The sequence below is a fragment of the Streptomyces sp. NBC_01454 genome (assembly GCF_036227565.1).
Taxonomy (GTDB): Bacteria; Actinomycetota; Actinomycetes; order Streptomycetales; family Streptomycetaceae; genus Streptomyces.
The window spans coordinates 6,166,997-6,224,667 of sequence record NZ_CP109460.1 but is presented as its reverse complement, the minus strand read 5'-3'; the positions used below and the strand labels follow the sequence as shown (position 1 = coordinate 6,224,667).

Below are 57,671 nucleotides of genomic sequence, written 5' to 3'. Positions count from 1 at the left end.
AGGGCCTGCTTGAAGGCGGCACCCAGCGCGAGGGCGGTGTCCTCGATGGTGTGGTGGGTGTCGATGTGCAGATCGCCGTCGGTCTTGACCTTCAGGTCGAACAGACCGTGCCGGCCGAGCTGGTCGAGCATGTGGTCGTAGAAGCCGACCCCGGTCGACACCTCCACGTCGCCCCGGCCGTCGAGATCGATCTCGACGAGCACGGACGTTTCCTTCGTGGTGCGCTCCACGCGCCCTACGCGGGTCATCGCTTGCTCTCCTTCAGTACTGCACGAACCGCGTCGAGGAACGCGTCGTTCTCGGCCGGGGTGCCCGCGGTGACCCGCAGCCAGCCCGGTACGCCGTTGTCACGGACCAGCACGCCGTGGTCGAGGATCGCCTGCCAGGTGGCGTGGGCGTCGTCGAAGAGACCGAACTGCACGAAGTTGGCGTCGGAGTCGACGACCTGGCAGCCGGCCGCCCGCAGCTCGGTGACCAGGCGGTCGCGCTCGGCCTTGAGCTGCTCGACGTACTTCAGCAGGGTGTCGGTGTGCTCCAGCGCCGCGAGCGCGGTGGCCTGGGTGACGGACGAGAGGTGGTACGGGAGCCGGACCAGCTGGACGGCGTCGACCACGGCGGGGTCGGCGGCCAGATAACCCAGCCGCAGTCCGGCGGCGCCGAAGGCCTTGGACATGGTCCGCGAGACCACCAGATTGGGCCGGCCCTCGATCAGCGGCAGCAGCGAGGGGCGGTGGCTGAACTCGCCGTAGGCCTCGTCGACCACCACCAGGGCCCCGGCGCCGTCGGCCCGCGCCGCCTGCGCGGCGTCGTAGAGCGCGAGCACCGTGTCGGCCTCGACGGCGGTGCCGGTGGGGTTGTTCGGCGAGCAGATGAAGACCACGTCGGGCCGCTGCGCGGCGATGGCCGCCCGTGCCGCCTCGAGGTCGATGGTGAAGTCGTCGTGGCGCGGGCCGGAGATCCAGGCGGTGCCCGTGCCGCGGGAGATCAGCCCGTGCATGGAGTACGACGGCTCGAAGCCGAGGGCCGTGCGGCCGGGACCGCCGAAGGTCTGCAGCAGCTGCTGGATGACCTCGTTGGAGCCGTTGGCGGCCCAGACCTGGTCCATGGTGACCGCGTGGCCGGCGGTGCGGGTGAGGTAGCGGGCCAGCTCGGTGCGCAGCTCGATCGCGTCCCGGTCGGGGTAGCGGTTGAGCTGCCGGGCGGCCTCGGTCACCCGCTCGGCGATCCGCCGGACCAGCGGTTCGGGCAGCGGGTAGGGGTTCTCGTTGGTGTTCAGCCGCACCGGGACGTCCAGCTGCGGCGCGCCGTAGGGGGACTTGCCGCGCAGCTCGTCCCGGATGGGGAGTTCGTCCATCCGGGACACGGCGGGGTGACGGGTCACGTGCGTGCTCACTTGCTCTGCGGGACCTTCCATTCGAACCTGGCCTTCAGCGCGGCGCCATGCGCCGGGAGGTCCTCGGCCTCGGCGAGGGTCACCACGTGGTGGGCGACCTCGGCCAGCGCGTCGCGGGAGTAGTCCACGACATGGATGCCGCGCAGGAAGGACTGCACGGACAGACCGGAGGAGTGGCAGGCGCAGCCGCCGGTGGGCAGGACGTGGTTGGACCCGGCGCAGTAGTCGCCGAGCGAGACCGGGGCCCAGGGGCCGACGAAGACCGCGCCGGCGTTGCGGACCCGGGCGGCGACGGCGGAGGCGTCAGCGGTCTGGATCTCCAGGTGCTCGGCGCCGTAGGCGTCCACGACCGTGAGGCCCTCGTCGATGCCGTCGACCAGGACGGTCGCGGACTGCCGGCCGCCCAGCGCCTCGGTGATCCGCTCGATGTGCTTGGTGGCGCCGACCTGTCGCTTGAGGGCCGCGTCGACGGCGTCGGCGAGCTCGGTGGAGTCGGTGACCAGCACGGCCGCGGCCAGGGTGTCGTGCTCGGCCTGGCTGATCAGGTCGGCGGCGACGTGCTCGGGGTCGGCGGTCGAGTCCGCGAGGACCGCGATCTCGGTGGGGCCGGCCTCGGCGTCGATGCCGACGCGGCCCTTGAGCAGGCGCTTGGCGGAGGCGACGTAGATGTTGCCGGGGCCCGTGACGAGGTTGACCGGCCGGCACTCCTCGGTGCCGTAGGCGAACATCGCGATGGCCTGGGCGCCGCCGGCCGCATAGACCTCGTCGACGCCGAGCAGGGCGCAGGCGGCGAGGATGGTCGGGTGCGGCAGGCCGCCGAACTCCTTCTGCGGCGGGGAGGTGACGGCGATGCCGGTGACGCCGGCCTCCTGGGCCGGGACGACGTTCATGACGACGGACGACGGGTAGACCGCGAGGCCGCCGGGGACGTAGAGGCCCACCCGCTCGACGGGCACCCAGCGTTCGGTGACCGTGCCGCCGGGGACGACCTTGGTGGTGACGTCGGTGCGGCGCTGTGCGCGGTGGACGATCCGGGCGCGCCGGATGGACTCCTCCAGCGCGGCCCGCACGGCCGGGTCCAGCCCGTCGAGGGCCTCGCGCAGGGCCTCGGCGGGCACCCGTACGCGCGTGATCTCGACGCCGTCGAACCGCCGCGCACAGTCGATCAGCGCCGCGGTGCCGCGATGGCGTACGTCCTCGCAGAGGGGCCGCACCTTCTCCAGGGCGGCTTCCACGTCGAACTCGGCACGGGGCAGCAGATCGCGCAGGGCGCCGCCCTCGGGGAGGGCGTCACCGCGCAGGTCGATTCGGGAGATCACCCTCCCAGTGTCTCAGACCCGCTCCCGGGGCCGACCGGCCGTATCACTCAGTGATACACAGCGGCGCGCGCCGCGGACGCACCGTGACGCGGCCGTTCGAAGTTGACCGGAGTTGGCCCTGACCACGCGTGTTCAAGCAGACACGGGGCGGGCAAGGGCCAGCTGACGGCGTACGGGGACGCCTGTGGGACGCCATACGACCGGTGCACGAAGTGCGTCCGAACAGGTTGCGACACACCACGGGACCGAAAGGGGGATCCACAGTGACCGAGCCCGGGGACGGCGACGCGCCCGCCGACCTGCAACTGACATCCGCGGAATGGAGCATGTGGCAGGCCTTCCGCAACGGCAGCACCTGCGATCTGCACATCGGCGACCCGGCCCGCGACGACCCGCACGGACAGCATCTGTGGGGCCCCGAGCGCCGGGTGCGCGCCCGGGTCGTGGCGCTGCTGCTGCTCGACGGCCCGCTCCCGCAACCGGGACGGGTGGCCGCACTGCAGCTCACCGGCGCGTACATCACGGACACGCTCGACGTTGCGGGCGGCACGATCAAGCCATTCGTGGAGCTGCGGGACTGCCGCTTCGAGGCCGAGGTGGTGCTGCCGGAGAGCCACTTCACCACGCTGCGGATGGTGAACTGCGCGATACCCCGGCTGGAGGCGGCCCGGCTGCACACCGAGGGCGATCTCCATCTGCCGCGCTGCGTGGTGCACTCCGGCATCCGGCTCACGGACGCGCAGATCGGCACGGACCTGATGCTCAATCAGACCATCGTGCACAAGGACCGCCAGGGCCGCTCGGTCATGGCGGACGGGCTGACCGTCGCACAGGACCTGCAGGCCGAGATGATGGAGTCCTACGGCGAGCTGTCGCTGCGCGGCGCCACCATCGGCGTCTCGCTGAGCCTGCGCGGCAGCCGGCTGTGCAACCCGTTCGGCCGCCGGGCGCTGAACGCCCCGCAGCTGACCGTCGAGCGCACCCTCTATCTGACCGCGGCGGGCCTGGCGAACTCCCCGTTCTCCAGCGGCGCCACTCCCCCGTACGGCATCGGCCAGACCCCCTCGCGCGGCACCCGCGTGCAGCGCTTCGAGTGCGAGGGCGGGATGCGGCTGGACGACGGGCGCTTCGGCGACGCGGTCGACTTCGAGAACGCCCGGTTCGTCATGGAGGCCGACCAGGAGCTGTCCCTGCGCCGGATCCAGACGCCCGAGCTGCGGTTCCTCGGTGAGCGCCCGCAGCGCGGCCGGGTGATCCTCTCCGGCGCCCGGGTGGTCAATCTCATCGACAAATCGGCGAGCTGGCCGGGGCTGGGCGGGCTGTGGATGGCCGGCTTCGCCTACGAGACGCTGATCCCGCGCGGCCACTTCCCGCTGGCGCTGCGGCTGCAGTGGGTGGCCGCGGCGACCCCGGAGTACGCGCCCGAGCCGTACGAGATGCTGGCCGCCTCACTGCGCAGCACCGGTGAGGACGCCGACGCCCGGGAGGTGCTGCTGGCCAAGCAGCGCCGCCGCCGCGAGACGCTGCCGCTGGCGGCGAAGGCCTGGGGGTTCCTGCAGGACTGGACGGTGGCCTACGGCTACCGGCCGGGACGGGCCGCGGTGTGGATGGCCGTGCTGTGGGCGATCGGCACCCTCTACTTCTCGACGTCCCCGCCGCCGCCCCTCAAGGCGGGCGAGGCACCGCCCTGGAACCCCTACCTCTACTCCCTCGACCTGCTGCTCCCGGTGATCGACCTCAATCAGGGGGCCGCCTGGAAGCCGGACGGCGGGGCGCAGTGGGTGGCCGCGGTGCTGATCCTGGCGGGCTGGGTGCTGGCCACAACGGTCGCGGCGGGCGCCTCACGGCTGCTGCGGCGGCAATAGCGGGGGTACGGGTGGTGGCCCTGACCGCTACAGGCTCTAGGCTTACGGGCTGTGACCTCCGTGCGCCTCCCCCTCTTCCCGCTGAACTCGGTGCTGTTCCCGGGACTCGTGCTCCCGCTGAACGTCTTCGAGGCGCGCTACCGGGCGATGATGCGCGATCTGAGCGCGATGCCCGAGGACGACCGCCGGTTCGCGGTGATCACGATCCGGGACGGCCGGGAGGTCGCCCCCACCGCGCAGGGCATGCCGGACGCCACCCTGCCGGCCGCGGACGGACCCGCGGCGGGCTTCGGTGACGACCCGATGCAGGCGTTCCACACCGTGGGCTGTGTCGCGGACGCGGCCACCATCCGGGAGAAGTCGTCCGCCGACGACACCGCCTACGAGGTGCTCGCCACGGGCACCACCCGCTTCCGGCTGCTGTCGGTGGACGCCTCGGGGCCGTATCTGACCGCCGAGCTGGAGGAGCTGGCGGACGACGAGGGGGAGAGCGCGGGCGCGCTGGCCTCCGGCGTCGTCCGGGCCTTTCGCACCTACCAGAAGCGGCTGGCCTGGGCGAACGAGCGGACCCTGTCGAGCGGGCAGGACCTGCCGGCCGATCCGTCCGTGCTGTCGTACCTGGTGGCCGCGGCGGCCGTACTGGACGTCCCCGCCAAGCAGCAGCTGCTGGAGGCGCCCGACGCGGCGGCCCGGCTGACGCAGGAGCTGACGCTGCTGCGCCAGGAATCGGCGCTGCTCGGTAAGCTCCCGTCGCTGCCGGCCGTGGATCTGACCAGGCAGCCGACCCACCCCAACTGACGTTCCGCGGCCCGGTGCCCGCGCGGGTCTCCGGGCCCGGGCGAGTGAGGCGTATGCGCGGTGCCGAAGAAGACGAAGCAGAAGAAGGACGGACAGTCCGGGGGCGGTACGCCCGCGACGGTGGCGCTCACCGCGTCCGGCGTCCCCTTCACGGTGCATGCCTACGCGCACGACCCGGCCGCCGCCTCGTACGGCGAGGAGGCCGCCGAGGCCCTCGGGGTCGCGCCCGAGCAGGTCTTCAAGACGCTGCTCGCGGAGGTCGACGGCGCGCTGACGGTCGCCGTGGTGCCGGTGTCGGGATCGCTGGATCTCAAAGCACTGGCGGCCGCGGTGGGCGGCAAGCGGGCCGCGATGGCCGATCCGGCGGCGGCCGAGCGCACCACGGGGTACGTCCTGGGCGGGATCTCCCCGCTGGGTCAGCGCAAGCGGCTGCCCACGGTCGTGGACGCCTCCGCCCAGGGCCGGCCGACGGTGTGTGTCTCGGCGGGACGGCGCGGCCTGGAGGTCGAGCTGGCGCCGGAGGACCTGGTGGCGCTCACGGGCGCGCGGGTCGCGCCGATCGCGCGGGCCTAGGGGGCCTACGGGGCCTGGGGGGGGCCGGCCGTGGTGACGGCCGGCCCGGCGGTGCGGCCGGGGCCGGCCGCCCTCAGGGGGCGGCGGGCGGTTCCGGCGCGGGCGGCTCTTCCCGGTGGTCGTGGTGGCCGCTCCAGTCCGGCTCGGGCTCCGGGTCCCGCGGGCCGAACAGTCCGGTCAGCGCCAGCTGGGTGAGCATCGAGGCGATCGGCCAGGCCAGCAGCGCGCCCTTGGCCTGCAGCCGCAGCGGCCCGGAGAAGGTCACCCCGGGGCCGACCTGCTTGGCGTGCGCGGCCACGTCCGGGGTGGGGCCCAGCCACATCCCCGTCACCCAGCCCAGCACCGCACCCAGCAGCCCGCCCACGACCAGCGCCACGACCAGCGGGATCCCGCCGCGCCGGCGCACCAGGAAGACCACGGCGGCGCTGAGCACGCCGAAGCCGAGGGACAGCAGGACGAAGGTGCCGTCCGCGCCGATCGCCTCCTCGCCCTCGGTGTTCTTGAGGTAGACGTTGCGGGTGTCCGCGATCAGCGGGATGTGCGGGGCGAGCCAGTTCCACAGCAGCCCGAGCAGCACCCCGCTCACCGCGACCAGGAGCGCGATCAGCGCGCCCTCGCGCAGCTCACGCGCCAGCTCGGGGCCGCCGAGGCCGCTGTGGTCATGCGGCTCGGCGGTGGACCCGTGGCCTTCGGCGGGCGCGGCCCGGGGATGCTGCGGCTCGTCGGGCGGTTGGTTGTCGCGGGGCGTCAGCGGTGCGGTCACCCCGTCATCGTGCCAGGTGGGGCCCGTGGGACCGGCGGCAGGACGCCCGTTCGAGGGGCCGGAGGCGGTCATCGGGTGGCCGCCCGCCGGTAGGCCCAGGTGGCGACGGCCAGCGAGAGCACCCCGACGGCCGCGCAGACGCCCAGGTCGGCGCCGACCACGAACCAGTCGGGATGCGGGTCGAAGCTGCGGGACAGCGCCTCCACCCCGTAGGTCGACGGCAGCAGATCGCGGGCCCAGCCGATCACCTCGGGCATCCGCGCGGCCGGCAGCACCCCCAGCAGCAGCGCCGCCGACATCCCCAACTGACCGCAGAGCGTGGCGAGTTCGGGGCGCGGGGCGAGCAGGCCGAGGGCCGCGCCGAGGCCGGCCAGGGCCGCCCCGGCGAGCGGGATCACCGCCGCCAGCACCCACAGATGGGCCATCGGCAGCTGGAAGAGCACACAGCCGGTGACCGCGGTGACGACCGTCCCCGGCACGGTGAAGGAGGCGTAGGCGCCGGCGGCACCGAGCACCACGGCGGCCGGCGGCACCGGGAGCGTCGCATAGTGGTCGAGCCCGCCGCCGGCCCGCAGCTGGCCGAAGTACTGGGCGAGGAGGTTGAGCGCGACGAAGGCGACGACCAGCACGCTGGACCCGGCCACCACCGAGCGCGCCGGGTCACCGCTGTCGACCACGCCGCGCAGCAGGATCATGATCCCGACGGACTGGAAGGTGGCGACGAACAGCAGCGGGATCCGTGCCACCCGGGCCCGGGAGAGCTGGGCGCGGTAGACGGCGCCGAGCGCGGGCCCGAAGCGGGTGCGGGGCGCCAGCGGGGCGGCACCGTCCCCGGTCCACACCCCGGCGCCGGCAGCCACACCGGCCACCGCCTGCGCGGGAACCACACTCACACCGTCACCGAGCCTTTCGTTCCGTCTGTTCTGTCCGCGCGCCGCCTGTCCCGTCCGCGCGCCGTCCGCAGTCATCGGTACGTGCGCCGCGCCCCGCGCCGTTCATGCCTTGACCAGACCCTCCCCGCGGCCGCCGAGGGCCAGGTACACATCCTCCAGGCTCGGCGTGGCGAGGGTGAAGTCGTCGAGGGCGGCGAAGGCGGGCCCCGAGGTGACGGCGGCGACGGCGGCGCGGGCCCGGTCGGCGGGCAGCCGCAGGGTCCAGCGGCGGCCGGAGGCGTGCGCGGCGGCGGCGAGGGCGGCGACCTCGGGCACGTCCAGCGGCGGCCCCTCGCGCCACACCAGCTCCAGCCGGACCTCCTCGCTCACCATCTCCCTCAGCCCCCCGGGCGTGTCGCAGGCGATCACCCGGCCCCGGTCGATCACCGCGACCCGGTCGAGGACGCTCTCGGCCTCCAGGACGTTATGGGTCACCAGCACCACCGTGACCCCGCGCTCGGCCCGCCTCCGGTCGACCGCGGCCCACACGGCACGCCGGGCGACCGGGTCCATCCCGGTGGTCGGCTCGTCCAGCACCAGCAGCGGCCGCTCGCCGATCAGCGCGGTGGCGAAGCAGGCCAGCCGCCGCTGCCCGCCGGACAGCTGCTTGAGGGCCCGCCCCGCGAGGTCCACGAGGCCCAGCTCGGCGATCACCGCGTCCCGCTCGGCGCGCGCCTCGCGGGCACCGAGACCGCGCAGCCGGCCGGTGGTCTCCACCGCCAGCGCGACCGTCATCTCGTCCAGCGCCGTGGACTCCTGACCCAGGTAGCCCAGCAGCCGGGCGGCCCGGTCCGGGTGGCGCACCAGGTCGTGGCCCAGGACGGCGATGCCGCCGGAGTCCGGGCTCAGCAGGCCGGTCAGCTGGCGTACCAGGGTGGACTTGCCGGCGCCGTTGGGGCCGAGCAGCCCGAAGATCTCGCCGCGGCGCACCTCGAGGGTGATGCCGTCGTTGGCGCGTACGGCGGGCGCCTGTGGCCCCCCGCGGCGTCCGCGCGTCGCGGGATACGTCTTGACCAGGTCCCGCACGGCGCACACCGGCACTCCGCGCTCCACCTGTTTTGCGCCCGTCCTCACGAGCTATGAGGGTACGCGTCCCCCGAGCGTCCCCGGCCCGCGGGGCACCGGCGGCGAGCCGGGCCGGGGCGTCAGTCGGCGGCCGGGGCGTGCCCGGCGGCCGTGCGCAGATCGACCTCACGCCAGAATCCGGCCCGGATGGCATAGCGGTCGTGCTCGTCGATCTGGTCGTCCTTGTGCGCGAGCAGCCCGAAACGGGCGGCGTAGCGCAGCAGTTCGCCGTCGATGCGGTGCGGGATGCGCGGGTACTCCGTCGACAGCTGGGCCAGATGTGCGGTGTCGGAGAGCCGGTCGGTCCAGCGGCGGGCGAAGACCTGGCCCACCTCGAAGGGATCGCCGCTGACGGCGGTGATGTCCTCCTCGCGGTCGGCCCAGCGCTGCTCGGCGCTGGTCAGCTGGGCGAGGGTGGGCAGGCCCGCGGTCGCCTCCGGTTCGCCGACCGGGCCGCCGCGCTCGACCCAGCCCTTGTCGGACGACCAGCGCAGGGTGGCGCCGGCCGCGGCACCGGGCGGGGCGGCGCCCGGGCCGGCGGGACCCTGGCCCGCGGCGTGCGCCCGGCCGAGCCCGGCCAGGTCCTTGGGGGTGGGCACGACCTTGGAACCGGCGCCGGGCTCGCCGCCGGCGGCCGCGGCCCGCTCGCTGCCGGCCGGCGGGCGGACGATCCCGTTGGCGCCGTTGTGCTCATGGGTGTGCTCGGCGGCTTCCGCGCCCGCCGCGGCGGCCGCCGCGGCCGCGGACTCGGGCAGCGGGGCGGAGAGGATCGCGGCGATCTCCGGGCGCGGCACGGGCGGCGGGGCGCAGGGGCCGCCGAGTTCCTTGGCGCGCACCGCGCGGGTGATCCAGGTGCGGTCCAGCACCCGCCGCTCATCGGCCTCGGCGACCAGGTCCTCGGACTGGTTGTAGTCGCCGTCCGCGGCCTGGACGGCCCACAGATGGACGGCGACGCCGTGCTCCTTCGCCGACATCAGCCCGGGCAGCAGATCGCCGTCGCCGGTGACCAGCACGATGTCGGAGCAGGCGCGGTTACGGGCGAGTTCGGTCAGCTCGGCGTGCATGGCGGCGTCCACGCCCTTCTGCGCCCAGCGGCCGTCACTGCGGGTCAGGGCGCCCAGCCGGACGGTGACCCGGGGCATCACCCGCAGTCGGCGGTGCTCGGGCTGCGGGACGCGGTCGGGGGCGCCGTCGAACCAGTAGATCCGCAGCAGCGGGCGTTCGGTGTCCGCCTCGGCGCGCTGGCGCAGGCCCTGGATGAGCGCAGCGTGGTCAACGGTGATCCGGGACCGGGCGGGCTCTCCGGCGAGCAGACTCGCGGCGGCACCGAGCAAATACCCGGCGTCCACCAGGACGACGCAGCGATCCACGTTCCACCCTCTTCCTGAGGTGCTGAAAGTCCGGTCGCCCCCCGGCTCGGCCCATGGCACGAGTTTTCTTCGGCTTTCCTTCGAGTCTGCCCGACCGTACGGGCGTTATCAGCCCGAACTCGATCATCGGCGTGGCGGATTCGGCGGGGATCTCGAGTACAGCGTGTGATCGGCCGTTTTACGCACGGTAATTGCCCGAAATGCAGGCGTCTGTCCGGCGTGTAAGTCTGGTTCCGGCCCAGATCCCGGATTCCCCCCCAGGAGGCAAGATCATGGCCAAGGACAAGAAGCAGGACCGCAGCCGGCAGCAGAAGACCGCATCCTCGGCCGAGCGCGGCCAGCAGGAAGCCCAGCGCTCGAGCCTGGAGGCACAGTCCCAGGCACGCTCCCAGGCCCAGGGCAGCCCGGCAGATGTTGCGCGTAAGCACCAGCGGCGCTTCGGTCACAACTGACATCCACCGCACGGGAGTTGAGGGGCGCGCCCGCAACGGGCGCGCCCCTCGGGCAGTAGGTCGCCGCCCGGCGGCGGTCAGCCCGCCAGGCAGGACGGGCCGAGCAGCACCTTCAGATCGCCGAACAGCGAGGGGTCGGGCGTGACACGGTGCCGGTCCAGCCGGAGCAGCGTCGTCTTGCGCGCCCCCAGCAGCTTGATCCGCACCTCGGTGGAGCCGCGGTGGCTGCTGAGCACCTCGCCGAGCTTCTCGACCATCGGCGGGGTGACCTTGACCGTCGGAATGGTGATCGTCACGGGGGCGTTGGTGCCGGCCTCGGAGAGGTCGGGGACCATCATCTCCATGGCGACCAGCCGCGGGATGTCCTCCCGCTTGTCGAGCCGGCCCTTGACGAAGACCACGGTGTCCTCGACGAGTTGGGTCGACACCAGCTGGTAGGTGGCCGGGAAGAACATGCAGTCGATGGAGCCGGCCAGATCCTCGACGGTGGCGATCGCCCAGGCGTTGCCCTGCTTGGTCATCTTGCGCTGCAGGCCGGAGATGATGCCGCCGATGGTGACGATCGAGCCGTCGGAGTAGTCGCCGCCGGTCAGCTGGGAGATGGCGGCGTCCGCCTTGTCGGACAGTACGTGTTCCAGGCCGAAGAGCGGGTGGTCGGAGACGTAGAGACCGAGCATCTCGCGTTCCTGGGCGAGGAGGTAGGTCTTCTCCCATTCGACGTCCGAGAACTCGATGTCCAGGCCGAAGCCGGGGCCCTCCTCGGCGCTGTCGTCGCCCATGCCGCCGAAGAGGTCGAACTGCCCCTCGGCTTCCTTGCGCTTGACCTGGACGACGTTGTCGATCATCGGCTCGTAGTGCGCCGTCAGACCCTTGCGGGTGTGCCCCATCTCGTCGAAGGCGCCGGCCTTGATCAGGGACTCGGTGGTGCGCTTGTTGCAGACGACCGCGTCGACCTTGTCGAGGTAGTCGGGGAAGGAGGAGTACTTCCCCTTGGCCTTGCGGCAGCGAATGATCGAGTCGACGACGTTCTGGCCGACGTTGCGGACCGCGGTGAGGCCGAAGAGGATCACGTCGTCACCCTGGGCGGCGAAGTTCGCCTCCGACTCGTTGACGTTCGGCGGCAGCACCTTGATGCCCATCCGCCGGCACTCGTTGAGGTAGACCGCCGACTTGTCCTTGTCGTCGCGCACGGAGGTCAGCAGCGCGGACATGTACTCGGCCGGGTAGTTGGCCTTGAGATAGGCGGTCCAGTAGGTGACCAGGCCGTACGCGGAGGAGTGCGCCTTGTTGAAGGCGTAGCCGGCGAACGGGACCAGGACGTCCCACAGTGCCTGGATGGCCTGGTCGGAGAAGCCCTTCTTCTTCGCGCCCTCCTGGAAGAGCACGAAGTTCTTCGCCAGTTCCTCGGGCTTCTTCTTGCCCATGACGCGGCGGAGGATGTCGGCCTCGCCGAGGGAGTACCCGGCGATGATCTGGGCGGCCTTCTGCACCTGCTCCTGATAGACGATCAGGCCGTGGGTGAGGCCGAGGACCTCCTTGAGCGGCTCCTCCAGCTCCGGGTGGATCGGGGTGATCTCCTGGAGGCCGTTCTTGCGCAGCGCGTAGTTGGTGTGCGAGTCCATGCCCATCGGGCCGGGGCGGTACAGCGCCGAGACGGCGGAAATGTCCTCGAAGTTGTCGGGCTTCATCAGCCGCAGCAGCGAGCGCATCGGGCCGCCGTCGAACTGGAAGACGCCGAGGGTGTCACCGCGGCAGAGCATCTCGTAGGTCTTGGGGTCGTCCAGCGGGACCGAGAGCATCTCCAGGTCGACGCCCTTGTTCTTCTTCACCATCTTGACGGCGTCGTCCATGATGGTGAGGTTGCGCAGGCCCAGGAAGTCCATCTTCAGCAGGCCGAGCGACTCGCACTGCGGGTAGTCCCACTGCGTGATGGTGACGTTGTCGGTGTGCCGCACCCAGACCGGTGCGTGGTCGACGATGGGCTCGCTGGACATGATCACGCCGGCCGCGTGCACACCCATCTGACGGACCAGGCCCTCGACGCCCTTGGCGGTGTCGATGACCTTCTTGACGTCCGGTTCGCTCTCGTACATCCCCCGGATCTCGCCCGCCTCGCTGTAGCGCGGGTGCTTGGGGTCGGTGATGCCGCTGAGGTCGATGCCCTTGCCGAGGACGTCGGCGGGCATGGCCTTGGTGAGGCGGTCGCCCATCGCGTAGGGGTAGCCCAGGACGCGCGCGGAGTCCTTGATGGCGTTCTTGGCCTTGATCTTGCCGTAGGTGCCGATCATGGCCACCTTGTCGGCGCCGTACTTCTCCGTGACGTACCGGATGACTTCGACGCGCCTGCGCTCGTCGAAGTCGATGTCGACATCGGGCATGGAGACGCGCTCGGGGTTGAGGAACCGCTCGAAGATCAGTCCGTGCGTGATCGGGTCGAGGTCGGTGATGCCCATCGCGTACGCCACGATCGAGCCGGCCGCGGAGCCACGGCCGGGGCCCACCGCGATGCCGTTGTTCTTGGCCCACATGATGAAGTCGGCAACGACGAGGAAGTAGCCCGGGAACCCCATCTGGATAATGATGTCCATCTCGTACTCGGCCTGCTTCTGCCGGTCCTCGGGGACCCCGCCCGGGTAGCGGCGCTGCATGCCGGCCCGGACCTCCTCCTGGAACCAGGTGACCTCGGTGAAGCCCTCCGGGATGTCGAACTTCGGCATCAGGTCACGCTTTTCGAACATCCCGGCGGGGTCGATCTGGTCGGCGACCAGGCGGGTGTTGGCGCAGCCCTCCTGCCAGGCGTCCGAGGAGTCGATGGCGTACATCTCCTCCGTGGACTTGAGGTAGTAGCCGGTGCCGTCGAAGCGGAAGCGGTCCGGGTCGGAGAGGTTCTTGCCGGTCTGGATGCACAGCAGCGCGTCGTGCGCGGCGGACTCGTGCGCATAGGTGTAGTGCGAGTCGTTGGTGACCAGCGGCGGGATGCCGAGCTCCTTGCCGATCTTCAGCAGGTCGTCGCGGACCCGGCGCTCGATCTCGATGCCGTGGTCCATCAGCTCCAGGAAATACCGGTCCTTGCCGAAGATGTCCTGATACTCGCCCGCGGCCTTGCGCGCCTCGTCGTACTGGCCCAGGCGCAGCCGGGTCTGCAGCTCACCGGAGGGGCAGCCGGTCGAGGCGATCAGGCCCTCGGACCACTGGGAGATGGTCTCCTTGTCCATCCGCGGCCACTTCGTCAGCCAGCCCTCGGCATAGGCGTCCGAGGAGAGCCGGAACAGATTGTGCAGACCGGTCTTGTTCGCCGCCCAGATGGTCTTGTGGGTGTAACCACCGGAGCCGGAGACGTCATCGCGCTTCTGGTGCGGCTGGCCCCACTGGATCTTGCGCTTGTTGCGCCGCGACTCGGGGGCGACATACGCCTCGATGCCGATGATCGGCGTCACGCCGGCCTTCTGCGCGGAGTGGAAGAAGTCGTAGGCGCCGTGCAGATTGCCGTGGTCGGACATCGCGATGTGCGTCATGCCCATCTCGTTGGCCGCCTTGAACATGTCCGACAGCCGCGCCGCTCCGTCCAGCAGGGAGTACTGGGTATGGACGTGCAGATGGGTGAACGGGGCCTTGGACGCGGCAGCCACAGCGGGGGACCTCCACAGAGCGGTCGGCGGGGCGCTCCCGGTGCGAGCCGGGGGCCGGGTGGACGGTGTCGAAGTCTACGACTCCTGACTGACAACCGGCGGGCACGCGCGAGTAGCCTCACCCGTTGTCAGTGACAGACCGCGACCCGATCCGTCACGGCGCTCCGAACCATTTTCCGCACCTCAGGAGGCACTCAGCGATGCCGTCCCAGCACGCCCCGGCGCAGGAAGCCGAGCAGCGCGGCGAGGAGATCCTCGCCGTTTTCGACACCGCCTTCGGGGAGCTGCTCGCCGCGGACCCCGCGGCCTTCCGCGTGAAATTCCGGAAGATGGCCGCCTCCGCTTTCGCCTTCTACCGGGGGACGGCGTGTCTGTTCTACCGGGACCTGGAGGCCGGGGCCGCGGAGGGCGACGGCAAGGACAGCGGCCCGTATCTGGACGAGCGGACCGGCCGGGTGTGGATCCACGGTGATCTGCACGCCGAGAACTTCGGCACCTACATGGACTCCACCGGCCGCCTGATCTTCAACGTCAACGACTTCGACGAGGCGTACGTCGGCCCGTTCACCTGGGACCTCAAGCGGTTCGCCGCCTCGGTCGCGCTGATCGGCTACGCCAAGGCGCTCAGCGACAAGCAGATCACCGACCTGGTGCGCACCTACGCCGCGGCCTACCGGGAGCGCATCCACGCGCTGGCCTCCGGGGGGCCGAGCGCCGACCGGGAGGAGCTGCCGCCGTTCACGCTGGACACCGCCGAGGGCCCGCTGCTGGACGCGCTGCGCGACGCCCGCTCGCTGACCCGCTTCGCACTGCTGGACTCGATGACGGAGATCCGCGACTTCGAGCGCCGCTTCGCGCCGGGCAGCGGCAGCGTCGAGCTGGACGCGGCCACCCGCTACAAGGTGCTCGCCGCCTTCGACGGCTATCTGGAGACACTGCCCGAGTCGAGCCTGGACCGCCCGGACTCCTACCGCGTCAAGGACGTGGTGGGCCGGCGCGGCATCGGCATCGGCTCGGCCGGTCTGCCGTCGTACAACATCCTTCTGGAGGGCAACAGCGACGCCCTGGAGAACGATGTCGTGATCTACATGAAGCAGGCGCAGACCCCGGCGGTCTCCCGGCACGTCACCGACCCCGCGATCCGCGGCTACTTCCAGCACGAGGGCCACCGCACGGTGATCTCGCAGCGCGCCCTGCAGGACCACGCCGACCCTTGGCTGGGCTGGACCGAGCTGGACGGCGCCGGCCAGCTGGTCGCCGAGATCTCGCCGTACGCGGTCGACCTGGACTGGTCGGACATCGACGACCCGGAGGAGATCGCGGCGGTGGTGGCCGACCTGGGGCGGGCCACCGCGACCATGCACGGCGCCGCGGACGACGAGAGCGGCCACTCGCTGGTGCCGTTCTCGACGGAGCGGGCGATCGACGCGGCCATCGCGGCCGATGTGGAGGGCTTCGCGGCGCTGCTGGTGGACTTCGCGCACTCCTACGGCGCCCGCGCCCGCGCCGACCACCAGATCTTCGTGGACCTCTTCCGCAACGGCCGGATCCCCGGCCTCTAGCCTCGCGGGGCAGGCCCGGGGAGCGGCGCGGCAGGGGCCGCGGGCCGGGGCCGGCAGGTGCCGTACGCACTCCGTTTCCGGGTGCGTACGGCTCCGGGCCCCCTTAGCCGCCGCTTATCCCGCCCCATGGCACACTCGGCTGCAATGGACACCTCGGCGGCACCTCTGCGGGCACTGCGCGCGGCGCTCTTCACGGCGCTGTGCGTGACGCTGTCCGCGGCGTCCCATGTGCTGCTGTCCCGTATGCCGCTGCCGCCGGCCACCGTCGGCGCGCTCTGTGCCGCCGTGTTCGTGATCGCCTACGCGCTGGCCGGCCCGGAGCGCGGCTACTGGCGGATCGCGGCCCTGCTGGTCCCCCTGGAGCTCGCCGCCGACCTGGTCTTCAGCCTCGGTCAGCACGCCTGTTACGGGGAGGCCGGCGGCCCGGTCAGCGGCCCGCTGCGCTCGCTGGGCGTGGATCCGCTGTGCGGCGGCAGCCCGGTCGGCACCCCGCTGGCGGCGCCGCCCGGGGAGAGCCCCTCGCCCTTGGCGACCTGGGGCGTCCTGCTCGCGGCGCATCTGCTCATCGGACTGCTGGCGGCGGGCTGGCTGCGCCGCGGCGAGGCCGCGCTGCACCAGCTGCTGGGCGCGGTGGCCGGCTTCGCCTTCCGCCCGCTGCTGATCGCCGTCGCGGTCATCGGCGCCACCGCCGCTCCGCGCCGCCCGGCGCCCGCCCCGGTCCCGGCCGGACGCCCGGCCCGCGCCGCCCCCCTGCTCGTGCACTGTGTGGTGCGCCGTGGGCCGCCCTGCGCGCTCGCTGCGTGAGCCCCGCGCCCGCGCAGCCGGCGTCCCCGTGATCCACGGGTACGCCGCCGACCGCACGCACACCCCGTCCCACGGATTCCCACGGAGCAGGAACAGTCATGAGCAACCGCAACAACCAGGCCAACAAGCAGGCGGCGCGCGAGCGGCTGCGCGCCGAGCGTGAGCGGCAGGCGAAGAAGGACAAGGTCCGCCGGCAGCTGATCGTCGGCGGCGCGATCGTCGGCGTCCTCGCGATAGCCGGCGGCATCGGCGTGGCCTTCGCCAGCATGGGCGGTGACTCCGGCAGCGCCGCGAGCGGCGACGAGTGGGGGAAGGCGCAGCAGGCCAAGCTGGTCAAGCCGGCCAACACCTCCGGCGCCAACGGCACCACCGTCGTCATCGGCAAGAAGGACGCCAAGAACACCCTGAACCTCTTCGAGGACCCGCGCTGCCCCGGCTGCGCCAACTTCGAGCAGAATGCCGGGGAAACCGTCGAAAAGGACATCAAGGACGGCAAGTACAAGGCGTCCTACCACCTGGGCACGTTCCTCGACGCCAACCTCAAGGGCACCGGCTCCAAGAACGCGCTGAGCGCGCTGGGCGCGGCCCTCGACGTCAGCCCGGACGCCTTCTTGAAGTACAAGTTCGCGCTGTACTCGAAGGAGTACCACCCCGACGAGACCGGTCCGGACAAGTTCGCCGACGACAGCTACCTGCTCAAGGTCGCCGACACCATTCCGGCGCTCAAGGGCAATGCCGCCTTCCGCAAGAACGTCACGTCCGGCACGTACAACCGCTGGGCGCTGGAGATGTCCAACGCCTTCAACTCGTTCAAGGACGTCACCAGCACCCCGACCATCAAGCTCAACGACACGGTGCTGGGCACGGACAGCCCGCAGGGCAAGGTGGCCCCGTCCAGCGCCGCCGCCTTCACCTCCATGGTGAACAAGGCCCTCAAGCACTGACGCGTCCGGCGGCCCGCTCCCGGACCGGGCCGCCCCACGCCCCCGGCCGGCGTGCCCCGCGCACGCCGGCCGATGCCAAATCTTGACCCGGTCCTTGGCCGTGCACATGGCAGACTCCCGCCATGCAGGCGACGGGAGTGCGCCCCGGGCCCCGGCCGGCGGCCGTGCCGGGGAATCAGCTCAGGGCGGTGCGGGCGGCGTTGTTCACGGCGCTGTGCGTGACCCTGTCCGCGGCTTCCCATGTGCTGCTCTCCCGCGCCCCGTTACCGCCCGTGCCGGTCCTCGCCGTCGCCGCCGCCGTGTTCGTCGCGGCCTATCTGTCGGCCGGCCGCGAGCGCGGCTACGGCGCCCTCGCCGCGCTGCTGGTGCCGCTGGAACTGGCCGCCGACACCGTCTTCACCGCCGGGCAGCACACATGTTACGGCCGGGCCGGCGGCCCGGTCGCCGGCCCGCTGCACTCGGTGGGCGTCGATCTGCTGTGCCGGGGCGGCGAATGGGGCACCCCGCTGGTGCGGGCCGCCGCCCCTGGGCACGCGGCACTGCCGGCGGCCGCCCCCTGGCTGCTGCTCGCCGTCCATGTCACGGCCGGCCTGCTCGCCGCCGCCTGGCTGCACCGCGGCGATGCCGCCCTGGACGCCCTGCTGCGCGCCGCCGCCGCGGGCGCCGTCCGCCCGCTGCTGACCGCGGCCGCGGTGGTCACCGCGGCCTTCGCCCCGCCCCGGCGGCGGATCCGCCCGCCGCATCCGCTGCCGCCGGCCCGCCCGCTCCCCCTCCTCCTGCACTGCGTACGGCGCCGCGGCCCGCCCTCCCCGGCCACCGCCTGACGAGACCGTACGAGCCTGCACACCCTTGAGGGGACCCCCCATGAGCAACCGCAACAGCCAGGCCGGCAAGGCCGCGGCCCGTGACCGCATCCGGGCCGAGCGCGAGCGCCAGAAGAAGAAGGAACGGCTGCGCCGTCAACTCACCGCGGCGGCCGTGGTGGTCGGCGTGCTGGCGGTGGCCGGCGGCATCGGCTATGCCGTGCTGAAGGCCAACGAGCCGACGGGCTGGGAGGCCGCCAAGGAGGCCAAGCTCGTCACGCCCGCCCACACCCAGGGCAAGAACGGCACCGAGATCCTGATAGGCGACAAGAAGGCCCGGCAGACCCTGGAGGTCTTCGAGGACGTCCGCTGCCCGGCGTGCGCGGCCTTCGAGCAGAGCAGCGGCAAGGCCCTGCTCAAGGACATCGAGGACGGCCGCTTCCGGGCCCGCTTCACGATGTACACCTTCATCGACGACGCCCAGGGCAGCGGCCAGGGCTCGAAGAACGCCCTGAGCGCGCTCGGCGCGGCGCTGAACGTCAGCCCGGAGGCCTTCTTGAAGTACAAGTCGGCGCTGTACTCCGTCAAATACCACCCCGACGAGCGCGAGGACCTCTACGCCAAGGACTCCGAGCTGCTCAAGGTCGCCTCCGACGTCCCCGAGCTGCGGCACAACAAGGCGTTCGAGACGGCGGTCACCAAGGGCACCTACGACCGCTGGGCGATGGAGATGGGCGCGCTGTTCGGCCGCAAGGGCGTCAAGGGCACCCCGACCTTCCTGCACGGCGACAAGAAGCTGGTGATGGATCAGATCCCCCAGCGCCAGATGACGCAGGCGCAGTACAACCAGCTCGCCCAGGCCAACTTCAACAAGATGATCGACCGCGAGTTCGGCCCGGCGAAGGGCTCCGCGGGCGGCGGTGCGGGCAAGGGCGACAGCACGGGAGGAGGCGGAGCGAAGGGGATCCGCGAGGGCGAAAAGGACCCCACGGGCGGCCGCTGAGTGCCTTTCGGACAACGGGCGGGCGAATTCCCGGGAATCCCGGGAATCGCCCTCCCGGCGGGTCTTACCGGCCAGTAAGGTGAGCGCCCGTGACTGATCACGACCAGATCTCGCGCCGCACAGCCGTTACGGCCGTAGCCGCCACCGCCGCCCTTCTGCCGTTCGCCGGCGCCGCCGCGGCCCACGCCCAAGAGGCCCCGGACCAGGGCCGGTTCTTCCAGCACGGCGTCGCCTCGGGGGACCCGCTGCCCGACGGCATCCTGCTGTGGACCCGCCTGACGCCGACCGCGGCGGCCACCCCGGGCTCCGGCCGGGGGCCGGCCACCGAGGTGAGCTGGGAGGTGGCGAGCGACAAGGACTTCGCGTCCGTCGTCGCACGGGGGAACCTCACCACCTCGGCCGCCGCCGACCACACCGTCAAGGCAGACGTCCGCGGCCTGCGCCCGACCACCCACTACTACTACCGCTTCACCGCCGGCGGGCAGCACTCCCCCGTCGGCCGCACCCGCACCGCCCCCGCCGAGGGCACCTCGGCGGGCAACGTCCGCTTCGGCGTGGTCTCCTGCGCCAACTGGGAGTCCGGCTACTTCTCCCCCTACCGTCATCTGGCCGCCCGCAGCGACCTGGACGCGGTGCTGCACCTCGGCGACTACCTCTACGAGTACAAGTCCGGTGAGTACCCGGAGTTCAAGTACGTCGTCCGCCCGCACTCCCCCGCCCACGAACTGCTCACCCTCGCCGACTACCGCATCCGGCACGGCGTCCACAAGACCGACCCGGACGCGCTGGCCCTGCACGCCACGCACCCGGTCATCGCCATCTGGGACGACCACGAGTTCGCCGACAACGCCTGGAAGGGCGGCGCGGTCAACCACACCCCGGGCACCGAGGGCGACTGGTCCACGCGGATGGCCGCGGCGAAGCAGGCGTACTTCGAGTGGATGCCGGTGCGCCCCTCGATCGCCGGCACCACCTACCGCAGGCTGCGCTTCGGCACCCTGGCCGATCTGCATCTGCTGGATCTGCGCTCGTTCCGCGACCAGCAGGCCAAACCGGGCAGCGGCGCGGTCGACGACCCCAGCCGGACGATCACCGGGCGGGCCCAACTGGACTGGCTCAAGCAGGGGCTGGCGCGCTCGGACACCGCCTGGCGGCTGGTCGGCACCTCGGTGATGATCTCGCAGGTCGCGTTCGGGGCGATACCCGCGAAGCTGCTCGGCCCGCTCGCCGAGATCCTCGGGATGCCCAAGGAGGGCCTGGCGATCAACACCGACCAGTGGGACGGCTACACCGACGACCGGCACGAGCTGCTCAGCCACCTCAGCGACCGCGGGATCGACAACACCGTGTTCCTGACCGGCGACATCCACATGGCCTGGGCCAACGACGTCCCGCTCCAGGCGGCGACCTACCCCGCGACCGCGCCGGTGGCCACGGAGTTCGTGGTCACCTCGGTCACCTCCGACAACGTGGACGACTTCCTGCACGTCGCGCCGCACACGCTCTCGCTGGCCGGCGTCGCGGCCATCCGGGCGGCCAACCGCCATGTGAAGTGGCTGGACATGGACTCGCACGGCTACGGGGTCCTGGACGTCACCGCCGAGCGGACGCAGATGGACTACTTCGGGATCTCCGACAAGACGGACCCGGAGGCCACCAGCACCCTGCTGCGCTCGTACCGCACCCGGTCCGGCACCCAGCGGATGGAGCGGGCGGACCAGCCGGTGGGTTGAGCGGCACCCCCACCGGCCCACCGGCCCCCCGCCCACCGGCCCCGCCGCCCGGCTCACAGCCCGGCGAGGAAGCCCTCCGCCACCTTCCACATGCGCTCCGCCGCCTCCGCGTCGTGGTCGGGCAGGCCGGGGTCGGTGAAGAGATGGCCGGCGCCGGCGTAGCGGTAGACCTCTACGTCCGCGCCGGCCCGGCGCATCTGGAGGTACCAGGCGTTCAGCCAGTCGTGCGGCTCGTACGGGTCGGGGTCGGCGACGTGCAGCTGCACCGGCAGATCGTCGGCGACGGTGTCCTCGGCGATGTCCGAGGTGCCGTGGAGCAGCAGCAGACCGCGGGTCTTGTCGTCGCCCAGCGCGAGGTTCTGGGCGACCGAGCCGCCGAAGGAGAAGCCGGCGTAGACCAGCCCGCGGTCGGAGTACGGCGCCACGGCCGTGATGGCCCGCTTGAGCAGCTCCTCCTTGCCGATCTCGTCCTTGATGAGAATGCCGTCCGGGACCGACTCCGCGGTCCGGCCGTCGAACAGGTCGGGAACGATCACCTCGTGTCCCGCGGCCCGCAGCCGGTCGGCCGCGGCGTGCACCGCGGGTCTCCGCCCGCACACCGAATGAAACAGCACAATCGTCGAAAGCCCGCTGGTCGGGGACTCGGCGGAGGCCGGCACTGACATCACTTCCCTGGGTTGGACCGATCTCCCCCCATCGTGCCAGTTACCGTCGTGGGCACCGGGTACCAGCACACCACAGTGCCCCGCACCCCACCGAGGAGGAGTCCCGTGTCACTGGAGGACGTACTGCGTCCGGTCGTCGTCATCGGCGGCTCGGTCCTGCTCACGCTCATCCTGGTCTGGCTCACCGACCGGGCCCTGCGCCGGATCGACGCCGCGCACCCCGAGACCCCGCTCTGGGGACTGCTGCGGCGCTGCCGGATACCCCTGCAAGTGGCGCTGTGCACGGCGCTGTTGCGCGGCTCGTACGACGCGACCGCGGTCAAGCTCATCGACGACCACGCCGTGGGCATCGGCCGGACGCTGACCCTGGTGCTGATAGCGGCCACCGCCTGGCTGGTCGTCCGGGCCGCGGTGGCGATCGTCGAGTCGTCGTACTCGCGCTATGCGGCCGGCGCCCGGGACGCGGCGCGGGTGCGCCGGGTGCGGACCCAGGTGACGCTGATCCAGCGGGTGGTCACGGCCGTGGTGATCGTCGTCGCGGCCGCCTCGATGCTGCTGACGTTCCCGGCGATGCGGGCGGTGGGCACCTCCATGCTGGCGTCCGCCGGGCTGGTGGGCATCGTCGCCGGTATCGCCGCCCAGTCCACCCTCGGCAACCTCTTCGCCGGGCTGCAGATCGCCTTCGGCGACATGGTGCGGATCGGGGACACCGTCGTCGTGGACGGCGAGTGGGGCACCGTCGAGGAGATCACCCTGACGTTTCTGACCGTCCGGACCTGGGACGAGCGCCGGATCACCATGCCGGTGTCGTACTTCACCGGCAAGCCGTTCGAGAACTGGTCGCGCGGCGGTGCGCAGATGACCGGCACGGTCCTCCTCCACCTCGACCACAGTGCGCCGGTGGAGAAGATGCGGCAGCGGCTGCTGGAGATCCTCCAGGAGTGCCCGGAGTGGGACGGCCGGTCCTGGAGCCTGGTGGTGACCGACACCACACCGTCGACGATCGTGGTCCGCGCCCTGGCCACCGCCCGCGACGCGGACACCCTGTGGACGGTGCGCTGTGTGGTCCGCGAACGGCTGCTGGAGTGGCTGCAGGCCGAGCACGCCTACGCGCTGCCGCGGCTGTCCACCGCCCCGGCGCAGGTGGACCTGCCCCCGGCCCGCCGGGGTCTGCCGGAGGGCGCGGACCCGACGCACGGCTGAGCGTCACGCCGTCAGGGCGTGCCCCGCAGGCTGCGCACGTCCAGATGCCGCAGCACCCGGTCGACGATCTCCGGGTCCGCGCCCGGTTCGCTGCGGGCCGCCAGCACCTCGTGCCGGGCGGCGGAGAGCATCTCGCCCTGGATGCGCTGCACCTTCTTCATCCGGGCGATGCGCTTCTCGAAGAGCTCGCGCCGCTCGTCGTCGACGATGTCCGGCGCGATCCGGGCGCCGATGTCGTGCGCCCGGCGGGCCAGCTGGTCGCTGATCTCGTCGGGCAGCTCCTCGACCTCCAGGATCTCCTTCAGCCGGCGCTTGGACGCCTTGATCACCCGCAGTGCCAGCTCCCGCTCCAGCGCGTCGACCGCGTCGGTGTCGGCCCGCACCCGCAGCCGGCGCACCAGCCAGGGCAGGGTCAGGCCCTGGATGATCAGGGTGGAGAGCACCACCGCGAAGGCGATGAAGAGGATGTCGTCGCGGACCGGGAAGTCGCCGCCGCCGTCGATCGTGTACGGAATGGCCAGCGCCAGCGCCACCGAGGCCACCCCGCGCATCCCCGACCACCACATGATGAGCGTCTCCCGCCAGCTCATCGGGATGTCCTCGTCGTAGTCGCGGCGCTTGTGCATCCGCTTGGCCAGCCAGGCGGCGGGCAGCAGCCACAGCAGGCGGACGCCGACGACCACCCCGACGACGGCGGCGCCGGCGCCGAGCAGCTGGCCCCAGCGGTGCGAGGCGGCGCTGAAGATGTTGTGCAGCTCCAGGCCGATGAGCCCGAAAGCGACGCCGGTGACGAGGGTGTCGACGACCTCCCAGAAGGTGTAGCCCGCCAGCCGGCCCATCACGTCGTCGGCGTCGACCGCGTGCTCGGCGAGGAAGAGCGCACAGGTCAGCACCGCCAGCACGCCCGATCCCTTGAACTCCTCGGCCAGGACGTAGGAGACGAACGGCACCAGCAGGGTCAGCCCGATCTGCAGCGTCGGATCGCCGAGCAGCCCCATCAGCTTGTTGGTGACCCAGCCGAGCGCCAGGCCGACCGCTATGGCGACCACCGCGGACAGCACCAGTGAGCCGAGCGCGGCGGGCACCGAGAAGGTGCCGCTGACCGCCGCGGCGAGCGCCACGTGGTAGAGCACGATCGCGGTGACGTCGTTGAACAGCCCCTCGCCCTCCAGGATGGACACCATCCGGCGGGGCAGCCCGAGCTTGCCGGCGACCGCGGTCGCAGCGACCGGGTCGGGCGGCGCGACCAGCGCACCGAGCACCACCGCGGCGGCCACCGGCATACCCGGCACCACCGCCTGGGCGACGGCGGCGACCGCCGCGGTGGTGGCGAAGACCAGCGCCACGGCGAGCAGGAAGATCGGCCGGAGGTTGGCGGTGAACTGCCGCCAGGAGGTGCGCTGCACCGCCGCGTAGAGCAGCGGCGGCAGCACCACCGGCAGGATGAATTCGGGCGGCACCTCGACGTTGGGCACGAACGGCAGCAGCGCCAGCACAGCACCGGCCAGGGTCATCAGTACCGGTGACGGGAGCCCCAGCCGGTCGCCGACCGGAACCATGACCACGGCTCCGAGCAAAAGGACGAACATCAGAGCCAGCTGGTCCACGGTGGCTACGCTCCGGGGTGGTCGGATTCGATCACTTTCCGCCCCAAGACTGCCATGGCGCTGACCAGGACCCGCCGCGCCGGTGTCCGTTGTATGTCAGTTCGCCGCCGCTCGGCCCCGCGGCGTCAGCTGCTCTCGTCCCGCACGGTGTCCAGGGCCCGCTGCAGATCGTCCGGGTAGGCGCTCTCGAACTCCACCCAGCGGCCGTCGGAGGGGTGTGCGAAGCCCAGCCGCATGGCGTGCAGCCACTGCCGGGTGAGGCCCAGACGCTTGGCGAGGGTGGGGTCCGCGCCGTAGGTCAGGTCACCGGCGCAGGGATGGCGGTGGGCGGCCATGTGCACCCGGATCTGGTGGGTGCGGCCGGTCTCCAGCTTGATGTCGAGCAGGCTGGCCGCGCGGAACGCCTCGATCAGGTCGTAGTGGGTGACCGACGGCTTGCCCTCGGCGGTGACCGCCCACTTGTAGTCGTGCTGCGGATGCCGGCCGATGGGGGCGTCGATGGTGCCGCTCATCGGGTCCGGGTGGCCCTGGACCAGGGCGTGGTAGCGCTTGTCGACCGTGCGCTCGCGGAACTGCTGCTTGAGCAGGGTGTAGGCGCGCTCGGACTTGGCGACCACCATCAGGCCCGAGGTGCCGACGTCGAGACGGTGCACGATGCCCTGGCGCTCGGCGGCACCGGAGGTGGAGATGCGGTAGCCGGCCGCGGCCAGACCGCCGATGACGGTCGTGCCGCTCCAGCCGGGGCTCGGGTGCGCGGCCACCCCGACCGGCTTGACGATCACGACGATGTCGTCGTCGTCATGCACGATCTCCATGCCCTCGACGGGCTCGGCGACGATCTCGACGGGCGGCGCGGCCTGCGGCATCTCGACTTCCAGCCAGGCGCCGCCGTGCACCCGCTCCGACTTCATCACCTCGGATCCGTCGACCCGGACCTTTCCGGCGGCGGCAAGCTCGGCCGCCTTCGTACGGGAAAAGCCGAACATGCGGGCCAGCGCGGCGTCGACGCGCTCGCCCTCCAGGCCGTCCGGTACGGGCAGGGTGCGGATCTCGGGAACGGTGCTCACCCCACGAGTATGGCAGTTACGCCATGGTGTCCTGCCCGGCGGTCACGGGCCGCCCGGCCCGGCGGCCCTGCGCCCCTCCGGCGCCGCTCCGGTCAGTCCTTGTGGACGGTCCCGTCGGGGTCCAGGCCCCGGAAGGACAGGATCACGATCAGGATGCCGCCGCAGACGATCGCGGAGTCGGCGAGGTTGAAGACCGCGAAGTGCGCAGGGGCGATGAAGTCGACGACCGCGCCCTCGAAGACGCCCGGCGTGCGGAAGATCCGGTCGGTGAGGTTGCCGAAGGCACCACCGAGCAGCAGCCCGAGCGCGATCGCCCAGGGCAGGCTGTAGAGCTTGCGGGCGATCCGGGCGATCACCACGATCACGGCCGCCGCGATGAAGGTGAGGAAGATCGTCAGTGCCTCGCCCATCCCGAAGGCGGCACCGCGGTTACGGATCACCGTGAACTGCAGCAGCGTCCCGATGACCTCGATGGGCGCGTGGTGCTCCAGCTTCGCGACGACGAGGAGCTTGCTGCTCAGGTCGAGCACGTAGACCAGCAGCGCGACCAGCAGCAGGGCGAGGATCCGCCGCCTGCCGCGGCCGGCGCCCGGTCCGGACTGCGCCGCCCCGTCCTCTCCGGCGCCCGTCGTGGGGTCCGCCCCGCCCCCCGGTTCGGGTTCCGGCGTGCCGGTGATGCGTTCCGCCTCTGCCACGTGTGAGTCCCTCAGCCCGTCGTGTCCACGGCCGGGCCCCGCCCGGCTGAACCACGAGAGTACGGCACGTCCCCCCTCGCGCGGGCGGTCCGGGTGCCGCCCCGCGACGACCTCCGCCGCCTCAGCGGCGCTCCTGCTTCTGCTTGCACTCCACGCACAGCGTCGCCCGCGGGAAGGCCTGCATCCGTGCCTTGCCGATGGGGTTGCCGCAGTTCTCGCACAGCCCGTAGGTGCCCGCGTCCAGCCGGCCCAGGGCCCGCTCGGTCTGGTGGAGCATCTCGCGGGCGTTGGAGGCGAGCGCCAGCTCGTGTTCGCGGGTGATGTTCTTGGTGCCGGTGTCGGCCTCGTCGTCGCCCGCACCGTCACCGGAGTCGCGCATCAGCCCGGCGATGGCGTTCTCCGCCGTGACGATCTCCAGCCGCAGCCGCGCCGCCTCGTCCATCAGCTCGGTCCGGGCCTCGGCCACCTCCGCGGGCGTCCAAGGGTCCTCACCGGGGCGCACGGCGAGCTCGCCCGGCGCCGCGGCCACCTTGACCGCCGGCCCCGCGGAGCTCTTGCCGTGCGCCCCGGCCGTTGCGGCCGCAGTCTTCTTCGCCACCACCGTTTTGGCTCCCGTCTTCTTAGCGGGCACCGCGGCCGTTCCGGCCGGAGCCTTCTTCGCGGTCTTCGCGGTCTTCTTCGCGGTCGTCTTGGCCGCTGTCTTCTTGGCCGCTGTCTTCTTCGCGGCGGCTTTCTTCGCGGCGGCCTTCTTGGCGGCCGTCTTCACCGGCGTCGCCTTCTTGGCGGCCTTCTTCGCCGGCGCCGCCTTCTCGGCCGTGGTCTTCGACGGGCGGGCCGCGCCGTCCGCCGTCTTCCTGGCCGCGGCCTTCTTCGGAGCGGTCTTCTTCGGTGCAGGCTGCTTCGCGACGGCCTCGTCGGCAGGCGTCGTGCTCTTCTCCGCGGCGGTCTTTTTCGCCACCATGGCCGCGACCCCTTCACATATGTGACTTTGTTCGCGAATCGTGACGGGAACGATAAAACGCCGCACGCCACGCGGCAACGGGACGCACCGCCCACACGACCCCGCCACCCGGCCCGGACGTCCGGTCTGTCTCGGTTGTGCCCCGCCGCCCGCCCGGTAATCCGCCGCGCGGGCCGGCACCCGGCCGCTCGCCATTCGGGTCACGCGCGACGCCGGCCCCCGCCCCGTGGCGCGCCCGCGCCCGGCCCGCCCGCACCCCGCCGGAAATCCGGTCGGCCCCGGTCGGCGCGGCCCCGTACACTGGGCCCAGCGAGAGGCATTGACGGGACGAGTAGCGCCGTACGCAGCCAGCAGCGACCCGGGGACGGTGGAAGCCCGGGGGCGTGCGCGGCGTGAAGATCACCCCGGAGCCGCCGGAAGAAAGCCCGCAGAGCACCCGCGGAGCGAGTAGAACCGGCAGCGCGACCCCAATGAGGGGGCGGTGCGACGGCACCGCCAAGGAGGGTGGTACCGCGGGAGCGCAGGCTCTCGTCCCTCCGGACGGAGAACGCAGCAGGTGTCCGCCCGGAGGAAGCCCCGATGAGTCCGCAGCCCCAGTACCGCCAGGTACCCGCCCAGGTAGACCTCCCCGCCCTCGAGCACGCGGTGCTCGAGTTCTGGCAGGAGCAGAAGGTCTTCGCCCGTACCCTCCAGCAGTCGGAGGGACGGCCCGAGTGGGTCTTCTACGAGGGCCCCCCGACCGCCAACGGCATGCCCGGCGCCCACCACATCGAGGCGCGCGTCTTCAAGGACGTCTTCCCCCGGTTCCGCACGATGCAGGGCTACCACGTCGACCGCAAGGCCGGCTGGGACTGCCACGGCCTCCCGGTCGAGCTGGCCGTGGAGAAGGAGCTGGGCTTCAACGGCAAGAAGGACATCGAGGCGTACGGCATCGCCGAGTTCAACGCCAAGTGCCGCGAGTCGGTGACCCGGCACACCGACGCCTTCGCCGAGCTCACGACCCGGATGGGCTACTGGACCGACCTGGACGCCCCCTACCGCACCATGGACCCCGACTACATCGAGTCGGTGTGGTGGTCGCTGAAGGAGATCTTCAGCAAGGGCCTGCTGGTCCAGGACCACCGGGTCGCCCCCTGGTGCCCGCGCTGCGGCACCGGCCTGTCGGACCACGAGCTGGCGCAGGGCTACGAGACGGTCGTCGACCCCTCGGTCTTCGTCCGCCTCCCGCTGACCTCCGGCCCGCTGGCCGGCCGGGCCAAGCTCCTCATCTGGACGACCACCCCCTGGACCCTGATCTCCAACACCGCCGTCGCCGCCCACCCCGACGTCACCTATGTCGTCGCCACGGACGGCAGCGAGCAGCTGGTGGTCGCCGAGCCGCTGCTGGAGAAGGCGCTCGGCGAGGGCTGGCGCGCCACGGGTGAGTCGTTCACCGGCCGCGAGATGGAGCGCTGGTCCTATGAGCGCCCCTTCGACCTCGTCGAGCTGGAGGGCGCCAACATCGTCGTCAACGCCGAGTACGTCACCACCGACGACGGCACCGGCCTCGTCCACCAGGCCCCGGCCTTCGGTGAGGACGACCTCAAGACCTGCCGGGCGTACGGCCTGCCGGTGATCAACCCGGTCCGCCCGGACGGCACCTTCGAGGAGCAGCTGGACCTGATCGGCGGCCAGTTCTTCAAGAAGGCCGACGAGGCGCTGGTCGCCGACCTCGGCGCCCGCGGCCTGCTCTTCCGCCACCTCGCCTACGAGCACAGCTACCCGCACTGCTGGCGCTGCCACACCGCGCTGCTCTACTACGCCCAGCCGTCCTGGTACATCCGCACCACCGCGGTCAAGGACGCCCTGCTGCGGGAGAACGAGAGCACCAACTGGTTCCCGGAGTCGGTCAAGCACGGCCGCTTCGGCGACTGGCTGAACAACAACATCGACTGGGCGCTGTCCCGCAACCGCTACTGGGGCACCCCGCTGCCCATCTGGCGCTGCGAGGAGAACCACCTCACCTGCGTCGGCTCGCTCGCCGAGCTGACCGAGCTGACCGGCACCGACCAGTCGGACCTGGACCCGCACCGCCCGTTCATCGACGCGGTCACCTTCGCCTGCCCGACCTGCCGGGGCACCGCGACCCGCGTCCCGGAGGTCATCGACGCCTGGTACGACTCGGGCTCGATGCCGTTCGCGCAGTGGGGCTACCCGTACCGCAACAAGGAGCTGTTCGAGAAGCGCTACCCGGCGCAGTTCATCTCCGAGGCCATCGACCAGACCCGCGGCTGGTTCTACACCCTGATGGCCGTCGGCACCCTCGTCTTCGACAAGTCCTCCTACGAGAACGTGGTCTGCCTCGGTCACATCCTCGCCGAGGACGGCCGGAAGATGTCCAAGCACCTGGGCAACACCCTCCAGCCGATCCCGCTCATGGACCAGCACGGCGCCGACGCGGTCCGCTGGTTCATGGCCGCCGGCGGCTCGCCGTGGGCCGCCCGCCGGGTGGGCCACGCCACGATCCAGGAAGTCGTCCGCAAGACGCTGCTGACGTACTGGAACACCGTCGCCTTCCAGGCGCTGTACGCCCGTACCTCGAACTGGGCACCGTCCCCCGCCGACCCGGCCCCCGCCGACCGTCCGCTGCTGGACCGCTGGCTGCTCGGTGAGCTCAACAGCCTGGTCGAGCAGGTCACCGATTCCCTGGAGTCCTTCGACACCCAGCGGGCCGGCAAGCTGCTGTCCTCCTTCGTCGACGACCTCTCCAACTGGTACGTCCGCCGCTCCCGCCGCCGCTTCTGGCAGGGCGACGCGGCCGCGCTGCGCACCCTCCATGACGTCATCGAGACCGTCACCCGGCTCATGGCGCCCCTCACCCCGTTCCTCACCGAGCGGGTCTGGCAGGACCTGGTCGTCCCGGTGACCCCGGACGCCCCGAACTCCGTCCACCTGTCCAGCTGGCCGGTCGCCGACAAGGCCGCCATCGACCCGGCGCTGTCCGCCCAGATGCTGCTGGTCCGCCGGCTGGTCGAGCTGGGCCGCGCCACCCGCGCCGAGTCCGGCGTCAAGACCCGCCAGCCGCTGTCCCGCGCCCTGGTCGCGGCCCACGGCTTCGCCGGCCTGCCCGAAGACCTGCGGGCCCAGATCGCCGAGGAGCTCAACGTCAGCTCGCTGGCCGCGCTGTCCGACTCCTCCTCCGGCCGGGAGGGCGGCGGCTCCCTGGTCGACACCACCGCCAAGGCCAACTTCCGCGCCCTGGGCAAGCGGTTCGGCAAGGGCGTTCAGGCGGTGGCCAAGGCCGTCGCCGCCGCCGACGCCGCGGCCCTCTCGCTCGCCCTGCGCGAGGGCACCGCGAGCGTCGAGGTCGACGGGGAGACCGTCACCCTCGCCCCCGACGAGGTGATCATCACCGAGACCCCGCGGGAGGGCTGGTCGGTGGCCTCCGAGGCGGGGGCGACGGTCGCCCTCGATCTGGAGATCACTCCCGAGCTGCGCCGGGCGGGCCTGGCCCGTGACGCGATCCGGCTGATCCAGGAGGCCCGCAAGAACAGCGGTCTGGACGTCGCCGACCGGATCGCGCTGCGCTGGCAGTCCACCGACGAGGAGGTCCGCACGGCGCTGGCCGACCACACCGGCCTGATCTCCGACGAGGTGCTCGCCACGGACTTCGTGAACGAGCAGGAGTCCACCGAGGACGTGAACGGCTCCTACGGCCCCGAGTTCACCGACGAGTCCCTGGCCCTCACCTTCCGCCTCCGCAAGGCGTAACCCCGGGCACCGCCCGAACGAAGCCCCCCGGTGCGTCCGCGCCGGGGGGCTTCGCCGTCCCCGCACGCACCCGGTCGCACGGCACAAGTCCACACAAAAGGGCCGGGCCCCGAAGGAATGTTCTTCCTTCGGGGCCCGGCCCTGATTGCCGACTGTGCGCGCTACGCGGACGTCAGTTGTCGTCCTCGTCGATGAGGAAGCCGCGCATCGGCGACGGCGTCTGCTGCATCGGCTGGGGGCTCTGCGGACGCACCGGAGCCATCGGCTGGGTCATCGCCGGCGACATCTGCTGCTGACCGCCGTAGGACGGACCGCCGCTGGGCTGACCGGCCATGGAGTGGTTGCCGCCACCCATGGGCTGACCGCCGCCCATGGTGTGGTTGCCGCCCATGGCACCCGCACCGGCCGACGCCATCGAGGGCGACGGCGGCAGCGAAGCGGTCGCCGGGGTCCGCGGCGGGGCCAGCGAGTCATCGGACTGGTTCTCCAGCTGACGCAGCTGGCTCTCCAGGTACGACTTCAGCCGCGTGCGGTACTCGCGCTCGAAGCCACGCAGGTCCTCGACCTTGCGCTCCAGCGTCGCGCGGGCCGACTCCAGCGAGCCCATCGCCACGCGGTGCTTCTCCTGCGCGTCCCGCTCCAGCGCATCGGCCTTGGCGCGGGCGTCCCGCTCCAGGCCCTCGGCACGGCTGCGCGCCTCGCCGACGATCTTGTTGGCCTCGGAACGGGCCTCCGCGATCGCCTGGTCGGCGGTCTGCTGTGCCAGCGACAGCACGCGCGCCGCGCTGTCACCGCCCGGGCCGCCCTGCTGGCCGGGGCCGGGCAGCTGGGGTCCGCCGGGACCGCCCATCGGGCCGCCCATGGGACCGCCGGGACCCATCGGACCGGGGCCGTGCGGGCCCTGCGGGCCGTGGCCACCGGGACCAGGAGGCAGCTGGGGTGCTCCACCGGGCAGTTGGGGAGGTCCACCCATCCCCTGCTGCTGCTGCGGCGGCACCGGCTGCGGACCGGATATGGCGGCGGGCACAGGGGCCCCGGGCCTCTGCTGCTGCTCCTGCTGCTGCTGGTCCGGTCCCTTGCGCAGACCCTGCTGCTGCTGGTTCTGCGCGGCGGCGCGGGTGGCGGCCGCAAGCTTGGCGCGAAGGTCCTCGTTCTCCCGCAGGAGCCGGGTCAGTTCGGCTTCGACCTCATCGAGGAAGGCATCGACCTCGTCCTCGTCATAGCCTTCTCGGAGGCGGACGGTCGTGAACTGCTTGTTCCGCACGTCCTCGGGGGTCAACGGCATCTCTACTTCACCTCAACGTAGTCGTCGGCAATCGGCAAGACCGTATCGTTCACACCAACAACACCGACCTCACGACGGTGATCAGGATGTACACGATGATCATCAATACGAAGAAGGACAGGTCGAGCGCCACGCCCCCGAGACGCAGCGGCGGAATTACCCGCCGCAGAAGCTTGAGTGGCGGATCAGTGACAGTGTAGGCGGCCTCAAGAATGACCACCATCGCCTTGCCGGGTTGCCATGAACGGGCGAATTGGAACACATAGTCCATCACCAGCCGGAAGATCAGCACGATCAAGAAGCAGTACAGCGCGATATAGATCACCTGACCAGCGACACTCATCTCGCGCGTCCCTCTCCCCTTGCTCCTGTGCGGACCTTACGGCCCTGGTGTGCCCGGTGTTGCGTCTCAGCTCTGGTTGAAGAACCCGCCCTCTGCGATACGGGCCTTGTCCTCCGCCGTGACATCGACGTTAGCAGGAGACAACAGGAACACCTTCTGCGTCACCCGCTCGATACTGCCGTGAAGACCAAACACCAAACCGGCCGCAAAGTCGACAAGTCGCTTCGCATCGGTGTCATCCATCTCCGTCAGATTCATGATCACCGGAGTGCCCTCGCGGAAGTGTTCCCCGATGGTACGGGCTTCGTTGTAGGTCCGGGGGTGGAGTGTGGTGATGCGGTAGGGCTCCCGCTCGGACACAACCTTGGGCATGATCACCGGTGCGTTCTTCTCCAGATTTGGACGTTCGGGTGTGATGGATGACACGGGGGCGATTCGCGCGGGTCGTCCGCTTTCCACGGTGAGCGGGGCCGGTTCGCGTTGCGCCGGAGGTGTCACAGCACGGACGGGTTCCTCCCTTTCCGGGGGGATTTCGGGCTGAGCCTGGTGCTGTTGACGCCGCCCCCGATCGGGTTCCGGGTCAAGCTCGGGCTCGAACTCGTCGTCGGGGTCGAACCCCCGGCCGTCGTACCCATCGTCCTCCACGAGGCCGAGGTAGACCGCCATCTTGCGCATCGCGCCGGCCATTCTCTGCGTCCTCCGCTCTGTGGTGGATCGGCTCCGTCAGCAGGGGCCTTGGATCCACGCGGCCTACCCGCTTGTGCGGGAATGACCATATTTTGTGCTGTGGTCCGACTTGCTTGGCGACGTTACCGGAGCCGTGGTCGGACTCCGAGTACCGCAGTGCCGACGCGCACATGTGTCGCCCCGGCTGCCACGGCATCTTCGAGGTCCGCGCTCATGCCTGCTGACACCATGTTGGCAGCAGGATGCAGCGCGCGCAGGTCGGATGAGATTTCCATGAGGCGCTGGAAAGCGGCGAGTTCGCGCCCGGCGTAGGGCCCGGCCAGCGGTGCGACGGTCATCACACCGTCCAGACGCAGCCCTTGGGCCCCGGCGATCGTCTCGGCAAGTGCCTCGACCCCGTCCGGCGCCACTCCGCCCCGTTCCCCCCGCTCCCCCGACTCCGCGTCGAGCGCCACCTGGATCAGACAGCCCAGCTCGCGCTCGGCGCGCACCGCCTCCCTGGAGAGCGTGGTGACGAGCCTGGCCCGGTCGACCGACTGAACAACTCCGGCATATCCGGCCACGGACCGCACCTTGTTCGTCTGCAATTGACCAACGAAGTGCCAAGTAAGGGACAAATCACCGCATTCGGCAGCCTTGGGAGCGGCCTCCTGGTCGCGGTTCTCCGCGACCTGCCGCACCCCCAGTTCCGCGAGCAGCCGTACATCGCTCGCGGGGTAGGTCTTGGTGACCACGATCAGGGTCACCTCCTCACGCGGCCGGCCGGCCGTGGCGCAGGCGGCGGAGATACGTTCCTCCACCTGAGCCAGGTTCTGCGCCAGCTGCGTTCTACGGTCGTCCGTCACGGCTCGGCCCCTCCCCGCCCCGGGCCGGGGGTGCCCCGAGCCATACGTAGCTCGCGAGCCGCCCCGTCGTACGGTCGCGCCGGTAAGAAAAATGGTCCGCGGATTCGCGGGTGCAGATGTGGGAATCCTCACGCAATGGCACGCCGACCGCGGCGAGTTGAGCCCGCACACCTGCGGTGACGTCCACCGCGGGAGTGCCCCAGTCGGTGGTCGCCCGGGCCTCGGGCACCACGGCGGCGACATCCTCGCGCATCGCCTCGGGCACCTCGTAACACCGCCCGCAGATCGCCGGCCCGGTGTGCGCGAGGATCCGTGCGGGCTCCGCGCCCTGCCGGACCATCGCCCCGACGACCGCCGGGACGACCCCGGCGACCAGCCCGGGCCGGCCGGCGTGCGCGGCCCCCGCCACCCCGGCGACCGGGTCGGCGAGCAGGACCGGGGTGCAGTCGGCCGTCAGCACGGCGAGCGCGAGCCCCCGCCGATTCGTCACCACCGCGTCCACCGCCGGGATGTCCTGGTCCTGCCACGGCCCGTCGACCACGGCGACGTCCCGGCCGTGGACCTGGTTCATCCAGACCACCGCGGCCGGGTCGAGGCCGAGTTCCGCGGCGGCCCGCGCACGGTTGGTGCGTACGGCCCGCGGGTCGTCGCCGACCGCGCCGCCCAGGTTGAGCTGCTCGTACGGAGCGGCGCTCACCCCGCCCCACCTGTCGGTGAAGGCGAAATGCGCGCCGCTCTCGTGGTGCTGTTGTCCTATCACTTCGCTGCTTTACGTCACTTCAGGAAGTCGGGGACGTCCAGTTCCTCGGCCGCGGAGTCCGAGTACGGACGGGCCGGGGGAACCTGCGGGGTGCTCGCCGGGGGCGAGGGGATCTCGCCCAGCGAGGAGGAGGACTCGGCCGGGGCCGGCTCCTCGTCACGCACGGGCACCGAACCCAGTCCGCCGAACGACGACGAACGCGGCTCGGGCGGAGTGGCCGGGCGGCTCGGGGCCGGGGCCGACTCCTCGCGCTTCGCGCCGGACGCGGTGGACGCGTCGCGGCGGGCCGGCGGCTGGCCGCCGTCGAAGCCCGCGGCGATGACCGTGACCCGGACCTCGTCGCCCAGCGCGTCGTCGATGACCGCGCCGAAGATGATGTTGGCTTCCGGGTGTGCGGCCTCGCTGACCAGCTGGGCGGCCTCGTTGATCTCGAAGAGACCGAGGTCGGAGCCGCCCGAGATGGACAGCAGCACACCGCGGGCGCCGTCGATGGACGCCTCCAGCAGCGGCGAGGAGATCGCCATCTCCGCGGCGGCCACCGCACGGTCGTCGCCGCGCGCCGAGCCGATGCCCATGAGGGCGGACCCGGCCTCCGACATCACGGACTTGACGTCGGCGAAGTCGAGGTTGATCAGGCCCGGGGTGGTGATCAGATCGGTGATGCCCTGTACACCCGACAGCAGCACCTGGTCCGCGGACTTGAACGCGTCGAGCACGCTCACCTGACGGTCCGAGATGGACAGCAGCCGGTCATTGGGGATCACGATGAGGGTGTCGACCTCTTCGCGCAGCTGGGCGATGCCGTCCTCGGCCTGGTTGGCGCGACGGCGGCCCTCGAAGGTGAACGGCCGGGTGACCACACCGATCGTCAGGGCGCCCAGCGAGCGCGCGATGTTGGCGACGACGGGTGCGCCGCCGGTGCCGGTGCCGCCGCCCTCTCCCGCGGTCACGAAGACCATGTCGGCCCCCTTGAGGACCTCCTCGATCTCCTCGCGGTGGTCCTCGGATGCCTTGCGACCCACATCCGGGTTGGCGCCGGCGCCGAGTCCGCGCGTCATTTCGCGGCCGACGTCGAGCTTGACGTCGGCGTCGCTCATCAGCAGCGCCTGCGCATCGGTGTTGATCGCGATGAACTCGACGCCCTTGAGCCCGACCTCGATCATCCGGTTGATGGCGTTCACGCCACCGCCGCCGATGCCGACGACCTTGATGACTGCGAGGTAGTTCTGCGGTGCTGCCACGTCGAAGGCCTCTCGCCTCGAGTTACGTGTCGTCGCCGCACGTGCGTGTGGACGCCGACTGATGCCGATGGGACGGTTCGTATTGCCGACCCGAACCCTAACGTTGAAGTTTAGGGTTACCTGTGCCTGTGTTCCTTGGTTCCATAGTCCCTTTGGAACGAGACACTAAGTCGACAAGGCGCGCACGTTCAACGAACACGCCGAACCTCCCGTTTTTCTTTTCACCCTATGTGATCACCCATAGTCGTAGCCATCCAGGGTGCTGGCCTGCAGCTACGCACGTCAACTCCCGGATACGGCAGGGGCGCTGGGCACCGACACATCGAAGTGGCGCGCGTCACGCGCCGCTTTCACCAGCGCGGCCAGCACCTTTGCCTTTTCGGCGCCCTGTTCGCTGCTACCCCAGGCGACGGTGCGGCCGTCCGACAGTTCGAGGGTGACGGCGTCGTAGGACCGTACCCGGACCTTCCGCAGGTCCTTGCGCAGCGCCATGGGCAGATCCCCGGCGACCTCGACGGCGGCGCGTCGCAGCCGGTCGATTCCGAACTGATGCAGACTCGGAGAGTCGGATGCGGTCATTTCCAGAAGCGGGACACCCTGGGGGGCCGCCGTCACGGTGGCGAACCGAACCCCCTCGGCGTCCACTTCGGCAAACTTTCCGCCCGACCGCATCAGCAGTTCCGGCTTCCTTTCGGTCACTTTCAGACCGATTGTGTTCGGCCAGGAGCGCTCGACGTCGGCGGTCTTGATCCGCGGCAGCCGGGCGCGCAGCCGGCGGGCCAGCGCCTCGGTGTCCACGGAGGCCAGCGGGGCGTTCATCGGGGCATGCGCCGCGGCGATGACCTCGCCCGGCGTCAGCACCTCGGTGCCGGTGGCCTTGACGCGTTCCACCCGCAGCCAGTTCGAGGCGTAGAGCACCCAGACGCCGAACGCGCCGAGCAGCGCCGCACCGACCAGGGTGATGATCAGACTGCGGCGGCCCGGCGCGCGGACGGGAAGGCGCACCCACCGGAATCTTCGCCGCGGGGGCGCCGCGGCGGAGGGCGGGCCGGACGATGACTTCTGCTCGCCGCGCCGGGCGGTTGTCGGTCCGGCCACGCTCCCCTGCCTTCTCTCGTGCGCTACTTGTTGCGCTGCGCGATCGCCTCGTACACCATGCCGACCAACAGCTCGTCGGCGTCCCGGCGGCCGAACTCGGAGGCCGCGCGCGACATCTCGTACAACCGGTGCGGATCGGCCAGGACCGGGAGCACGCTGCTCTGCACCCAGTCCGAGGTCAGCTGGGCGTCGTCGACCAGCAGCCCCCCGCCGGCGTTGACCAGCGGCTGGGCGTTGAGCCGCTGCTCGCCGTTGCCGATGGGCAGCGGGACGAAGGCGGCCGGGAGCCCGACTGCGGACAACTCGGCGACGGTCATCGCGCCCGCGCGGCAGAGCATCATGTCGGCCGCGGCGTACGCGAGATCCATCCGGTCCACGTACGGTACCGGGACATAGGGGGGCATCCCGGGCATGTTGTCCACGCGCGGCAGTTCGTTCTTCGGGCCGACCGCGTGCAGGACCTGGATTCCGGCACGCTGCAGGGCCGGCACCGCGGCCTGGATGACCTCGTTGAGCCGGCGGGCACCCTGGGAACCGCCGGACACCAGCAGGGTCGGGAGGTTGGGGTCGAGGCCGAAGGCGGCCCGCGCCTCGGGGCGGACCGCGGCGCGGTCCAGCGTGGCGATGGTGCGGCGCAGCGGGATGCCGACGTAGCGGGCCGCGCGCAGCTTGCTGTCCGGGGTGCTGACGGCGACGAACTTGGCGTAGCGCGAGCCGATCTTGTTGGCCAGACCGGGCCGGGCGTTGGCCTCGTGGACGATGATCGGCACCCCGAGCCGCTTGGCGGCCAGATAGCCGGGCAGCGCCACATAGCCGCCGAAGCCGACGACGCAGTCGGCCTTGGTGCGCTCCAGAATCTGCTCGGCGGCCTTGATCGTGCCGCGCAGCCGCCCGGGGACGGTGATCAGTTCGGGCGTGGGCTTGCGCGGCAGCGGTACGGCGGGGATCAGCCCCAGCTCATAGCCGCGCTCCGGGACGAGCCGGGTCTCCAGGCCCTTCTCCGTACCGAGTGCCGTGATCCCCACGGTGGGGTCCTGCCTCCGCAGTGCGTCCGCGAGGGCGAGCGCGGGCTCGATGTGGCCGGCGGTCCCCCCACCGGCGAGTACGACATGCACCGAAATTCACCGCTCTCCGGACGGTCGCTTCTTGACGCGCCGTCTCATCGTCTTCCATCTCACCCCAGCCGCTCTTCTGCCGAAGACCGGCTTCCGCTTCGACCGGGCCTTCAAGGCCGCTCGTGCAGCGGGCTCATCACGCGCGAAGGCGATCAGCAGCCCGATGGCGAACATCGTCGGCAGCAGGGCGGAGCCTCCGTAGGAGAACAGCGGGAGCGGGACACCGGCGATCGGCAACAGGCCGAGCACCGCACCGATGTTGATCACGGCCTGAGCCGTGATCCAGGTGGTCACACCTCCCGCGGCATACCGTACGAAGGGGTCCTCCGTGCGTCCGGCCACGCGGATACCCGCATAGCCTAGAGCCGCGAAGAGGGCGAGCACCGACAGCGTCCCCGCCAGACCCAGTTCCTCCCCGGTGATGGCGAAGATGAAGTCGGTGTGCGGTTCAGGGAGTTCACCCCATTTTTCCATACTCGCGCCGAGCCCGGAACCGAAGAATCCGCCGGACGCCAGCGCATAGATGCCGTGCACGGCCTGCCAGCACTGGTCACCGGGGCCCGGATCGGTCGCGCCGATGCAGGCCAGCCGGGACATCCGGTTGGCGCTGGTCTTGATCAGCAGCGCCCCGATCAGTGTGGCGGCGCCCAGCACCCCCGCGAACAGCCGGGTCGGCGCACCGGCCAGCCACAGCAGCCCGAACAGGATCGCCGTGAGAATGATCGCGGTGCCCATGTCGCCGCCGAGCATGATCAGCCCGAGCAGCAGAAAGGCCACCGGGATCAGCGGCACCAGCAGATGCTTCCACTGCGCCAGCAGTTTCTTGTCCTGTTTGCGGGCCAGCAGGTCGGCGCCCCACAGCACCAGCGCGAGCTTGCCGAACTCGCTCGGTTGCATCTGGAAAGGGCCGCCGAGGTTGATCCAGTTCTGGTTGCCGTTGACCGCGACCCCTATGCCGGGGATCTGGACCAGGCACATCAGGAACATCGAGCCGGCCAGCAGCGGATAGGCCAGCGCGCGGTGCAGCCGTACCGACATCCGGGCGGCGGCCAGCAGCAGCCCGCCGCCGAGCACGGCCGCGAGCAGCTGCTTGCGGAAGAAGAACGACGGGGCCAGGCCGGACTGCAGCGCCTTGATCTGGGACGCCGAGTAGACCATCACCAGGCCCAGAACGGTGATCAGCAGGCTGCCGCCGAGGATCAGGTAGTACGCGGTCAGCGGGCGGTCCCAGGCCCGCTGCACCCTGACCAGGAGGCCCCGGGGGCCGCCCGGGGTGCGGGGACCGCGCGGCCCCCGCACCGTGGCGGGCCGGCGCGGCACACGCGGTGAGGCCGCCTTCGGCGATCGGGCCGTCATCCTCGTCCCCTCCACAGGTGCGCGCACCGACCGGTCCCGGCGGCGGCGGGGAGTAACGGTCTAGTGATCCCGTGCGGTCAGCTCGCCGACCGCGTCGGCGAAGGCCTCGCCCCGCTTGTTGTAATTGACGAACATGTCCATCGAGGCACAGGCCGGGGCCAGCAGGACGGTGTCGCCCGGCTCGGCCAGACGGGTCGCTTCCCGGACCGCCTCGGACATCGCCCCAGTGTCTGTCCGGTCGAGGTCGACCACCGGGACATCGGGGGCGTGTCGCGCCAGGGCTTCGCGAATCAGCGCCCGATCGGCGCCGATCAGCACCACCCCGCGCAGCCGGGCCGCGGACTTCTGCACCAGCTCGTCGAAGGTCGCGCCCTTGGCCAGGCCGCCGGCGATCCACACGATGTGCGGGTACGCGGCCAACGACGCCTCGGCGGCGTGGGTGTTGGTGGCCTTGGAGTCGTCGATGTAGGTGACGCCGTCCAGGTCCGCGAGGTGCTGGATGCGGTGAGCCTCCGGGTGGAAGGCGCGCAGTCCGTCGCGTACGGCGGCCGGCCGGACGCCGTAGGCACGGGCCAGCGCCGCCGCCGCGAGGGCGTTGGCGATGTTGTGCGGGGCGGGCGTCCCGGAGCCGGGGGCGATGTCGGCGACCTCGGCGAGTTCCTGGGCCTGCTGCTGCCGGTCCGCCACGAAGGCGCGGTCGACGAGGAGGCCCTCGACGACGCCGAGTTGGGAGGGGGCCGGGGCGCCGAGGGTGAAGCCGATGGCGCGGCAGCCCTCCTCGACGTCGGCCTCGCGCACCAGGTCCTCGGTCGCCCGGTCGGCCACGTTGTAGACGCAGGCGACGGTGTTGCCCTCGTAGATCCGGCCCTTGTCGGCGGCGTACGCCGCCATGGAGCCGTGCCAGTCGAGGTGGTCGGGGGCGAGGTTGAGGACCACGGCGGAGTGCGCGCGCAGGGACGGCGCCCAGTGCAGCTGGTAGCTGGAGAGCTCGACGGCGAGCACGTCGTAGGGGCGCGCGCCGTCCTTCCCCTGGCCGAGGACGACATCGATGATCGGGGTGCCGATGTTGCCGACGGCCGTGGTGTGCAGACCCTCGGCTTCCAGGATCGAGGCCAGCATCCGCACGGTGGTGGTCTTGCCGTTGGTGCCGGTGACCGCGAGCCAGGCGGCGGGCGGCGCTCCCGTGACGGTCCCGCGCAGCCGCCAGGCGATCTCCACATCGCCGACCACGTCCACCCCGGCCGCGGCGGCCGCCGTGAACAGCGGGCTGTCCGGCTTCCAGCCGGGCGAGGTCACGACCAGGTCGGTGCCCTCGGGGAGGGTCTCGCCGTCGCCGAGGCGGACGGTGGTGTTCTCCGACTCCAGCTCCCGCGCGGCCGCCCGCTGCTTGTCCCCGTCGCCGCCGTCCACGACGGTGACGCGGGCGCCGAGGCCGGCCAGCGCGCGGGCGGCACTGATGCCGCTCACGCCCAGACCGGCCACGGTGATGTGCTGACCGGCGAACCCCGCGGGGCTGCCGGCCGGGTCGTGCGTGGTCACTTCGCTGCCTGCCAACCGCCGTAGAAGATGCCAAGTCCGACGATGACGCACATGCCCTGGATAATCCAGAATCTGACCACTACAAGGACTTCCGACCACCCCTTGAGCTCGAAGTGGTGCTGGAGTGGCGCCATCCGGAAGACCCGCTTGCCGGTCAGCCGGAACGAGCCGACCTGGATGACCACGGACATGGTGATCAGGACGAAGAGACCGCCGAGGATGGCCAGCAGCAGCTCGGTACGGGAGCAGATCGCCAGACCGGCCAGCGCGCCGCCCAGGGCCAGCGAGCCGGTGTCCCCCATGAAGATCTTGGCGGGTGAGGTGTTCCACCACAGGAAGCCGAAGCAGGCACCCATCAGGGCCGAGGCGACGACCGCGAGGTCGAGTGGATCGCGGACCTCGTAACAGCCCGGTCCCGCGGTGATCTGGTTGGCGCAGGACTCCTGGTGCTGCCAGATGCCGATGAAGGTGTACGCACCGAAGACCATCACCGAGGCGCCGGTGGCGAGGCCGTCGAGGCCGTCGGTGAGGTTCACGCCGTTGGACATCGCCAGGATCATGAACAGCGCCCAGATCACGAAGATCACCGGGCCGATCTGCCAGCCGAAGTCCTGGGTGAAGGACAGCCGGTCCGAGGCCGGGGTCTGTCCGCGCAGGTCGGCGAATTGCAGCGAGAGCACCGCGAAGGCGATGCCGACGATCAACTGGCCGGCCATCTTGGCCTTGGCCCGCAGGCCCAGCGAACGCTGCTTGACGATCTTGATGTAGTCGTCGAGGAAGCCGACCAGGCCCATGCCTGCCATCAGGAACAGCACCAGCACACCGGAGAAGGTGGGGTCGCTGCTCGTGATGACCTTGGTCAGCACATAGGCGATGATCGTGGCCAGGATGAAGGCGATACCACCCATGGTGGGCGTACCGCGCTTGCTGTGGTGATCGCGCGGGCCGTCATCGCGGATGAACTGCCCGTATCCCTTTTTGGCCAGCAGCTTGATCAGCACCGGGGTGCCGATCAGGGTCAGGAAGAGCCCGATCGTTCCGGAGAAGAGGATCTGCTTCATCGAGTTCATCGGGACGCGGCTCCGCCCTCAGCGCCCGCAGCGCCCCGCGGCCCTGCATCGTCCAGCAATGCTGCGGCGACCCGCTCCAGCCCCACCGACCTGGACGCCTTCACCAGCACGACATCTCCCGGCCGCAGCTCGCTGCGCAACAGGTCGACCGCCGCCCGCGCGTCGGACACGTGCACCGACTCCTCACCCCACGAACCCTCGTTCTTGGCGCCCATGTCGAGCCACGCCGCTTCCGCGCCGCCGACCGCCACGAGCTTGCTGACGTTGAGCCGGACGACCAGGCGTCCGACCGCGTCGTGTTCGGCGAGTGACTCCTCGCCGAGCTCGGCCATCTCACCGAGCACCGCCCACGTACGCCCGCCCTTCGCCTTGGCGGCTGCGCCCATGGCGACCAGCGCTCGCAGCGCCGCTCGCACGGACTCGGGGTTCGCGTTGTAGGCGTCGTTGACGACCGTCACGCCGTCCGCGCGCTCGGTGACCTCCATACGCCAGCGGGAGAGCGTGCCGGCTTCGGAGAGCGCGGAGGCGATCTCGTCGACGGGCATGCCCAACTCATGGGCTACGGCGGCCGCGGCGAGCGCGTTCGACACGTGGTGCTCACCGTACAGCCGCATGGTCACATCGCTGCACCCGGAGGGTGTGTGAAGCGTGAAGGCAGGCTGTCCGAGTTCCGTGAGACGGACATTCTCGGCGCGTACGGCGGCGTCCGCGGCCTCACCGAACAGGACAGTGCGGGCCGTTGTGCGCACCGCCATGGCACGCACGTACGGATCGTCGGCGTTGAGCACCGCGATCCCGCCCTCGTCCGCGGACGGCAGCGCCTCGACGAGTTCGCCCTTCGCCAGGGCGATCTGCTCGCGGCCGCCGAACTCGCCGATGTGCGCGGAGCCGACGTTGAGCACCACCCCGACCCTCGGCGGGGTCAGCCCGGCGAGGTAGCGGATGTGGCCGACACCGCGGGCGCCCATCTCCAGGACGAGGTGACGGGTCGTCTCATCGGCGCGCAGCGCGGTCAGCGGCAGCCCGATCTCGTTGTTGAGGTTGCCCTCGGGCCAGACCGTGGGGCCGTGCCGCTCCAGCAGTTGGGCGATCAGGTCCTTGGTGCTGGTCTTGCCGGCCGAGCCGGTCAGTCCGACGACGGTGGTGCCGAGCCGCTCGACGACGGCGCGGGCCAGCGCGCCGAGGGCGGCGGTGACGTCGTCGACGACGATCGCGGGGACGCCGACGGGGCGGGCGGCCAGGACGGCCACCGCGCCGGCCTCGACGGCTCCCCGGGCGAAGTCATGGCCGTCGGCGCGATCCCCGGCGAAGGCCACGAACAGGGCGCCGGGCCGCACCGCGCGGGAGTCGGCCACAACCGGTCCGGCGACCTCGCGGCCGTCGTCCGGTATGTCGTACTGCTGCCCGCCGACAATGCTCGCGATCTCGGCGAGCGACAGGGAGATCACAGGTCACCCCCGTCGAGGGGCGGGCGGTGACGATAAGCGGATTGTGCGCGCATGGAGGTGTGTCATCCCTGGTGGTTCGGCTGCGGTGACTGCTGCGACTGCTGCGACGTCTGAGAGCCCTCGATGGCGGCGCGCAGCACCTGGCGGTCGTCGAAGGGGCGGACCACTCCGGCGATGTCCTGGCCCTGCTCATGGCCCTTGCCCGCGACGATCACGGTGTCGCCGGGCTCGGCGCGGGCGACGGCGGCGGCGATGGCGGCGGCCCGCTCCTCCTCGACCAGCACCGTGCCGCGTTCGTGGATCGGCACCTCGGCGGCGCCTGCGAGCATGGTGGCGAGGATCGAGAGCGGGTCCTCGTTACGGGGGTTGTCGGAGGTCAGGATCGCCGTGTCGGCGAGCCGGGCCACCGCGGCGCCCATCGGGCCGCGCTTGTGCGGGTCACGGTCGCCGCCGCAGCCGAGCACGGCGTGCAGCTTGCCGTCGGTGACCTTGCGCAGGGCGCGCAGAACCGATTCGACGGCGTCCGTCTTGTGGGCGTAGTCGACGACCGCCAGATACGGCTGGCCGGCGTCGATGCGCTCCAGACGGCCGGGGACGCCGGGGACCGCGGCCACGCCGTCGGCCGCGATCTGCGCGTCGATGCCGGCGACGACCAGCGAGACGATCGCGGCGAGCGCGTTGGCGACGTTGAAGGGGCCGGCGATCGGGGAGGCGGCGCGCACGGTCACGCCGTCCGGGCCGTGCACCGTGAAGGTCGAGCCGAGGGTGCCGACCTCGACGTCCGCGGCGCGCCAGTCGGCGTCCGGGTGGCCCTCCGCGGAGAAGGTGGTGACCGGGACCTCGGACTCGCCCTCGGCCAGGCGCTTGCCGTACTCGTCGTCGAGGTTGACCACGCCGGCGCGGCTGCGGGCCTTGGTGAAGAGCTGGGCCTTGGCCTGGAAGTAGTCCTCCATCCCGGAGTGGAACTCCATGTGCTCCGGGCTGAGGTTGTTGAAGATCGCGACGTCGAAGACGCAGCCGTCGACCCGGCCGAGGACCAGGGCGTGGCTGGAGACCTCCATGGCGACCGCGCGGACCCCGCGCTCGCGCATCACGGCGAACAGCGCCTGCAGGTCGGTGGCCTCGGGGGTGGTGCGCTCCGACTTGATGCGCTCGTCGCCGATGCGGGTCTCGACGGTGCCGATCAGGCCGGTCGGCCCGCCGTCGGGGCGCCCGGCAGCGGCGGCCCGCAGCCCGCCCTCGATGAGGTAGGCGGTGGTGGTCTTGCCGGAGGTGCCGGTGATGCCGATCTGGAGGAGGTCCTCGCCCGGCGCCCCGTAGATCGAGACGGCCAGGGCGCCCATCCGCGCGCGCGGGTTCTCGACGGCGAGGACCGGCAGGCCGGTCGCGGCGGCGCGGTCGGCGCCCGTCGGGTCCGTCAGGATCGCGGCGGCGCCGAGGTCGGCGGCCTGGGCGACGAAGTCGGCGCCGTGCAGACGGGCACCGGGCAGCGCGGCGTAGACGTCACCGGGGCGTACCGCCCGGGAGTCGTGGGTGATGCCGGTGACCACGGCATCGGCATGGCCGGCGTCGGGGGCCGGGCATCCCAGCTGCTCGGCGAGGTCCGCCAGGGGGGTGGGGCGGACCCGTTCAGGGCGGGGGGCTCCCGGATAGGTGCCGGGACCGGCCTTCTCGGCGTGCTGGGCTTTCGGGGACTGATCAGCGTGTGACACGGCGGTGAGCGTACCGGGCACAGCGGGCCCGGGGCGAAGTGAGGGCGGTGGGGGGGCGCAGTTTCCCGGGATGGGGGTGCCATCGGGGGTGCCGTCGGGGGTGATGGTCGTCACGGCGGAATTGCCTCGATTTCATTGGCCTGGCGTGAAGGTGACCGGCAGCCGCGGGGGCTCGGCTCCGGTCGGCGGTACCTGGAGGGTCTTCAGCGCGAACGCCATGACCCGCTGGTAGATCGGGCCGCAGACCTGACCGCCGAAATAGCTGCCCGCAGTGGGGTTCTGGACCGCGCAGTAGACCGTGATGCGGGGCTTGTCAGCGGGGGCGAAGCCGGCGAAGGAGGCGGTGTAGCCGTGGTAGCGGCCGGTTTTGGGGTCCACCCGGTTGGAGGTGCCGGTCTTGCCGCCGACCCGGTAGCCGTCGATCTTCGCCTTCGCGCCGGTGCCCTCGTCGTCGTCGACCACCGATTCGAGCATGGTCGCGAGCGTGGTCGCGGTCTTCCGGCTGACCACCCGGTTCTTGGCCGGCCTGGGCGCCGCGGTGAACTTTCCGTCGGGGCCGGTGGTGCCGCGGACCAGGGAGGGGGCGATCCGCTCGCCGCCGTTGGCGATCGTGGAGTAGACGGAGGCGGCCTGTACGGCGTTGAGCGACAGCCCCTGGCCGAAGGGGATGGTGAACTGCTGCGAGGTGTTCCAGTCCTGCGGCTTGGCCAGGATGCCGTCGGTCTCGCCGGGGAAGCCGAGCCCGGTCGGCTTCCCGATACCGAACTTCCGCAGGTAGGAGTAGAGGACCTGGTTGGCCTGGGGCTGGGTCTTGCCGAGCTGGCCGGCCGCGAGGATCGTGCCGATGTTGCTGGACTTGGCGAGCACGCCGTTGAGCGTCAGGTGCCAGGTGGCGTGGTCGACGTCGTCGGCGAACAGCCGGTCGCCGCGGTGCAGCCGGTTGGGCACGGTGACCCGGGTGGCCGGGGTGGCGACGCCCTGCTCCAGGACGGCCGCCAGCGACATCAGCTTGCTGGTGGAGCCCGGCTCGAAGGCGTCGGACAGGGCGGCGTTGCCCAGCGCCTCCGGCTCGGCCTTCGCGACGTCGTTGGGGTCGAAGCCGGGCGCGTTGGCGAGGGCCAGGATCTCGCCGGTGCGGCTGTCCTGGACGACGACGTAGCCGCGGTCGGCCCGGGACTTGCCGACCTGCTCGGTGATGGCCTGCTGGGCCGCCCACTGGATGTCACGGTCGAGGGTCAGCTCGACGTCGCTGCCGGGGACCGCGGGATGCTCCTGGGTGTCGGCGGTGGGCACCCGGCGGCCGCCGGACTGGGCGTAGACGAGCTTGCCGTCCTTGCCCGCCAGCTGCCGGTTCAGGCGCGCCTCCAGACCGCCGCCGCCCTTGCCGTCGCTGCCCACGAAGCCGAGGACGCCCGAGGCGAGGTCCTTGTTGGGGTAGAGGCGCTTGCTGTGTTTGTCGGCGAAGATCCCGACCAGGACGTCGGGGCGGGGGGCGCGCTTGGGGGCGGCGGCCGCCCTGGCGTCGAGACGGGTGCGCAGGTCCTTGATCTTCTTCCAGACCTGCGGGCTCTGCTGCCGGGCGAGCAGCACATAGCGGGCCTTGGGCTGGTCGAGCTTCCGGGCGAGGGTGGCCTTGTCCTGGCCGAGGATCGGCGCCAGCAGCGCGGCGGCCCGCTGCGGCGCGTCGCCGGTCTTGGTCTTGCCGGGCGCCAGCAGGCTGGGGTCGGCGGTGATGTCGTACGCGTCGACGGTGGTGGCCAGGTCCACGCCGTTGCGGTCGGTGATCGCACCGCGCTCGGCGGCCAGTTTGACCGGTACGTAGCGGTTCTCGTTGGCCCGGGCGGCGTACGCCGAGGCATCGACGGCCTGCACCTGGAAGAGCCGGACGACGAAGACCAGCATGATCAGCGTCAGCCCCAGGGCGACCAGCCGCAGGCGGGGGCGGGGGCTGCCGAGGCGGAGCGCCGGCTGCCCGGGGCGGGCGGCGGGCCGCCGGGCCACGGATCGCTGTGCGCCGGGCTTCGGGGCCGGCCGGGGCCCGGGGCGCCGGCCAGGGAGCCGGCCGGCGCGGCCGGCTCCCTGGCCGCCGCGCTGGGCGGGGCGCGGCACCCGGCGGGGATCCCTGGGCTCGGTCATGCCGCGGTCACCTGCCGGCGGTCGTCGGAGAGGGGGCACCCGCGCCGGACGGGGCGCGCAGGGCGCCGTCCGGGGGCGCCGGAACGGCCGGTGCGTCCTCCGGTCCCGCCACACCGGCGGCGGCCGGGAGGGGCTGTGCGGAGGGTCCGGTGCGGCCGGGGGCGGACAGCAGCGAGGGCTCGGCGGAGCTGCTCAGCGGCGCCCCCGTCGACGTGGCCTTGCCCGGCCGGCCGTGGACCGTGCCGTCGGGGAGCAGGAACGCCGGGGAGCCGCCCGGCACCATCCCCAGCCTCCGGGCGCGCCGCTCCAGCGCGTCCGGGGCGGAGTAGGCGTCCACGTCCTGCTGGAGGGCCTGCTGCTCGTCCGTCAGCTCGTCGGTCTTCTTCTCCAGCTTGCTGAGCTCGAACGAGCCCTGGTTGAGCGCGGAGTTGAGCAGCAGCAGGGTGATCAGGCCGGAGCCGAGCAGGACGACGATCAGGAACACGAAGGGCGTGCGCGCCGCCGTGCCCCGGCCACCGGCCCCGGAGGGGAGCAGCGCGGCGAGGCGGTACTGCCTGCCGCGCGGTCTCCCCTGGCCTTTCATGCGGTGTCCTCGACGTTCTCGCGGATGCGCTCCGCGCCGCGCAGCCGGGCGGGGGCCGCGCGGCGGTTCTCGGCGACCTCCTCCTCCGTGGGGAGCTCGGCGCCGCGGGTCAGCAGCTTGAGCCGGGGCTGATAGCGCTCGGGGACGACCGGCAGTCCGGGCGGCGCCGTATTGGCCGCGCCGGCCGCGAAGACCTGCTTGACCAGCCGGTCCTCCAGCGAGTGGTAGGCGAGCACGGCGATCCGGCCGCCGACCGCGAGCGCCTTCACGGCGGCCGGAACGGCACGCTCCACGCTCTGCAGCTCCCCGTTGACCTCGATGCGCAGCGCCTGGAACGTGCGCTTGGCGGGGTTGCCGCCGGTGCGCTTGGCGGCCTGCGGCAGCGCGTCGCGGATCAGCTCGACCAGCCGCGCGCTGTTGGTGAACGGCTCCTTGGCCCGCTCGCGCACGACGGCCTCGACGATCCGCTTGGCCTGCTTCTCCTCACCGTAGGAGCGCAGGATCCGGACCAGCTCACCGGGCGCGTAGGTGTTGAGGACCTCCGCGGCGCTGATGCCGGTCGTCTGGTCCATCCGCATGTCGAGCGGGGCGTCCTGCGCGTACGCGAAGCCGCGGTCGGCCTCGTCGAGCTGCATGGAGGAGACCCCGAGATCGAAGAGCACACCCTGGACGCGCGGGGTCCCGAGCCGGTCGAGGACCTCGGGGAGCTCGTCGTAGACGGCGTGCACCAGGGTGGCGCGCTCCCCGTACGGGGCGAGCCGTTCGCCCGCGAGCTTCAGGGCGGAGGGGTCGCGGTCGAGGGCGATGAGCCGGGCCGCGGGGAAGGTGGCGAGCAGCGCCTCGCTGTGGCCGCCGAGGCCGAGCGTGCAGTCGACGACGACCGCGCCGGGCTCGGCGAGCGCGGGGGCGAGCATGTCCAGGCACCGCTGGAGCATGACGGGTACGTGACGGGTGCTGCCGTTCATCCGGCGGCCCCGCCGCGCTCGGCCCGCCTGCCCGCGCAGAGCGCGCACTTCTTCCTGGTTCGCTCGCTACGCTCGCTCATGTGCCTTCCGATGGGCTGGGCGGCAGGTGGGTCCCCGGCCGCTGGCTGGGGGATGCCGCACGTACCGCTTGGTCCCCGCCCGCTCTGAAGGGGAAGTGGCCCTCCGGCGACGGGGAAGTGACGTCGGAAGACCATGGGAGCGGGAGGAGGCCGAGCCGTACGTACGACGCGCGCACGCGAGGAATCCGGTATCCAAGGAGAGCGTCACGCCTCCCACTTCGCGCCACTTTAGTCCACCTGCTGTCCCGGTCAATCAACCGGTTCCGCGCGTCCTGCGACGGCTTTGCCGCGGCCATCCCGCCGGCTTCCCGCGGGCCGCTCACCCGGACGGCGGGGGGACGGACGGACCTGTGGGTTACCTCACAAGGAGTGATGTCGCCCCCTATGCCCGGCCTCCTGTGCAGCCGGAAGAGCCGGCGCCGATTACCGTGTTTCCATGCCCATACCTGCATCGCAGCCGCTGCCCCCGTCCTCCGACAACGCCGCCGGCGGTGCCGACGGCACCGTCACCGACAGTCTCGTCGAGGCCAACCAGCGCTATGCCGCGTCGTTCACGGACCCCGGGATGGACGCCCGGCCGGTGCGCAAGGTCGCTGTCGTCTCCTGTATGGACGCCAGGATCGATCTGCACGCCGCTCTTGGCCTGAAGCTCGGCGACTGCCACACCATCCGCAATGCCGGCGGGGTGGTCACCGACGACATCATCCGGTCCCTGACGATCAGCCAGCGGGCACTCGGCACCCGCTCGGTCGTCCTCATCCACCACACCAACTGCGGTCTGCTCAGCCTGACCGAGGACTTCCGCCACGATCTGGCGGCCGAGGTCGGGCAGCGTCCCACCTGGGCGGTCGAGGCGTTCAAGGACCTCGACGAGGACGTGCGGCAGTCGATGCAGCGGGTGCGCACCTCGCCCTTCCTGCCGCACACCGACGACGTCCGCGGCTTCGTCTTCGATGTGACGACCGGTCTGCTGCGGGAGATCGATCCGCAGGACTGATGTGCGGGACCGCCCCCGGCCGGCCGGGCCGGGGGCGACCGGGGCACGGGGGCCGGGGGTGGCCGGAGGCCGGGGTGGGCCTGGGACCAGGGGGTGGCCGGGGGTCGGGGTGGCCGGGGCCGGAGCGGAAGGCCGGTTTCGCCCCGAAGGCCCGGAAAGCCGGAACATAACCTTGTGAGTTATCCACAGGTCATGACGCGAGGCCGCGCGGGCGGCAAGAATGCGTACGTGACGTCGTCCGGCCGGGTGGCCGGGTGCGATGCGCGCTTTCGGGGTGGGCCGGGTCCGCAGAGGGGGCCCCTGCCCGTGGCACGGGACCGAGGAGGGCCGAGTGACGACGTATGACGAACGAGCGAGCCTCAGCGATCTGACCACCACCGCGGACCGGGTCCGCCGGTCGGTGGAGAGCGTGATCGAGGGCAAGCCGGAGGTCGTACGGCTCGCACTGACCGTGCTCCTGGCCGAGGGACATCTGCTCATCGAGGACGTGCCCGGCGTCGGCAAGACCATGCTCGCCAAGGCGCTGGCCCGCTCCGTCGACTGCTCGGTGCGGCGCATCCAGTTCACACCGGACCTGCTGCCCTCCGACATCACCGGCGTCAGCATCTTCGACCAGCAACAGCGGGACTTCGAGTTCAAGCCCGGCGCGATCTTCTCCCAGATCGTGATCGGCGACGAGATCAACCGCGCCTCGCCCAAGACACAGTCGGCGCTCCTGGAGTCCATGGAGGAGCACCAGGTCACGATGGACGGGCAGACCTACGAGCTGCCCAGCCCGTTCATGGTGATCGCCACCCAGAACCCGGTCGAGATGGAGGGCACCTACCCCCTCCCCGAGGCCCAGCGGGACCGCTTCATGGCGCGGGTGTCGATCGGCTACCCCAGCCCGGCGGCCGAGCTGCAGATGCTGGATGTGCACGGCGGCGCCTCGCCCCTGGACGACCTCCAGCCGGTCGCGCACGCCCACGAGATCGTGAAGCTCACCGAAGCCGTGCGCGAGGTCCATGTCGCCGAAGCGGTCCGCAGATACACCGTGGATCTGGTCGCGGCCACCCGCAGCCACCCCGAACTGCGGCTCGGCGCCTCACCGCGCGCCACCCTGCATCTGCTGCGCGCCGCCAAGGCCTCCGCCGCGCTCCTGGGCCGGGAGTACGCCCTCCCGGACGACGTCCAGTCGCTCGTGGTGCCGGTGCTCACCCACCGGCTGCTGCCCACGGCCCAGGCCCAGTTGAACCGCCGCAGCGCCGAACAGATCGTCCGGGAGATCGTGCAGCGCGTCCCGGTCCCCGACCCGTCCGCGCAGCCATGGCGCACACCCGGTCAGCGGCCGCCCGGCGTCCGGGGGTTGTGATGTCCCAGGGGGGGAGCGGGGGGACGCCGGAGCGGGACGGACTGCGGGCGGCGCTCAGGGGACTGACGACACGCGGCAGATCGTTCCTGGCCGCCGGGATGGCCGCCGCGGTGTGCTCCTTCCTCCTCGGCCAGCCGGATCTGCTGCGGGTCGGTCTGCTGCTCGCCGCGCTGCCGCTGGTGTGCGTCCTGGTCCTGCACCGCACCCGCTACCGGGTCGCGGGCAGCCGCACGCTCTCCCCGGCCCGGGTGCCCGTGGCCGCCGAGTCCCGGGTCCGGCTGCGGATGGAGAACGTCTCCCGGCTGCCGACGGGGGTGCTGATGCTCCAGGACCGCGTGCCGTACGTCCTCGGGCCCCGGCCCCGGTTCGTCCTGGACCGGGTCGAGGCCGGCGGCCGCCGTGAGGTCTCCTACCGCGTCCGCTCCGACCTGCGCGGCCGCTATCCGCTGGGACCGCTGCAACTGCGCCTGTCCGACCCGTTCGGGATGTGCGAGCTGACCCGCTCGTTCAGCACCTGCGACACCCTCACGGTGGTGCCGCGCATCGAGCCGCTGCCGCCGGTGCGCCTGGCGGGCGAGGCCGCCGGCTACGGCGAGGGACGCCAGCGGTCGCCGGCACTGGCCGGCGAGGACGACGTCATTCCGCGCGGCTACCGGCACGGCGACGATCTGCGCCGGGTCCACTGGCGCTCCACCGCGCGCTACGGCGAGTTGATGGTCCGCAGGGAGGAGCAGCCGCAGAAGACCCGCTGCACGATCCTGCTCGACACCCGCGCGACGGCCCACCCGGGCTCGGGTCCCGACTCGGCCTTCGAATGGGCGGTGACGGGCGCCGCGTCGAGCGCGGCGCATCTGCTGGAGCGCGGTTTCTCGGTGCGGCTGCTGACCGACACCGGCACCTCGGTCCCGGGCCCCGACGGCTTCGGCGGCGGCACGGAATCGGCCGATGCCGCGGGCCTGGTGCTGGACACCCTCGCCGTCGTGGAGCAGTCCGAGGAAGAGGGGTTGTCGGGGGCGTACGACGTGCTGCGCGGCGGCAGCGAAGGACTGCTGGTCGCCTTCTTCGGCGACCTGGACGAGCGGCAGGCGGCGGTGGCCGGGCGGATGCGGCAGCGCTGCGGAGCGGCCCTCGCGTTCGTCCTGGACGGCGACGCCTGGACCCGCGGCCCCGGCGGCATCGCATTCTCCGCCGGTCAGGTCCCGGTGGCCGACCGGCTGCGGCTGCTGCGGGAGGCGGGCTGGAAGGCGCTGCCGGTGACCCCCGGGGACACCCTCGCCGACCTGTGGCGTGCGGGGTCCGGGCCGCGGCGCCCGGCGGATGCGGAAGCGGACGCGGTGCAGACTCCGGCGGGGGGCTGGTCATGAACGGGTTCCCGAGCCCTGGAGGGGTGCGGGAGAGGCGGCCGGAGCCGCCCTGCGGCGGTGGGTGCGGCGCGTTCCCGGCCCGCCCGGGGCGAACGGGGGCACGCGCATGAGCGGCCGGGCACGGCTGGCGCTGTGCGCGGCGGTGGCCACCCTGTGTGCCGCCGGCGCGCTGCTGCCGCTGGTGGACCCGGTCACCTGGATGATCCAGGCGGCCGCCCTGCTGGCCGTCGTGACCGGTGTGGGTGCGGCCGCCCGCCGGGCCCCCCTCGCCGGGCCGCTGGTCATCGGCGCACAGGCCCTGGTCGCCGTGCTGCTGCTGACGGTGTTCTTCGCGCCGGGCGAGGCGATCCTCGGCGTGCTGCCGGGCCCGGACGCCGTCACGGAATTCGGCCGGCTGCTGCACGACGGCGTTCGCGACGTCGGCCGTTACGCCATCCCCGCCCCCGTCACCCCCGGCATCCGGCTGCTGCTGATCGCCGGAGTGCTGCTGATCGGCCTGCTGGTGGACGCGCTGGCGGTCACCTACCGCAGCGCCGCGCCCGCCGGGCTGCCGCTGCTCGCGCTCTATTCGGTGGCGGCGGGGCTGTCCCAGGGGGGCGCGGGCTGGCTGCGGTTCCTGATAGCGGCCGCGGGCTATCTGCTGCTCCTGCTGGCCGAGGGCCGCGACCGGCTCTCCCAGTGGGGCCGGGTGTTCGGCGGTCCGGGCGGCCCGGACCGCACACGGGGCTTCGCCGGCACCGGCGGGTCCTCGCTCGCCCCCGTGCGGACGGGCCGCAGGATCGGCGCGCTGGTGCTCGGCATCGCGGTGGCGGTGCCCGCCCTGCTCCCCTCCCTGGGCGGCGGGCTGTTCGGCGGCGGCGCCCACGGCGTGGGGCCGGGCAGCGGCGGCGGCACGATCTCCGCGGTCAACCCGCTGGTGTCGCTGCAGGACAGCCTCAACCAGCCCGAGGACAAGGAAGTCCTCAACTACCGCACGACCGCCGCCGACTCCCGCGACATGTATCTGCGGATCGTCGCCCTGGACCAGTTCGACGGCACGACCTGGAAGCCCTCCGAGCGGACGGTCACGGACGTCCCCGAGCGGCTGCCGCGGCCGCCCGGTCTCAGCTCCTCGGTCGCCCTCGACCACGTCAACACCTCCATTTCGACCGCCGAGTGGTATGCCCAGAACTGGCTGCCGCTCCCCTACCCGGCGTCCAAGGTGGACATCTCCGGGCGCTGGCGCTTCGAGCCCCAGGGCCGCACGCTCGTCGGGGACCGCGGCCAGAACACCCACGGCCTGCAGTACCAGGTCGAAAGCCTGCAGGTGCGGCCCACGTCCCGGCAGCTGGCCGCCGCCCCGGCGCCGCCCGCCAAGCTGCTGCGCGAGTACACCAAGGTCCCCGGCTCGCTTCCCCCGGTCGTGCGCAGCACCGCCCGCCGGGTGGCCCACGGCGCACCGACCGCCTACGCCAAGGCCGTCAAGCTCCAGGACTGGTTCGCGCTCAACGGCGGCTTCACCTACAACACGGAAGTCCGGGCCGGCAGCGGTTCCGAGGCCATCGCCCGGTTCCTGCGGCAGAAGGAGGGCTTCTGCGTCCACTTCTCGTTCTCGATGGCGGCGATGGCCCGGACGCTGGGCATTCCGGCCCGGGTCGCGGTGGGCTTCACCCCCGGCACCAAGCAGCCCGACGGCACGACCTCGGTCGGTCTCAAGGACGCCCACGCCTGGCCCGAGCTGTACTTCCAGGGCGTCGGCTGGACCCGCTTCGAGCCGACCCCGAGCCGCGGCAGCATCCCGGACTACGCCTACCCCGACACCTCCGCCCCGGCCGACCCCGGCGATCCGGCCCCCGAGCCCTCCCGGTCGGCCGCCCCCTCGGACGACGGTCCGACCGCGGCCCCCTCCTGCGGTCCGGACACTCAGCAGACCGGCAGCGGATCGGCCTGCCTCACCCTTCCCGCGCAGTCCGGCGCCGGCCCGACGGACGGCGGCACGTCCCCCTGGGCCATCGCCGGCATCCTGTCGGCCGCCCTGCTGGCCCTGCTGCTGCCCGCGGTCCCCCTGCTGTGGCGGCTGCGTATCCGCTCCAGACGCTTGGCGGCCACGGCCTCTGACGAGGACCGCATGGCGGGGACCCTCGCCGCCTGGCGGGAGTTGCTGGACACCGCCTGGGACTTGGGCATCCTGCCGGACGCCTCGCTGACCCCGCGCAAGGCGGCGGCCCGGATCATCAGCATCGGAGCACTGCAACCGGAGCCCGCCGCGGCCGCCCAGCGAGTCGCGACCGCGGTCGAACAGGTCCTGTACGCCCCGCATCCGCAGCCGGTGTCCGGGCTCGCCGCGGATGTACAGCGGGTCCGGTCCGGGTTGCAGGCCGGCGCACCCCGTGCTGTCCGGGTGCGCGCCCGGCTCGCCCCGCGCTCGGCGGCCCGCCTGACCCACGCCTGGTCCGCCCGCTGGACGGCCTTCCTGCTCCGGTGCCGCACCAGCCGCCCGGTGGCCCTGGCACGGCGGGCCGTGACGGCTCTCCGGTCGGGCGGCCGTCAGGGCCGTCAGCGGGCATAGCGTCCGGGGACGGGGCGCGCGGGTCTCCAGGCGCGAAGGGCGCGGTGATGCATGCGGGCGCCGGGGTCTGCGCGGTCCGGTCGGGCGGGCCCGGCGCGGCGTGCCGGCGACGGCGGAGGACGCTGTGCGCCCAGCGCGCCGGGCCCGGTCCCCTGGGGCTCGGGACCTTCGCACCACTGGGCCGGCGAACCACCGAGGCATCGAGCCGTCGAGGCGTCGCACGAGCAACCGGCGCACGCCCAAGCATCAGCGCAGAGCGGGCCGTCGGCTCATCGGCCGGCGGAGGGCTACCTGCGGGAGGAGGGTGCGCTCACCGGCCACGCGCCGCTCAGCACGCTCCCGGGGCAGCGGGCAGCGGGCAGCGGGCAGCGGGCAGCGGGCAGCGGGCAGCGGGCAGCGGGCAGCGGGCAGCCAAGGCTTGACGTGGGGACGGGACGCTGCGCGAAGGCGTACCGCGCCGCACCGTCAGCGAGCCGGTCCTCGACGCCGGCGGGCCGGAGGGGCGGAGGGCCGGAGCCCGGAAATGCAGGAAGCGGCCGGAGGGGCCGCTTCGGGTGCGTGAAGGAAAGGCTGAGGTGAGCCACAGCCGAAGCCGGGGACTCCGAAGAGTCCCCGGGAGGTCCGTCGCTGTGGTGATCTGGCGATCCGTCGGCTCAGTGGCCCTGTTGCTCGTCCCTGCGGCGCTGCCAGCGGTCCTCGATGCGGTTCATCATCGAGCGCCGCTGCCTGGGCCGGCGTGCCGGTGCACCTGCGGCGCCCGCGGAACCCACGCGGGCTTGCTGCTGGCCCTGCCGGGGGGCCTTGCGCCAGCCGGTGACCGCCAGCACCGCGCAGCCGAGCATGACGAGGAAGCCCACGACACTGATCCAGATCTGCTGCGCGACCATGCCGGCCATGAGCAGGGCGATACCCACCAGGAAGCCCGCGACCGCTTGGTAGACCCGTCGCCGGGTGTACGTGCGCAGCCCGCTTCCCTCAAGCGCTGTCGCGAACTTGGGATCTTCGGCGTACAGCGCTCGCTCCATTTGCTCGAGCATGCGCTGCTCGTGCTCCGAGAGCGGCACGGAGTCCTCCTACTCGTCGGTCGCGGGGGGCGACCGGTTGCGACCCTTTCAGGATAGGCAGGGAATCGCCCCCGTGAAACCCGCCCCTCAGCGCCAGTTCACTGTCCGGGCCGCCGAGGCGACCGGGGATGATGCTGCCTGCATTCCCCGACCGCCTGTCCGTCATGCCGGAACGTCTTACCCCGATCATACGGGGCGAAGGGGCTGATCGGGTGGTCTGTGGCCGACTGCACGCGGTAGTCGGTTGTGCCGCGCGGGTCAGTCGCGCTCGGCCAGGACGTGCAGCTGGGTGGCCACCGAGTGGAACGCGGGCTGCTCCGCGGCGGCCGCCTCGAGCTTCAGCAGGGCCTCCATGGCACCCGGCTCGGTGTCGACCAGCACGCCGGGGACCAGATCGGCGAAGACCCGCACGCCGTGGACCGCGCCGACCTGCAGACCGGTGGCGGACACCAGGTCGGTGAGCTGGTCGGCGGTGAAGCGGCGTGGGACCGGGTCACCCTCGCCCCAGCGTCCGGTCGGATCGGTCAGGGCGTGGCGGGCCTCGTGGAAGTGGCCCGCGAGGGCGCGGGCGAGGACGGCGCCGCCCAGGCCGGCCGCGAGCAGGCTGAGGGTGCCGGCCGGACGCAGCGCGTCGACGGCGTTGCGGAGGCCCTCGGCCGGGTCGTCGACGTACTCCAGCACGCCGTGGCAGAGCACGATGTCGTAGCCGCCGCGCTCGACGACATCGAAGAGGCCGTGGGCGTCGCCCTGGACCGCGCGTACCCGGTCGGCGACGCCGGCCTCGGCGACCCGGCGTTCCAGGGCGAAGAGGGCGTTGGGGCTGGGGTCGACGACCGTGACGCGGTGGCCGAGGCGGGCGACCGGCACGGCGAAGTTGCCGGTGCCGCCGCCGGTGTCGAGGACGTCCAGGACATCGCGCCCGGCGGTCTTGACCCGGCGCTCCAGGGCGTCCTTGAGGACCTCCCAGACCACGGCGGTACGAAGGGATGCGCGGGGGCGCAGCGGGTCAGACACGGCGGGTGGCTCCTCGGCGGGGGCATGAACGTCTAGGCGTCCACCACCCTATTCCGTCCGGCGGCCTGCGCCGCCTGCGGAGCCGTACGTCGTGTGTACGGCGTGGGGGCGGGG

47 protein-coding genes (1 of these 47 cut by a window edge) are annotated in these 57,671 nt (G+C 72.0%); 16 read left to right on the top strand and 31 right to left on the bottom strand.

Annotated features, from left to right (window positions below):
• The 3 genes in view from hisB to hisD are tightly spaced (at most 35 nt apart) and all read right to left on the bottom strand, a layout consistent with a single transcriptional unit that may run on beyond the window.
• Positions 1–248: the beginning of an imidazoleglycerol-phosphate dehydratase HisB gene (hisB, locus tag OIU81_RS27515; RefSeq protein ID WP_093644834.1), read on the bottom strand. Its footprint begins 346 nt before the window's first position; 248 of the gene's 594 nt are visible here — the first part of the coding sequence; its start codon is at positions 246–248; its stop codon lies off the left edge, out of view.
• Entirely contained in the window at positions 245–1,354 is a 1,110-nt protein-coding gene (locus OIU81_RS27510) for a histidinol-phosphate transaminase (protein WP_329155397.1), read from the bottom strand. Before OIU81_RS27510 ends, hisB begins: the two co-directional genes overlap by 4 nt.
• Positions 1,355–1,389: 35 nt before the next feature.
• A complete protein-coding gene (hisD, locus tag OIU81_RS27505; RefSeq protein WP_329152004.1) occupies positions 1,390–2,712 on the bottom strand; it encodes a histidinol dehydrogenase in 1,323 nt (440 codons plus the stop codon).
• Positions 2,713–2,975: 263 nt separating this feature from the next.
• Here hisD and OIU81_RS27500 point away from each other — a divergent pair, with 263 nt between their 5' ends.
• The 3 genes from OIU81_RS27500 to ybaK are packed head-to-tail and all read left to right on the top strand — an operon-like array spanning position 2,976 to position 5,948.
• Positions 2,976–4,577 carry an oxidoreductase gene (locus OIU81_RS27500; protein ID WP_329152002.1) on the top strand — a complete coding sequence of 534 codons (1,602 nt, stop codon included), beginning with the start codon at positions 2,976–2,978 and terminating at the stop codon, positions 4,575–4,577.
• Between the two features lie 51 nt (positions 4,578–4,628).
• Positions 4,629–5,375 (top strand): LON peptidase substrate-binding domain-containing protein, encoded by a 747-nt coding sequence (locus tag OIU81_RS27495; protein ID WP_329152001.1) that lies wholly within the window; start codon positions 4,629–4,631, stop codon positions 5,373–5,375.
• A gap of 60 nt (positions 5,376–5,435) precedes the next feature.
• Positions 5,436–5,948: a Cys-tRNA(Pro) deacylase gene (gene ybaK / locus OIU81_RS27490; RefSeq protein WP_329152000.1), complete on the top strand. Its 513-nt coding sequence runs from the start codon at positions 5,436–5,438 to the stop codon at positions 5,946–5,948.
• A 73-nt stretch (positions 5,949–6,021) separates the two neighbouring features.
• On the opposite strand, the gene OIU81_RS27485 is transcribed toward ybaK, so the two are convergent.
• The 4 genes from OIU81_RS27485 to OIU81_RS27470 form a co-directional block, all read right to left on the bottom strand.
• The gene (locus OIU81_RS27485; RefSeq protein ID WP_329151998.1) at positions 6,022–6,711 is read right to left on the bottom strand and encodes an ABC transporter permease; all 690 of its coding nucleotides are present in this window, start codon (positions 6,709–6,711) and stop codon (positions 6,022–6,024) included.
• A 68-nt stretch (positions 6,712–6,779) separates the two neighbouring features.
• On the bottom strand, positions 6,780–7,604 hold the full coding sequence (locus tag OIU81_RS27480; protein ID WP_329151996.1) for an ABC transporter permease: 825 nt from the start codon (positions 7,602–7,604) through the stop codon (positions 6,780–6,782).
• Positions 7,605–7,706: 102 nt separating this feature from the next.
• Complete coding sequence (locus OIU81_RS27475) at positions 7,707–8,717, bottom strand: ABC transporter ATP-binding protein (RefSeq protein WP_443074055.1); 1,011 nt, start codon at positions 8,715–8,717, stop codon at positions 7,707–7,709.
• Positions 8,718–8,788: 71 nt separating this feature from the next.
• Entirely contained in the window at positions 8,789–10,078 is a 1,290-nt protein-coding gene (locus OIU81_RS27470) for an NYN domain-containing protein (protein WP_329151994.1), read from the bottom strand.
• 272 nt (positions 10,079–10,350) lie between these two features.
• Between OIU81_RS27470 and OIU81_RS27465 the strand changes: the two genes are divergently transcribed.
• Complete coding sequence (locus OIU81_RS27465) at positions 10,351–10,530, top strand: hypothetical protein (RefSeq protein WP_329151992.1); 180 nt, start codon at positions 10,351–10,353, stop codon at positions 10,528–10,530.
• A gap of 77 nt (positions 10,531–10,607) precedes the next feature.
• Here OIU81_RS27465 and dnaE read toward each other — a convergent pair whose 3' ends face one another.
• Positions 10,608–14,159: a DNA polymerase III subunit alpha gene (dnaE, locus tag OIU81_RS27460; protein ID WP_329151991.1), complete on the bottom strand. Its 3,552-nt coding sequence runs from the start codon at positions 14,157–14,159 to the stop codon at positions 10,608–10,610.
• Positions 14,160–14,359: 200 nt separating this feature from the next.
• On the opposite strand from dnaE, the gene OIU81_RS27455 reads away from it, so the two are divergent.
• From OIU81_RS27455 to OIU81_RS27430, 6 genes are all read left to right on the top strand, one after another.
• Positions 14,360–15,721, top strand: coding sequence for a DUF2252 domain-containing protein (locus tag OIU81_RS27455; RefSeq protein WP_329151989.1), 1,362 nt, complete (start codon positions 14,360–14,362; stop codon positions 15,719–15,721).
• A 144-nt stretch (positions 15,722–15,865) separates the two neighbouring features.
• On the top strand, positions 15,866–16,525 hold the full coding sequence (locus OIU81_RS27450; protein WP_329151987.1) for a hypothetical protein: 660 nt from the start codon (positions 15,866–15,868) through the stop codon (positions 16,523–16,525).
• Positions 16,526–16,623: 98 nt separating this feature from the next.
• The gene (locus OIU81_RS27445; RefSeq protein WP_329151985.1) at positions 16,624–17,469 is read left to right on the top strand and encodes a thioredoxin domain-containing protein; all 846 of its coding nucleotides are present in this window, start codon (positions 16,624–16,626) and stop codon (positions 17,467–17,469) included.
• A 122-nt stretch (positions 17,470–17,591) separates the two neighbouring features.
• On the top strand, positions 17,592–18,293 hold the full coding sequence (locus tag OIU81_RS27440; RefSeq protein ID WP_329151983.1) for a hypothetical protein: 702 nt from the start codon (positions 17,592–17,594) through the stop codon (positions 18,291–18,293).
• Positions 18,294–18,333: 40 nt separating this feature from the next.
• The gene (locus OIU81_RS27435) at positions 18,334–19,275 is read left to right on the top strand and encodes a thioredoxin domain-containing protein (RefSeq protein ID WP_329151981.1); all 942 of its coding nucleotides are present in this window, start codon (positions 18,334–18,336) and stop codon (positions 19,273–19,275) included.
• 89 nt (positions 19,276–19,364) lie between these two features.
• Positions 19,365–21,008, top strand: a complete 1,644-nt coding sequence (locus OIU81_RS27430) for an alkaline phosphatase D family protein (RefSeq protein WP_329151979.1) — start codon at positions 19,365–19,367, stop codon at positions 21,006–21,008.
• 53 nt (positions 21,009–21,061) lie between these two features.
• Here OIU81_RS27430 and OIU81_RS27425 read toward each other — a convergent pair whose 3' ends face one another.
• Positions 21,062–21,673, bottom strand: coding sequence for a dienelactone hydrolase family protein (locus tag OIU81_RS27425; RefSeq protein ID WP_329151976.1), 612 nt, complete (start codon positions 21,671–21,673; stop codon positions 21,062–21,064).
• 111 nt (positions 21,674–21,784) lie between these two features.
• On the opposite strand from OIU81_RS27425, the gene OIU81_RS27420 reads away from it, so the two are divergent.
• Complete coding sequence (locus OIU81_RS27420; protein ID WP_329155393.1) at positions 21,785–22,876, top strand: mechanosensitive ion channel family protein; 1,092 nt, start codon at positions 21,785–21,787, stop codon at positions 22,874–22,876.
• 11 nt (positions 22,877–22,887) lie between these two features.
• Here the strand turns inward: OIU81_RS27420 and OIU81_RS27415 are convergent, their stop codons facing one another.
• The 4 genes from OIU81_RS27415 to OIU81_RS27400 form a co-directional block, all read right to left on the bottom strand.
• Positions 22,888–24,483, bottom strand: coding sequence for a Na+/H+ antiporter (locus OIU81_RS27415; protein WP_329151974.1), 1,596 nt, complete (start codon positions 24,481–24,483; stop codon positions 22,888–22,890).
• A 125-nt stretch (positions 24,484–24,608) separates the two neighbouring features.
• Positions 24,609–25,550, bottom strand: coding sequence for an RluA family pseudouridine synthase (locus OIU81_RS27410; RefSeq protein ID WP_329151972.1), 942 nt, complete (start codon positions 25,548–25,550; stop codon positions 24,609–24,611).
• A gap of 92 nt (positions 25,551–25,642) precedes the next feature.
• Positions 25,643–26,245: a signal peptidase II gene (gene lspA, locus OIU81_RS27405; RefSeq protein WP_329151970.1), complete on the bottom strand. Its 603-nt coding sequence runs from the start codon at positions 26,243–26,245 to the stop codon at positions 25,643–25,645.
• Between the two features lie 121 nt (positions 26,246–26,366).
• Complete coding sequence (locus tag OIU81_RS27400) at positions 26,367–27,206, bottom strand: TraR/DksA family transcriptional regulator (RefSeq protein WP_329151968.1); 840 nt, start codon at positions 27,204–27,206, stop codon at positions 26,367–26,369.
• Between the two features lie 579 nt (positions 27,207–27,785).
• Here OIU81_RS27400 and ileS point away from each other — a divergent pair.
• A complete protein-coding gene (gene ileS, locus OIU81_RS27395; RefSeq protein WP_329151966.1) occupies positions 27,786–30,956 on the top strand; it encodes an isoleucine--tRNA ligase in 3,171 nt (1,056 codons plus the stop codon).
• Between the two features lie 172 nt (positions 30,957–31,128).
• On the opposite strand, the gene OIU81_RS27390 is transcribed toward ileS, so the two are convergent.
• The 16 genes from OIU81_RS27390 to rsmH form a co-directional block, all read right to left on the bottom strand.
• Positions 31,129–32,241 (bottom strand): DivIVA domain-containing protein, encoded by a 1,113-nt coding sequence (locus OIU81_RS27390; protein WP_329151964.1) that lies wholly within the window; start codon positions 32,239–32,241, stop codon positions 31,129–31,131.
• A gap of 49 nt (positions 32,242–32,290) precedes the next feature.
• The gene (locus OIU81_RS27385) at positions 32,291–32,584 is read right to left on the bottom strand and encodes a YggT family protein (protein WP_030415214.1); all 294 of its coding nucleotides are present in this window, start codon (positions 32,582–32,584) and stop codon (positions 32,291–32,293) included.
• 66 nt (positions 32,585–32,650) lie between these two features.
• Positions 32,651–33,271 (bottom strand): cell division protein SepF, encoded by a 621-nt coding sequence (locus OIU81_RS27380; RefSeq protein ID WP_006606158.1) that lies wholly within the window; start codon positions 33,269–33,271, stop codon positions 32,651–32,653.
• Between the two features lie 122 nt (positions 33,272–33,393).
• Positions 33,394–34,116 carry a YggS family pyridoxal phosphate-dependent enzyme gene (locus tag OIU81_RS27375; RefSeq protein WP_329151959.1) on the bottom strand — a complete coding sequence of 241 codons (723 nt, stop codon included), beginning with the start codon at positions 34,114–34,116 and terminating at the stop codon, positions 33,394–33,396.
• Positions 34,100–34,876 (bottom strand): peptidoglycan editing factor PgeF, encoded by a 777-nt coding sequence (pgeF, locus tag OIU81_RS27370; protein ID WP_329151957.1) that lies wholly within the window; start codon positions 34,874–34,876, stop codon positions 34,100–34,102. The genes OIU81_RS27375 and pgeF overlap by 17 nt, the downstream gene beginning before the upstream one ends.
• Positions 34,877–34,890: 14 nt before the next feature.
• The gene (ftsZ, locus tag OIU81_RS27365) at positions 34,891–36,117 is read right to left on the bottom strand and encodes a cell division protein FtsZ (protein ID WP_329151955.1); all 1,227 of its coding nucleotides are present in this window, start codon (positions 36,115–36,117) and stop codon (positions 34,891–34,893) included.
• A 282-nt stretch (positions 36,118–36,399) separates the two neighbouring features.
• Positions 36,400–37,215, bottom strand: a complete 816-nt coding sequence (locus OIU81_RS27360) for a cell division protein FtsQ/DivIB (RefSeq protein ID WP_329151953.1) — start codon at positions 37,213–37,215, stop codon at positions 36,400–36,402.
• 23 nt (positions 37,216–37,238) lie between these two features.
• A complete protein-coding gene (murG, locus tag OIU81_RS27355) occupies positions 37,239–38,330 on the bottom strand; it encodes an undecaprenyldiphospho-muramoylpentapeptide beta-N-acetylglucosaminyltransferase (protein WP_329151951.1) in 1,092 nt (363 codons plus the stop codon).
• Positions 38,331–38,336: 6 nt separating this feature from the next.
• Positions 38,337–39,686, bottom strand: coding sequence for a putative lipid II flippase FtsW (gene ftsW, locus OIU81_RS27350; protein WP_329151950.1), 1,350 nt, complete (start codon positions 39,684–39,686; stop codon positions 38,337–38,339).
• A 60-nt stretch (positions 39,687–39,746) separates the two neighbouring features.
• Positions 39,747–41,240 (bottom strand): UDP-N-acetylmuramoyl-L-alanine--D-glutamate ligase, encoded by a 1,494-nt coding sequence (murD, locus tag OIU81_RS27345; protein WP_443074054.1) that lies wholly within the window; start codon positions 41,238–41,240, stop codon positions 39,747–39,749.
• Complete coding sequence (gene mraY / locus OIU81_RS27340) at positions 41,222–42,286, bottom strand: phospho-N-acetylmuramoyl-pentapeptide-transferase (protein ID WP_329155390.1); 1,065 nt, start codon at positions 42,284–42,286, stop codon at positions 41,222–41,224. The genes murD and mraY overlap by 19 nt, the downstream gene beginning before the upstream one ends.
• Positions 42,287–42,291: 5 nt before the next feature.
• Positions 42,292–43,743 carry a UDP-N-acetylmuramoyl-tripeptide--D-alanyl-D-alanine ligase gene (locus tag OIU81_RS27335; protein WP_329151949.1) on the bottom strand — a complete coding sequence of 484 codons (1,452 nt, stop codon included), beginning with the start codon at positions 43,741–43,743 and terminating at the stop codon, positions 42,292–42,294.
• Between the two features lie 62 nt (positions 43,744–43,805).
• Positions 43,806–45,569 carry a UDP-N-acetylmuramoyl-L-alanyl-D-glutamate--2,6-diaminopimelate ligase gene (locus OIU81_RS27330; RefSeq protein WP_443074053.1) on the bottom strand — a complete coding sequence of 588 codons (1,764 nt, stop codon included), beginning with the start codon at positions 45,567–45,569 and terminating at the stop codon, positions 43,806–43,808.
• Between the two features lie 18 nt (positions 45,570–45,587).
• Entirely contained in the window at positions 45,588–47,591 is a 2,004-nt protein-coding gene (locus tag OIU81_RS27325) for a peptidoglycan D,D-transpeptidase FtsI family protein (protein ID WP_329151948.1), read from the bottom strand.
• A gap of 7 nt (positions 47,592–47,598) precedes the next feature.
• A complete protein-coding gene (locus OIU81_RS27320; protein ID WP_329151946.1) occupies positions 47,599–48,174 on the bottom strand; it encodes an FtsB family cell division protein in 576 nt (191 codons plus the stop codon).
• Positions 48,171–49,139, bottom strand: a complete 969-nt coding sequence (gene rsmH / locus OIU81_RS27315; RefSeq protein ID WP_329151945.1) for a 16S rRNA (cytosine(1402)-N(4))-methyltransferase RsmH — start codon at positions 49,137–49,139, stop codon at positions 48,171–48,173. Before rsmH ends, OIU81_RS27320 begins: the two co-directional genes overlap by 4 nt.
• 516 nt (positions 49,140–49,655) lie before the next feature.
• Between rsmH and OIU81_RS27310 the strand changes: the two genes are divergently transcribed.
• The 4 genes from OIU81_RS27310 to OIU81_RS27295 all read left to right on the top strand — a co-directional run bounded on the left by OIU81_RS27310 (position 49,656) and on the right by OIU81_RS27295 (position 55,479).
• A complete protein-coding gene (locus tag OIU81_RS27310; RefSeq protein ID WP_329151943.1) occupies positions 49,656–50,216 on the top strand; it encodes a beta-class carbonic anhydrase in 561 nt (186 codons plus the stop codon).
• A 331-nt stretch (positions 50,217–50,547) separates the two neighbouring features.
• Positions 50,548–51,567, top strand: coding sequence for an AAA family ATPase (locus OIU81_RS27305; RefSeq protein ID WP_329151941.1), 1,020 nt, complete (start codon positions 50,548–50,550; stop codon positions 51,565–51,567).
• Entirely contained in the window at positions 51,567–52,931 is a 1,365-nt protein-coding gene (locus OIU81_RS27300; protein ID WP_329151940.1) for a DUF58 domain-containing protein, read from the top strand. Before OIU81_RS27305 ends, OIU81_RS27300 begins: the two co-directional genes overlap by 1 nt.
• 106 nt (positions 52,932–53,037) lie before the next feature.
• The gene (locus OIU81_RS27295) at positions 53,038–55,479 is read left to right on the top strand and encodes a transglutaminase family protein (RefSeq protein WP_329151938.1); all 2,442 of its coding nucleotides are present in this window, start codon (positions 53,038–53,040) and stop codon (positions 55,477–55,479) included.
• A gap of 653 nt (positions 55,480–56,132) precedes the next feature.
• On the opposite strand, the gene OIU81_RS27290 is transcribed toward OIU81_RS27295, so the two are convergent.
• A complete protein-coding gene (locus OIU81_RS27290) occupies positions 56,133–56,543 on the bottom strand; it encodes a DUF3040 domain-containing protein (protein ID WP_329151937.1) in 411 nt (136 codons plus the stop codon).
• Between the two features lie 258 nt (positions 56,544–56,801).
• Complete coding sequence (locus tag OIU81_RS27285; protein ID WP_329151935.1) at positions 56,802–57,557, bottom strand: methyltransferase; 756 nt, start codon at positions 57,555–57,557, stop codon at positions 56,802–56,804.
• Between the last annotated feature and the right edge of the window lie 114 nt (positions 57,558–57,671).

Coding starts and splice junctions, on each gene's coding strand:
- OIU81_RS27440 (WP_329151983.1), top strand. CDS start 17,592: ATGCAGGCGACGGGAGTGCGCCCCGGGCCCCGGCCGGCGGCCGTGCCG.
- OIU81_RS27400 (WP_329151968.1), bottom strand. CDS start 27,206: ATGGTGGCGAAAAAGACCGCCGCGGAGAAGAGCACGACGCCTGCCGAC.
- OIU81_RS27385 (WP_030415214.1), bottom strand. CDS start 32,584: ATGAGTGTCGCTGGTCAGGTGATCTATATCGCGCTGTACTGCTTCTTG.
- OIU81_RS27325 (WP_329151948.1), bottom strand. CDS start 47,591: ATGACCGAGCCCAGGGATCCCCGCCGGGTGCCGCGCCCCGCCCAGCGC.
- ftsW (WP_329151950.1), bottom strand. CDS start 39,686: ATGACGGCCCGATCGCCGAAGGCGGCCTCACCGCGTGTGCCGCGCCGG.
- OIU81_RS27465 (WP_329151992.1), top strand. CDS start 10,351: ATGGCCAAGGACAAGAAGCAGGACCGCAGCCGGCAGCAGAAGACCGCA.
- OIU81_RS27380 (WP_006606158.1), bottom strand. CDS start 33,271: ATGGCCGGCGCGATGCGCAAGATGGCGGTCTACCTCGGCCTCGTGGAG.
- OIU81_RS27435 (WP_329151981.1), top strand. CDS start 18,334: ATGAGCAACCGCAACAGCCAGGCCGGCAAGGCCGCGGCCCGTGACCGC.
- OIU81_RS27425 (WP_329151976.1), bottom strand. CDS start 21,673: ATGTCAGTGCCGGCCTCCGCCGAGTCCCCGACCAGCGGGCTTTCGACG.
- OIU81_RS27300 (WP_329151940.1), top strand. CDS start 51,567: ATGTCCCAGGGGGGGAGCGGGGGGACGCCGGAGCGGGACGGACTGCGG.
- ileS (WP_329151966.1), top strand. CDS start 27,786: ATGAGTCCGCAGCCCCAGTACCGCCAGGTACCCGCCCAGGTAGACCTC.
- OIU81_RS27390 (WP_329151964.1), bottom strand. CDS start 32,241: ATGCCGTTGACCCCCGAGGACGTGCGGAACAAGCAGTTCACGACCGTC.
- OIU81_RS27445 (WP_329151985.1), top strand. CDS start 16,624: ATGAGCAACCGCAACAACCAGGCCAACAAGCAGGCGGCGCGCGAGCGG.
- OIU81_RS27455 (WP_329151989.1), top strand. CDS start 14,360: ATGCCGTCCCAGCACGCCCCGGCGCAGGAAGCCGAGCAGCGCGGCGAG.
- mraY (WP_329155390.1), bottom strand. CDS start 42,286: ATGAAGCAGATCCTCTTCTCCGGAACGATCGGGCTCTTCCTGACCCTG.
- OIU81_RS27310 (WP_329151943.1), top strand. CDS start 49,656: ATGCCCATACCTGCATCGCAGCCGCTGCCCCCGTCCTCCGACAACGCC.
- OIU81_RS27295 (WP_329151938.1), top strand. CDS start 53,038: ATGAGCGGCCGGGCACGGCTGGCGCTGTGCGCGGCGGTGGCCACCCTG.
- rsmH (WP_329151945.1), bottom strand. CDS start 49,139: ATGAACGGCAGCACCCGTCACGTACCCGTCATGCTCCAGCGGTGCCTG.
- OIU81_RS27450 (WP_329151987.1), top strand. CDS start 15,866: ATGGACACCTCGGCGGCACCTCTGCGGGCACTGCGCGCGGCGCTCTTC.
- OIU81_RS27510 (WP_329155397.1), bottom strand. CDS start 1,354: ATGGACGAACTCCCCATCCGGGACGAGCTGCGCGGCAAGTCCCCCTAC.
- OIU81_RS27320 (WP_329151946.1), bottom strand. CDS start 48,174: ATGAAAGGCCAGGGGAGACCGCGCGGCAGGCAGTACCGCCTCGCCGCG.